At 68.7% G+C, this 56,155-nt stretch carries 51 protein-coding genes and 4 pseudogenes (1 of these 55 cut by a window edge); 28 read left to right on the plus strand and 27 right to left on the minus strand.

Annotation, left to right across the window (positions count from 1 at the left end; genetic code table 11):
- Positions 1 to 262: 262 nt before the first annotated feature.
- The 4 genes from ACWDXC_RS42515 to ACWDXC_RS42530 form a co-directional block, all read right to left on the minus strand.
- Positions 263 to 790, minus strand: coding sequence for a hypothetical protein (locus tag ACWDXC_RS42515; protein WP_449992331.1), 528 nt, complete (start codon positions 788 to 790; stop codon positions 263 to 265).
- A 109-nt stretch (positions 791 to 899) separates the two neighbouring features.
- Positions 900 to 1,877 carry an Acg family FMN-binding oxidoreductase gene (locus tag ACWDXC_RS42520; protein WP_449992334.1) on the minus strand — a complete coding sequence of 326 codons (978 nt, stop codon included), beginning with the start codon at positions 1,875 to 1,877 and terminating at the stop codon, positions 900 to 902.
- A gap of 106 nt (positions 1,878 to 1,983) precedes the next feature.
- On the minus strand, positions 1,984 to 2,640 hold the full coding sequence (locus tag ACWDXC_RS42525) for a CBS domain-containing protein (protein ID WP_219517780.1): 657 nt from the start codon (positions 2,638 to 2,640) through the stop codon (positions 1,984 to 1,986).
- A gap of 94 nt (positions 2,641 to 2,734) precedes the next feature.
- Entirely contained in the window at positions 2,735 to 3,577 is an 843-nt protein-coding gene (locus tag ACWDXC_RS42530) for a universal stress protein (protein ID WP_449992337.1), read from the minus strand.
- Positions 3,578 to 3,706: 129 nt separating this feature from the next.
- Here ACWDXC_RS42530 and ACWDXC_RS42535 point away from each other — a divergent pair, with 129 nt between their 5' ends.
- Positions 3,707 to 4,456, plus strand: coding sequence for an HAD family hydrolase (locus tag ACWDXC_RS42535; RefSeq protein ID WP_219517782.1), 750 nt, complete (start codon positions 3,707 to 3,709; stop codon positions 4,454 to 4,456).
- A complete protein-coding gene (locus ACWDXC_RS42540; protein WP_449992340.1) occupies positions 4,453 to 7,350 on the plus strand; it encodes a pyridoxamine 5'-phosphate oxidase family protein in 2,898 nt (965 codons plus the stop codon). The genes ACWDXC_RS42535 and ACWDXC_RS42540 overlap by 4 nt, the downstream gene beginning before the upstream one ends.
- A 70-nt stretch (positions 7,351 to 7,420) precedes the next feature.
- Here the strand turns inward: ACWDXC_RS42540 and ACWDXC_RS42545 are convergent, their stop codons facing one another.
- Together ACWDXC_RS42545 and ACWDXC_RS42550 are read right to left on the minus strand one after the other, a co-directional pair.
- On the minus strand, positions 7,421 to 8,014 hold the full coding sequence (locus ACWDXC_RS42545; protein WP_449992343.1) for a hypothetical protein: 594 nt from the start codon (positions 8,012 to 8,014) through the stop codon (positions 7,421 to 7,423).
- A pseudogene (locus ACWDXC_RS42550) lies at positions 8,011 to 8,856 on the minus strand (universal stress protein). The gene ACWDXC_RS42545 and the pseudogene ACWDXC_RS42550 overlap by 4 nt, the downstream one beginning before the upstream one ends.
- A 227-nt stretch (positions 8,857 to 9,083) precedes the next feature.
- Here ACWDXC_RS42550 and ACWDXC_RS42555 point away from each other — a divergent pair.
- Positions 9,084 to 9,263, plus strand: a complete 180-nt coding sequence (locus ACWDXC_RS42555; protein WP_219517785.1) for a hypothetical protein — start codon at positions 9,084 to 9,086, stop codon at positions 9,261 to 9,263.
- Here the strand turns inward: ACWDXC_RS42555 and ACWDXC_RS42560 are convergent.
- A complete protein-coding gene (locus tag ACWDXC_RS42560) occupies positions 9,227 to 9,709 on the minus strand; it encodes a universal stress protein (protein ID WP_449992347.1) in 483 nt (160 codons plus the stop codon). The two genes, ACWDXC_RS42555 and ACWDXC_RS42560, sit on opposite strands and share 37 nt — an antisense overlap.
- Before the next feature lie 166 nt (positions 9,710 to 9,875).
- On the opposite strand from ACWDXC_RS42560, the gene ACWDXC_RS42565 reads away from it, so the two are divergent.
- Positions 9,876 to 11,252, plus strand: coding sequence for an MBL fold metallo-hydrolase RNA specificity domain-containing protein (locus tag ACWDXC_RS42565; RefSeq protein ID WP_449992349.1), 1,377 nt, complete (start codon positions 9,876 to 9,878; stop codon positions 11,250 to 11,252).
- 1,030 nt (positions 11,253 to 12,282) lie between these two features.
- Here ACWDXC_RS42565 and ACWDXC_RS42570 read toward each other — a convergent pair.
- Positions 12,283 to 13,404 (minus strand): FAD/NAD(P)-binding protein, encoded by a 1,122-nt coding sequence (locus ACWDXC_RS42570; protein ID WP_449992352.1) that lies wholly within the window; start codon positions 13,402 to 13,404, stop codon positions 12,283 to 12,285.
- 456 nt (positions 13,405 to 13,860) lie between these two features.
- Between ACWDXC_RS42570 and ACWDXC_RS42575 the strand changes: the two genes are divergently transcribed.
- Positions 13,861 to 14,016, plus strand: coding sequence for a LuxR C-terminal-related transcriptional regulator (locus ACWDXC_RS42575; RefSeq protein ID WP_449992355.1), 156 nt, complete (start codon positions 13,861 to 13,863; stop codon positions 14,014 to 14,016).
- Positions 14,017 to 14,258: 242 nt separating this feature from the next.
- Here ACWDXC_RS42575 and ACWDXC_RS42580 read toward each other — a convergent pair whose 3' ends face one another.
- On the minus strand, positions 14,259 to 14,948 hold the full coding sequence (locus ACWDXC_RS42580; protein ID WP_449992358.1) for an ABC transporter ATP-binding protein: 690 nt from the start codon (positions 14,946 to 14,948) through the stop codon (positions 14,259 to 14,261).
- Positions 14,945 to 16,012, minus strand: coding sequence for an FtsX-like permease family protein (locus tag ACWDXC_RS42585; RefSeq protein WP_449992361.1), 1,068 nt, complete (start codon positions 16,010 to 16,012; stop codon positions 14,945 to 14,947). The genes ACWDXC_RS42580 and ACWDXC_RS42585 overlap by 4 nt, the downstream gene beginning before the upstream one ends.
- A gap of 146 nt (positions 16,013 to 16,158) precedes the next feature.
- On the opposite strand from ACWDXC_RS42585, the gene ACWDXC_RS42590 reads away from it, so the two are divergent.
- Complete coding sequence (locus tag ACWDXC_RS42590) at positions 16,159 to 17,361, plus strand: sensor histidine kinase (RefSeq protein WP_219517790.1); 1,203 nt, start codon at positions 16,159 to 16,161, stop codon at positions 17,359 to 17,361.
- Positions 17,358 to 17,981: a response regulator transcription factor gene (locus ACWDXC_RS42595; RefSeq protein WP_449992364.1), complete on the plus strand. Its 624-nt coding sequence runs from the start codon at positions 17,358 to 17,360 to the stop codon at positions 17,979 to 17,981. Before ACWDXC_RS42590 ends, ACWDXC_RS42595 begins: the two co-directional genes overlap by 4 nt.
- A 778-nt stretch (positions 17,982 to 18,759) precedes the next feature.
- Here the strand turns inward: ACWDXC_RS42595 and ACWDXC_RS42600 are convergent.
- Positions 18,760 to 18,933, minus strand: coding sequence for a leucine zipper domain-containing protein (locus tag ACWDXC_RS42600; protein WP_372455439.1), 174 nt, complete (start codon positions 18,931 to 18,933; stop codon positions 18,760 to 18,762).
- Positions 18,934 to 19,345: 412 nt separating this feature from the next.
- Here ACWDXC_RS42600 and ACWDXC_RS42605 point away from each other — a divergent pair, with 412 nt between their 5' ends.
- Entirely contained in the window at positions 19,346 to 19,684 is a 339-nt protein-coding gene (locus tag ACWDXC_RS42605) for a hypothetical protein (protein ID WP_219517795.1), read from the plus strand.
- 122 nt (positions 19,685 to 19,806) lie between these two features.
- Positions 19,807 to 21,118 (plus strand): annotated as a pseudogene (locus tag ACWDXC_RS42610) (IS256 family transposase).
- 272 nt (positions 21,119 to 21,390) lie between these two features.
- On the opposite strand, the gene ACWDXC_RS42615 reads toward ACWDXC_RS42610, so the two are convergent.
- Positions 21,391 to 21,846 carry an Lrp/AsnC family transcriptional regulator gene (locus tag ACWDXC_RS42615; RefSeq protein WP_375075208.1) on the minus strand — a complete coding sequence of 152 codons (456 nt, stop codon included), beginning with the start codon at positions 21,844 to 21,846 and terminating at the stop codon, positions 21,391 to 21,393.
- Positions 21,847 to 21,969: 123 nt separating this feature from the next.
- On the opposite strand from ACWDXC_RS42615, the gene ACWDXC_RS42620 reads away from it, so the two are divergent.
- Both ACWDXC_RS42620 and ACWDXC_RS42625 read left to right on the plus strand, forming a co-directional pair.
- Positions 21,970 to 22,518: an RBBP9/YdeN family alpha/beta hydrolase gene (locus ACWDXC_RS42620; protein ID WP_449992369.1), complete on the plus strand. Its 549-nt coding sequence runs from the start codon at positions 21,970 to 21,972 to the stop codon at positions 22,516 to 22,518.
- 1,213 nt (positions 22,519 to 23,731) lie between these two features.
- Entirely contained in the window at positions 23,732 to 24,586 is an 855-nt protein-coding gene (locus ACWDXC_RS42625; RefSeq protein ID WP_449992449.1) for a universal stress protein, read from the plus strand.
- 1,078 nt (positions 24,587 to 25,664) lie between these two features.
- Here ACWDXC_RS42625 and ACWDXC_RS42630 read toward each other — a convergent pair.
- Genes ACWDXC_RS42630 through ACWDXC_RS42640 form a run of 3 tightly spaced genes read right to left on the minus strand, consistent with a single transcriptional unit; the run spans position 25,665 to position 27,527 of the window.
- Entirely contained in the window at positions 25,665 to 26,183 is a 519-nt protein-coding gene (locus tag ACWDXC_RS42630; RefSeq protein ID WP_449992372.1) for a flavodoxin family protein, read from the minus strand.
- 1 nt (position 26,184) lies between these two features.
- On the minus strand, positions 26,185 to 26,688 hold the full coding sequence (locus ACWDXC_RS42635; protein WP_449992375.1) for a CBS domain-containing protein: 504 nt from the start codon (positions 26,686 to 26,688) through the stop codon (positions 26,185 to 26,187).
- Positions 26,685 to 27,527, minus strand: coding sequence for a universal stress protein (locus ACWDXC_RS42640; protein ID WP_375075212.1), 843 nt, complete (start codon positions 27,525 to 27,527; stop codon positions 26,685 to 26,687). The genes ACWDXC_RS42635 and ACWDXC_RS42640 overlap by 4 nt, the downstream gene beginning before the upstream one ends.
- Before the next feature lie 223 nt (positions 27,528 to 27,750).
- Here ACWDXC_RS42640 and ACWDXC_RS42645 point away from each other — a divergent pair, with 223 nt between their 5' ends.
- From ACWDXC_RS42645 to pflA, 4 genes are all read left to right on the plus strand, one after another.
- Positions 27,751 to 28,434, plus strand: a complete 684-nt coding sequence (locus ACWDXC_RS42645) for a CBS domain-containing protein (RefSeq protein ID WP_449992378.1) — start codon at positions 27,751 to 27,753, stop codon at positions 28,432 to 28,434.
- Positions 28,435 to 28,527: 93 nt separating this feature from the next.
- Entirely contained in the window at positions 28,528 to 29,568 is a 1,041-nt protein-coding gene (locus ACWDXC_RS42650) for a zinc-dependent alcohol dehydrogenase family protein (RefSeq protein WP_449992380.1), read from the plus strand.
- 100 nt (positions 29,569 to 29,668) lie between these two features.
- Positions 29,669 to 31,915: a formate C-acetyltransferase gene (gene pflB, locus ACWDXC_RS42655; protein WP_449992383.1), complete on the plus strand. Its 2,247-nt coding sequence runs from the start codon at positions 29,669 to 29,671 to the stop codon at positions 31,913 to 31,915.
- Positions 31,916 to 31,925: 10 nt separating this feature from the next.
- Positions 31,926 to 32,651 (plus strand): pyruvate formate-lyase-activating protein, encoded by a 726-nt coding sequence (pflA, locus tag ACWDXC_RS42660; RefSeq protein WP_449992386.1) that lies wholly within the window; start codon positions 31,926 to 31,928, stop codon positions 32,649 to 32,651.
- A gap of 228 nt (positions 32,652 to 32,879) precedes the next feature.
- Here the strand turns inward: pflA and ACWDXC_RS42665 are convergent, their stop codons facing one another.
- On the minus strand, positions 32,880 to 33,407 hold the full coding sequence (locus ACWDXC_RS42665) for a hypothetical protein (protein WP_375075255.1): 528 nt from the start codon (positions 33,405 to 33,407) through the stop codon (positions 32,880 to 32,882).
- Positions 33,408 to 33,623: 216 nt separating this feature from the next.
- On the opposite strand from ACWDXC_RS42665, the gene ACWDXC_RS42670 reads away from it, so the two are divergent.
- From ACWDXC_RS42670 to ACWDXC_RS42705, 8 genes and pseudogenes are all read left to right on the plus strand, one after another.
- On the plus strand, positions 33,624 to 34,577 hold the full coding sequence (locus tag ACWDXC_RS42670; RefSeq protein ID WP_449992389.1) for an Acg family FMN-binding oxidoreductase: 954 nt from the start codon (positions 33,624 to 33,626) through the stop codon (positions 34,575 to 34,577).
- Positions 34,578 to 34,665: 88 nt separating this feature from the next.
- Positions 34,666 to 34,857: pseudogene (locus ACWDXC_RS42675) on the plus strand (hypothetical protein); the annotation flags it as partial.
- A gap of 118 nt (positions 34,858 to 34,975) precedes the next feature.
- On the plus strand, positions 34,976 to 35,140 hold the full coding sequence (locus ACWDXC_RS42680) for a CoA-binding protein (RefSeq protein ID WP_449992391.1): 165 nt from the start codon (positions 34,976 to 34,978) through the stop codon (positions 35,138 to 35,140).
- 157 nt (positions 35,141 to 35,297) lie between these two features.
- Positions 35,298 to 35,753, plus strand: a complete 456-nt coding sequence (locus tag ACWDXC_RS42685; RefSeq protein ID WP_449992393.1) for an acetate--CoA ligase family protein — start codon at positions 35,298 to 35,300, stop codon at positions 35,751 to 35,753.
- 100 nt (positions 35,754 to 35,853) lie between these two features.
- On the plus strand, positions 35,854 to 36,531 hold the full coding sequence (locus ACWDXC_RS42690; protein WP_375075252.1) for a CBS domain-containing protein: 678 nt from the start codon (positions 35,854 to 35,856) through the stop codon (positions 36,529 to 36,531).
- A 2-nt stretch (positions 36,532 to 36,533) separates the two neighbouring features.
- A complete protein-coding gene (locus ACWDXC_RS42695) occupies positions 36,534 to 37,139 on the plus strand; it encodes a CBS domain-containing protein (protein WP_449992396.1) in 606 nt (201 codons plus the stop codon).
- The gene (locus tag ACWDXC_RS42700; protein ID WP_449992399.1) at positions 37,136 to 37,837 is read left to right on the plus strand and encodes a CBS domain-containing protein; all 702 of its coding nucleotides are present in this window, start codon (positions 37,136 to 37,138) and stop codon (positions 37,835 to 37,837) included. Before ACWDXC_RS42695 ends, ACWDXC_RS42700 begins: the two co-directional genes overlap by 4 nt.
- A gap of 68 nt (positions 37,838 to 37,905) precedes the next feature.
- A complete protein-coding gene (locus ACWDXC_RS42705) occupies positions 37,906 to 38,838 on the plus strand; it encodes a magnesium transporter (protein ID WP_449992401.1) in 933 nt (310 codons plus the stop codon).
- A gap of 2 nt (positions 38,839 to 38,840) precedes the next feature.
- On the opposite strand, the pseudogene ACWDXC_RS42710 reads toward ACWDXC_RS42705, so the two are convergent.
- The 3 genes and pseudogenes from ACWDXC_RS42710 to ACWDXC_RS42720 form a co-directional block, all read right to left on the minus strand.
- A pseudogene (locus tag ACWDXC_RS42710) lies at positions 38,841 to 39,436 on the minus strand (IS256 family transposase); the annotation flags it as partial.
- A 144-nt stretch (positions 39,437 to 39,580) separates the two neighbouring features.
- Complete coding sequence (locus ACWDXC_RS42715; RefSeq protein WP_449992404.1) at positions 39,581 to 40,633, minus strand: CU044_5270 family protein; 1,053 nt, start codon at positions 40,631 to 40,633, stop codon at positions 39,581 to 39,583.
- A complete protein-coding gene (locus tag ACWDXC_RS42720; RefSeq protein ID WP_449992407.1) occupies positions 40,630 to 41,142 on the minus strand; it encodes an RNA polymerase sigma factor in 513 nt (170 codons plus the stop codon). Before ACWDXC_RS42720 ends, ACWDXC_RS42715 begins: the two co-directional genes overlap by 4 nt.
- Before the next feature lie 466 nt (positions 41,143 to 41,608).
- On the opposite strand from ACWDXC_RS42720, the gene ACWDXC_RS42725 reads away from it, so the two are divergent.
- On the plus strand, positions 41,609 to 42,475 hold the full coding sequence (locus ACWDXC_RS42725) for a universal stress protein (RefSeq protein ID WP_449992410.1): 867 nt from the start codon (positions 41,609 to 41,611) through the stop codon (positions 42,473 to 42,475).
- A gap of 214 nt (positions 42,476 to 42,689) precedes the next feature.
- Positions 42,690 to 42,884, plus strand: coding sequence for a hypothetical protein (locus tag ACWDXC_RS42730; protein WP_449992413.1), 195 nt, complete (start codon positions 42,690 to 42,692; stop codon positions 42,882 to 42,884).
- A 4-nt stretch (positions 42,885 to 42,888) separates the two neighbouring features.
- Here ACWDXC_RS42730 and ACWDXC_RS42735 read toward each other — a convergent pair whose 3' ends face one another.
- The 4 genes from ACWDXC_RS42735 to ACWDXC_RS42750 form a co-directional block, all read right to left on the minus strand.
- A complete protein-coding gene (locus ACWDXC_RS42735) occupies positions 42,889 to 43,602 on the minus strand; it encodes a universal stress protein (RefSeq protein ID WP_449992415.1) in 714 nt (237 codons plus the stop codon).
- Between the two features lie 246 nt (positions 43,603 to 43,848).
- Complete coding sequence (locus ACWDXC_RS42740; RefSeq protein ID WP_449992418.1) at positions 43,849 to 45,414, minus strand: ABC transporter permease; 1,566 nt, start codon at positions 45,412 to 45,414, stop codon at positions 43,849 to 43,851.
- Complete coding sequence (locus ACWDXC_RS42745; RefSeq protein ID WP_449992420.1) at positions 45,411 to 46,268, minus strand: ABC transporter ATP-binding protein; 858 nt, start codon at positions 46,266 to 46,268, stop codon at positions 45,411 to 45,413. Before ACWDXC_RS42745 ends, ACWDXC_RS42740 begins: the two co-directional genes overlap by 4 nt.
- Positions 46,269 to 46,556: 288 nt before the next feature.
- The gene (locus ACWDXC_RS42750) at positions 46,557 to 47,168 is read right to left on the minus strand and encodes a hypothetical protein (protein ID WP_375075242.1); all 612 of its coding nucleotides are present in this window, start codon (positions 47,166 to 47,168) and stop codon (positions 46,557 to 46,559) included.
- Between the two features lie 923 nt (positions 47,169 to 48,091).
- On the opposite strand from ACWDXC_RS42750, the gene ACWDXC_RS42755 reads away from it, so the two are divergent.
- Positions 48,092 to 49,102: a zinc-dependent alcohol dehydrogenase gene (locus ACWDXC_RS42755; RefSeq protein ID WP_449992424.1), complete on the plus strand. Its 1,011-nt coding sequence runs from the start codon at positions 48,092 to 48,094 to the stop codon at positions 49,100 to 49,102.
- Between the two features lie 216 nt (positions 49,103 to 49,318).
- Here the strand turns inward: ACWDXC_RS42755 and ACWDXC_RS42760 are convergent, their stop codons facing one another.
- From ACWDXC_RS42760 to ACWDXC_RS42770, 3 genes are all read right to left on the minus strand, one after another.
- The gene (locus ACWDXC_RS42760; RefSeq protein ID WP_449992427.1) at positions 49,319 to 51,751 is read right to left on the minus strand and encodes a phosphoketolase family protein; all 2,433 of its coding nucleotides are present in this window, start codon (positions 51,749 to 51,751) and stop codon (positions 49,319 to 49,321) included.
- Positions 51,752 to 52,265: 514 nt separating this feature from the next.
- Positions 52,266 to 53,444, minus strand: coding sequence for a cation:proton antiporter (locus tag ACWDXC_RS42765; protein WP_449992430.1), 1,179 nt, complete (start codon positions 53,442 to 53,444; stop codon positions 52,266 to 52,268).
- Between the two features lie 4 nt (positions 53,445 to 53,448).
- Complete coding sequence (locus ACWDXC_RS42770) at positions 53,449 to 53,928, minus strand: cation:proton antiporter regulatory subunit (RefSeq protein ID WP_375075238.1); 480 nt, start codon at positions 53,926 to 53,928, stop codon at positions 53,449 to 53,451.
- A 236-nt stretch (positions 53,929 to 54,164) separates the two neighbouring features.
- Between ACWDXC_RS42770 and ACWDXC_RS42775 the strand changes: the two genes are divergently transcribed.
- The gene (locus tag ACWDXC_RS42775; protein ID WP_375075237.1) at positions 54,165 to 54,515 is read left to right on the plus strand and encodes a hypothetical protein; all 351 of its coding nucleotides are present in this window, start codon (positions 54,165 to 54,167) and stop codon (positions 54,513 to 54,515) included.
- Positions 54,516 to 55,080: 565 nt separating this feature from the next.
- Here ACWDXC_RS42775 and ACWDXC_RS42780 read toward each other — a convergent pair.
- Positions 55,081 to 55,530: a hypothetical protein gene (locus ACWDXC_RS42780; protein WP_449992433.1), complete on the minus strand. Its 450-nt coding sequence runs from the start codon at positions 55,528 to 55,530 to the stop codon at positions 55,081 to 55,083.
- 406 nt (positions 55,531 to 55,936) lie between these two features.
- Between ACWDXC_RS42780 and ACWDXC_RS42785 the strand changes: the two genes are divergently transcribed.
- On the plus strand, positions 55,937 to 56,155 hold the start of the coding sequence (locus tag ACWDXC_RS42785) for a cation-translocating P-type ATPase (RefSeq protein WP_449992436.1). 2,340 nt of this gene lie beyond the right edge of the window; only the first 219 of its 2,559 coding nucleotides appear in the window; the start codon lies at positions 55,937 to 55,939; the stop codon falls past the right edge of the window.

The raw sequence follows: 56,155 nt of genomic DNA on the forward strand, positions 1-56,155 counted from the left end.
CAGCAGCCTGGGCTACCGTAGCCCCGCCGACTACGAGGCAGTCGCAGCGGCCTGACCACCACAACGATGGTGTCCGTCGGAGCGGAGCAAGCTCAGATCGATAGGCGCGACTCTTACTGTGACGCCGACGGAGCATCAGCGGAGGGGACGAAGGTCCCGAACCACGATGACGTTCGCCTACAGTCCACAGGTGTCCGCAGCGTCGCCGGACGGCGCGACGCCCACCCCCGTGGCGTCGGGGGTGGGCGTCGGGTGGTGCACACTACCGGAGCCAGGCGTTGCGCCGCACGATCGGCAGCTTGCCCAGGCCGAGCGCGGTCCCGGCGTCGGCCAGCGCCAGACCGGCCAGCACGATCGCGTAGACGAGGTGGTCGTCCAGGAACGGGTTGGTGTCCAGTGGCAGCGCCGCCGCCCACATGAGCACCATCAGGAGACCACCGGCGATCGCGGCGACCCGCAGGCCGACCCCCAGGACGAGCGCGGCACCGATCCCGAGCAGACCGGCCATGAACAGCCAGTCCACCCACGCCTGACCCGCCAGCCCGGCGAAGAACCCGCCCAACGCGTTCTCGCCGGCGCCCTTCAAGAACCCCGTCGTCGGGCTCCCACCCGCGATCCATGCCTTACCGGCCGGTGTGGCGAACCCCCACCCGAACGTCTTGTCCAGGAACGCCCACAGGAAGATCCAGCCGAGCGCGATCCGGGCGCCCGCCCACACGACATCGACCGGACGCCGCGCCTCGGCAGCGATGTGGCGGCGCACGACGGGTTGCTGAGCAGTGGCGGCCATGACGGCCCCCTTCCTGAAGTGATGGAGTGTTCCCTTCGCATCTCCATCACATCGGCTCCAGCCCACGCCGGGCAGTGCCGCAAGGCCCGGCCGGAAAGGACCTTGGGCCTCACTCCACGACATCTGGCACGGGGCGCCGTACGGAATCCTTGGCCTCGAAGCTGACCCCGAGCCGCATGATCATCTGTGGGTGCTCGCCCGCGCAGAGCTCATGGCGGAGGAACTCACGCAGCAGGTCCATCTCCAGGGCCTGCGTGTGAAAGGCCGCGCTGACGCCGTGCGCGCTGGCCAGCAGCAACACGTGCTGCAGCGCCTGGCCTGCGGCGATCCACTCCTGGCGGCCGTCACCGGTGGTGGTGAGCAGGGTCACGACGCCGGTCGACGTCGCGGCGCCTTGATCGGTCTGCGCGCCCCAGTCGTGGCGCCAGGCGTAGTCGCGCTGCGCGAAGTGCGGCTCGGTACGTGCCGCTTGGCGCGGGTAGCCCTCGGCGGGCACGCCGTCGGTTCGGCTGCTGCCGGGCGGGCGGGCCCAGCGGATGACTTCCAGGCTGAAGCGCCGGTCCTGGGATTGCACGCCCTGGGCCGCCCGGGTGAGCGCCGCGAGAACGGCCACCGCGTCCGGCGAACGGACGGGCGTCAGCGTGGCGCCCTCGCTCATCGCGGCTCTGACGAGCGAGTCGAGGAGCGAGTCGGGCACCGGCACGTCCGCGAAGCCGGCTCGATGCGTGCGGCGCCGCTCGATCTCGCCGCCGAGCATCCGGGTGGTGTCGTCGGCCTGCGCCTCGCGGCCCGGCCGGACTGTCGCGAGCAGCGACGGCCTGTCGGGGTCGGGCAGAACGCGGACGAGAGGCTGGTAGCCCTCCAGGCGCAGCACGGTGCGCATGGTGAACAGCGCGGCGCCGCAGCTGATCAGCAGTTCGCGGCCGGCTGCGTCGCTGACACGAAGCTTCCTGTCGGTGTCGGCCTTCAGGCTCACTTCCTCTCCGGAGAGAGCGAAGGTCCAGGGCTGGGTGTTGTGCACCGACGGCGCCCAGCGGGCCGCCTCAACGGCCGCGTCCAGCGCGTTCTTGGCGGTATGGACGGTCATGTGTACACCTCCACGGGTGTTGATTTCAGCGCATCACGACCGAAGGCATCGCCGGTTCCTCTCCCCTCCAGCGCTGGACTCGCACCTCCGCGTCGCTTGCCGGCTCTCAGAACAGCGGCGGAACAGTGAGCAGGTCTTCCTTGTCCCATGCCACCTCGCTGACCACGTCGACGACCCCCTCGACAGCACGAACCGCTTCCACGAGGGCGATGGCCTGGGACTTCCACTCGACCCTGCCGCTGATCCTCACGACACCGGCGTCGAGTTCGATGGAGAACGCTTCCGGGCGCGGGAGCACGGCCCTGATCTCCGTCTCCAGTTCCGCGACCGGACGGGTGAAGACCCTCAGCACGTCGTGTTGGTGCAGAGTGCCGGTTACGCGGCCCGTCACCGGGTCGATCACCGGCAGTTGCTTGATGCGCTTGGCGTGCATGAGGCGTGCCGCGTCACGCACCGGCGTACCCGGCGTGACCGTGATCGCCGGTGAGGTCATCAGCTCGGCTGCTGTCACCGCCGCGGCCTTACGGTGCTCCTGCCGTTGCCGCCTCGACTCGTAGATCGACACGGGGTGACGTACCGGGTCGGTCTCCTTGAGCAGCAGGTCGTCCTCCGACACCACGCCCACCGGGCGCCGGTCGGCGTCGATGACGGTCACGGCGCCGACCGCGTACCGCCTCATCGCGGCGACGATCTCGGCGAACGACGCCCCCTCCGACACGGCGATGGCCACGCGTCCCATGACGTCCTTGACTTCGATCGACATGATGTTCCTCCTCGCTTTCCACCTTTCACGTTCCTGCGTCGCGAGCCCGATCGGCAGCGGCGAACGGCCCGCGTGAGCAGGGCCAAAGTCCCTCTCATCCCCGGACGACGGCCACCGGGCAGCGTGAGTGGTGCAGGACACCACGACTGACCGAGCCGAGCAGCATCGCTCCTACGGCTCCGCGGCCGTGCGAGCCCACCACGAGCAAGTCGGCCTGCTCGGATGCCGAGACGAGCGCGTCCACGGGATGCGCCGACGGGGCCTCGCACACGACCGCCACCTCGGGGTGCTCCCCGGTGATGGCCGCCACCCGGTTCTCGACGACGCGATGCTGTGCGGTGCGGATCGCGTCCAGGTCGTAGGACACCTCCGGTGCGAAGGCGTGCACCGGCAACTGCCAGGAGTGCACCACCCGAAGAGCGGCTCCGCGCAGCCTGGCCTGTTCGAAGGCGTAGGCCAACGCGGGCTCGCACTCGGGCGAGTCGTCCATACCGACGACGATCTCTCCTCTCGCAGGCCGTTGCCCGGCGCGGATCACCACAACAGGACAGTGAGCGTGTCCGGCCACGTGCGTGCTGACCGAACCCATCAGGGCGCCGGCGAACCCGCCGAGCCCTCGACTGCCCAGCACGATCTCGACGGCCTCCTTGTCCAGCTCGCGCAGGATCGCGGCGGGCGTGCCCTCGATGTTCTGCGTGGTCACCTCGACGGTCGGCTGACGTTCCCGCGCCAGCGCGGCCGCCTCGTGAAGGATCCGCCGGCCTTCGCGCAGCAGCGCGTCGGAGAGCCCGGCCTCAGGGAATCGGGCAATCTGATACGGCCCGCGGTCCACGGCGTGCACGATCCGCAGCGGCAATCGCATGCGAAACGCGTCATTGACGGCCCATTCGACGGCGGCGCGCGCGGTCACCGAGCCGTCGACACCAACAACGATCATGATGCTTCCTCCTCTGTCCTCCTCTCCATCGCAACCTGTCCACCTGTCGCCATTGCAGGGCCGGAGGTCGCCGGTGCAAGGGGCGAAGGGCCCTGTCTGACACCAGGACACGTGGGTAGCGTGACCGCCATGGCCTTCCTCGACCTGACGACGCTGCGTGGCGTCGTGTTCGACACCGACGGCGTGGTGACCGACACCGCTCGGGTGCATGCCGCTGCATGGAAGCAGGTGTTCGACCGGTTCCTGCGCGGCCGGTCCGCGCCGTTCGACATCCGCGCCGACTACCTGCGCCACGTCGATGGGCGCTCTCGCCTGGACGGGGTGCGCACGTTCCTGGCTTCTCGCGGCATCACGCTGCCGGAGGGCGGGCCGGGCGACGATCCCGGAGCGCCGACCGTGCATGGGCTCGGGCAGGCCAAGGACGCACTGTTCGTCCGGCGGGTGGCCGAGCACGGGGTCGCCGCGTTCGGCTCGACCGTCACCCTGCTGCACGAGTTGCGCCGGCGCGGCTGCCGCACCGCGGTGGTGTCGGCCAGCAGGCACTGCCGGGCGGTCGTCACCTCCGCGGGCCTCATCCACCTGTTCGACGTGCTGGTCGACGGCAACGACGCGGCCCGGCTCGGGCTGCCGGGCAAGCCCGACCCGGCGTTGTTCCTGGAAGCCGCAGGCCGCATGGAACTGACCGCCGCAGAAGCCGCGGTGGTGGAGGACGCCCTGCCCGGCGTCGAAGCCGGCCGCAGGGGCCGCTTCGCCATGGTCGTCGGAGTGGATCGCTCCGGGTCCCAGGAGGTCGCGATGCGCGCGGCCGGAGCGGACGCCGTCGTGGCCGACCTGGCCGAGCTGACAGTCACCGGCCGCGTTCCCCTGGAGCGTCGATGAACGCGTGGCTGCTCACCTACGATGGCTACGACCCGGCCTCCGAAGGACTGCGTGAAGCACTCTGCACGCTGGGCAACGGCCGCTTCGCCACCCGTGGCGCCACCCCCGACGGCGATGAGCGCACGCCCGGCACCTACGCTGCCGGCTGCTACGACCGCCTGGCCTCGACGGTCGCCGGGCGGACGGTCACCAACGAGGACATGGTCAACCTGCCGGACTGGCTGCCGCTGACGTTCGCCACCCCCGGCGCCGGCTGGTTCCGTCCCGAGCGGGCCGAGCTGCTCGACTACCGCCAAGAACTCGATCTACGGCGCGGAATCCTGCTGCGCCGGCTGCGCTGCCGTGACGAGCACGGCCGCATCACTCGCGTACGGCAGCGCCGCCTGGTCTCCATGGCCGACCCCTGGCTGGCCGCGCTGGAGACCACCTTCACCGCCGAGAACTGGTCCGGCCCGCTGCGCGTGCGCGCCACGCTCGACGGCCGCGTGACCAACTGCGGCGTCGCCCGATACCGCGACCTGCGGGGCGACCACCTGGCCGGGCACGTCGCCGGCGAGGACGACGGCCTGGCCTGGCTGTCCGCTGTTACCCGTTCCTCCCGTATCACCGTCGCCCTGGTGGCGCGGATGGACGCGCCCGCCCCGGGCGAGGTCATCGGCGAGTCCGATCACATCGCCAGCCATCATGTGATTGACCTGGCCGAAGGCGAGCCCCGCACGGTGACCAAGATCGTGTCACTGGTGACGTCTCGCGACGTGGCCGTCCACGACCCTCTGTCGGCAGCCCTGCGGCGGACACGGCAGGCCCCCGGCTTCGACGAGCTGCTGTCCCGGCACACGGCGGCCTGGGAACGGCTGTGGGAGCACGCGGAGCTGGACGTGGACGGGCCCGAGCTGTCGCAGATCGTTCACCTGCACGTCTTCCACCTTCTGCAGACCTTGTCGCCGCACACCGCCGACCTGGACGTCGGCGTCCCCGCCCGCGGCCTGCACGGAGAGGCATATCGGGGCCACGTGTTCTGGGACGAGCTGTTCGTGCTCCCCTGGCTGAACCTGCGCCTCCCCGACATCTCCCTGGCCCTGCTGCGCTACAGGTGGCGGCGGCTCCCGGAGGCAAGGGCCGCGGCTCGTGCCGCCGGCTTCGACGGCGCGATGTTCCCGTGGCAGAGCGGCAGCGACGGGCGTGAGGAGACCCAGACCTGGCACCTCAACCCCGCCTCCGGACGCTGGCTGCCCGACGTCTCCCACCTGCAACGGCACGTCGGCCTGGCGATCGCCTACAACGTCTGGCAGTACTACCTCGCCACCGGCTCGATGCCGTCGTGGTGCACCGAGCTGATCGTGGAGATCGCCCGGTTCTTCGCCTCCCTGGCCGTACGCGTCGGTGACCGCTACGAGATCCGTGGGGTGATGGGGCCGGACGAGTATCACACCGCCTATCCGGGCGTCGCCTCCGCCGGGCTGGACAACAACGCCTACACCAACATCATGACCGTGTGGCTGCTGCGACGGGCGCTCGAACTCGGCGAAGCCGGCCCCGAGGAAGCCGAACGCTGGGAGGACATCACCCGCCGCATGCGCGTCGACTTCCACGACGGCGTGATCAGCCAGTTCACCGGCTACGCCGACCTGGCCGAGCTCGACTGGGCCCGCTACCGCGGCGTGCGGCGGCTGGACCGGGCACTGGAGGCCGACGGTGACGACGTCAACCGCTACCGGGCTTCCAAGCAGGCCGACACGCTCATGCTGTTCTACCTGCTCACCGCGGACGAGCTGCTGGACATCCTGCACCAGCTCGGCTACCCGGCCGAACCCGGCCTCATCCCGCGCACGATCGCCTACTACCTCGGACGCACCAGCCACGGCTCCACCCTCAGCGCCGTCGTGCACGCCTGGGTGCTGGCCCGCTCCGACCGGGCACGCTCCTGGCAGTTCTTCACCGAAGCCCTGTTCAGTGACGTCCAAGACGTGCAGGGCGGCACCACCGCGGAAGGCATCCACCTCGGCGCAATGGCCGGCACGCTCGACCTGCTCCAGCGCTGCTATCTCGGCCTGGAGCCGCGCCGCGAGGGCCTGCGCCTCAACCCGTTGCTGCCCGAGCGGCTCGGCACACTGTCACTGACGATCGCATTCCGGGGCAGGAGGCTCGCCATCGACACCGACCACGACCGCACCCGCATCGACGGCGTCACCCTGCCCCGCGGCGCCGCCCGCACCATCATCATGGAGGAGATACGCATGCCTGGAGCCGGCGACTTCGGACACCGCCTCACCTATCACCGCGAGCGCCTGGGCCTCACCCTTGAGCAACTCGCTGACCGCGCGGACCTGTCCGCCGGCTACCTCCAGTACCTGGAGAGCCACCCGGACGTCCCGGAAAGGGGCACGATGACCCGCCTGGCCGGCGCCTTGGAGACCACGGTCGAGGACCTGCTGGGTGGCGGCCACGACCGGGCGCCAGGCGGCGGCCGTACCATGGCCAACCCGGAGCTGAAGGTGTTGGAGCCCGAGGAATGTCTGCGCCTGATCGCGTCCGGCGGCATCGGCCGGGTGGCGTTCAACGGCTCCCACGGGCCCACGGTCCTGCCCGTCAACTACAAGATGCACGACGGCGCCGTCATCTTCCGTACGGCCTACGGCGGTCCGATGGACCAGGATCTGCGCACAGGGCTGACGGGCGTGGAAATCAAGATCGCCTTCGAGATCGACAGGATCGACGAGGCCCGGCGGCAGGGCTGGAGTGTTCTCGTCCAAGGTCCGGCACACCACGTGCCCGAGGACGAGGCTGACAAGATCGCCGCAGCTGACGTCACCCCGTGGGCGGGCGGCGACCGCCAGCTCTACATCCGGATCATCCCGCATCGGGTCACCGGTCGCCGTATTCACGGCTTGTGACGCCGGGTAGGGAGGGCCCGCACTCCACCCCGAAGGGATGCAGGCCGTATCCGTCCTTGCCCGGATTGCCTCACCGCTCCACCGTGACCCTGGCGAGAACGCCGAGAGGATCGACGTTCAGCGTCACGTCATAGTCCTCGTCCCCGGCAGGCAGGCTGGCGATCACCCGCGGTCGTCGACAGCCGTCCACCGGACGCGCAGATCGAGCGCCGCGGCAGGCGCCAGAACGAACTCGTACGCCAACCGCCCAGCCGCGCTCCCGGTGATGTCCGGCCCCGAACCGGACATTACCGGGAAGGTTTCGAGCACCTGCCTCCGCATCTCCCCCGCTCCCCCGCAGTTGCGGCCGAAGCCCCGTACTGGCACCGGTCCCAGCCAAGTTCTGGCCGCCCAGACGAAATCCCCGCATCGGGGACAGCACCTGCACCGCGTCGAACCGCCGCCAGCGGCCGAGCCTGATCTGTGCACGCGTCACCAGGGCCACCGAGCGCAGCAACGGCGTACCCGGCTCGATGGCGTGCAGCACCCAGCGCCGCGCCGGCCAGGGCAGCCGGTCCGCCTGCCCTGGCTCGAACGCGGGAGCGTCTGCCGTCTCGGCCTGCAGCTCCTGCCAATCTTCGTTGGCTTGGCCAGTAACCTGAGGTGGCGCGACGATCACCGTCATGACCGCGTCCCCGATGGTGGAATCACAGCGACCGGGCAGTGGGCTCGAAGCAGAAGGCCGTGGCTCACTGAGCCGAGGACGACGGAAGCCAACGCGCCGAGTCCCCGAGACCCGACCACGACCAGATCTGCCTGGCGCGAGGCTCGAGCGAGAATCACCGGCGGAGCGCCCGCCACCACCGTCTCAGTCAGCTCGACGTCCGGGTATTTCTAACGCCACGGCGCCAGCCGCTCCGCGACCTCCTGCGCGGTGGGGCCCGCCGGTGTGGACCCGTGGCCCCCGGGGTGGGGCGCCTGCACGGCGTAGATCACCCGCAGGCGCGCGCCCCGGATCTGTGCCTGCGCCAGGGCGTACGCGAGGGCGGCTTCGGCACCGGCCGACCCGTCGAATCCGGCGACGACCTCGTCGAACGTTACTGGGGCCACCTCCCGCACGATGACGACCGGGCCCGAGACGCGACCGGCCAGTGCCAGCCTGACCGAGCCGAGCGCCCGCCCGGCGAGCCTGCCCAGGCCGCGGCTCCCCAGAACCACGGTGTCAGCCTCGCGTGAGGCGTCCCTCAGCCTCTCTGCCACCGCACCCGTGACCACCGACGTGGCCACCGCCAGACCTGGCTGCCGGACCTGAACCCGTTCCGCCGCCACCCGTACCAGAGCTTCGCACCACTCGGTCAGCGTCTGTTGATCGCTGGCCGCGTTCAGCGGGTGCTCAACCGCCCACGGCTCGCGTACGTGCACGATCCGCACGCCCAGCCCGCGCCGAGCGGCGTCATCTGCCGCCCAATCGAGGGCGGCGTACGACGACTTCCACCCGTCGACTCCTACGACGATCATATTGCTCATGGCCCTGTCCTCTCTGTGCGCGATCGGACGGCATGGTTTCGATGCCGCCTACAGCACACGTCCGGCCGACTTCCGGCCCCAGAGGAGAAGGTCCCTTCCCTCGAGGGAGAACGGACGGATCAAGGGCCGCGAGTGCCTTTGGTCCCCGCGTCCGAGGACGTTCGCCGCTTCTCGTCGCCTCGTGCAGCATCCACCCTGTGATTGGCCCAACGGAAAGGTGGAGTGTCATGATCGGCGGACGGATGCTCATGGAATCACCGCAAGTCGACGCCGAACTGCTGGCGCTGAAGAAGCGGCTCGACCACCTGGAGGAGCAGGTGCGTACGCTGACGGCCGCGAACCTCGCTCTCGCCAGCAGCCTGGAGAAGCTCTACCGCGCCTCGGCCAGCTCCCCCCTGACCGGCTGAGGAGATCCGAGCCGGGTCGCGGGCACCACGACCACCGGGCACGGCGGCCAACGCAGGCACGACAGCAGCACCGCGCCCAGCCTGCCGTCCCCGGCAAGCTGGGCGGCCGAGCCCAGCACCAGGAGGTCGGCTCCTCGCGCAAGCTCGGCGAGCACCGACTCCGGCCTGCCCTCAACGAGGCGCCCCTCGACGGGAACATCGGGAAAGCGGTCTCTGACCAGGGCAACCGCACGATCGAGTACTGCAGGTCCGCGTACCTGCTGGTTCGCCAGGTCGTCGGGCGCCGAAGAGCGGGCGTATGGCGCTTTGTGCGGGACACGCCTTTCCCGCGCATGCACGATGACCAGGCGTTCCCAGCGGCAGGCGGCTTCGCCCGCTGCCCACAGCAGCGCGGGCTCGCATTGCCTGGTGCCATCGGCGCCGACCACGATGCGAGGAGATCTCATAGTCTTGACGATCGGCCCGAAGGACCGAGGTGCGGCAGAGGCGTCCTGCCCGCATCTCCAGGGCCTTTGGTCATGAGCGCGCCCATCTCACCGTGGAGCCTGAAGACCCGACATGTCGGGCCCATCGGCCCTGCCCCCGGCCGTGACCGCAGCGGACAGTGGTGGCATGGCATCGTCACATCTGACATTCCTCGGCGGGACCGGTACCGTCACCGGCAGCAAATTCCTGCTCGACCTGCCCAGCGAGGCGCGCGTGCTGCTGGACTGCGGGGTGTTCCAGGGGCTCCGGGAGCTGCGGCGCAGGAACTGGGCGACCTTCCCGGTCCCTGCCTCGTCGGTGTCGGCCGTGGTGCTGAGTCACGCGCACCTCGACCACTGCGGTTACCTCCCGGCATTGGTCCGCCAGGGCTTCGAAGGGCCCGTTCACGCGACCCCGCGCACGGCAGAACTCGCGGCGATCGTCCTGCGCGACAGTGCCAAGCTGATGGCCGACGAGGCCGAGCACGCCAACACCCACGGTTGGTCGCGCCACCGTCCGGCGCTGCCCCTCTACGACGACAAGGACGTCACCCAGGCGCTGAAACTGATCGTCCCGGTCGAACACGGTCAGACCGTCCAGGCGGGAGAGGCGCGCGTACGCCTCCATCGGGCCGGGCACATCCTCGGCTCGTCCTGGACGGAAGTGGCCGTCGACGGTACGACCATGGTCCATTCCGGCGATCTCGGCCGGCCGGTCCATCCCCTCCTGCGGGCGCCTGAGCCGTTCCAGAGCGCCGACGTGCTGCTCGTGGAGTCCACATACGGCAATCGGCGCCACGACGACGCCACCACGCTGAACGACATGGCGGCGGCGATCACCCGTACCGTGGAACGCGGCGGCTCGGTGCTCATCCCCGCCTTCGCGGTAGACCGCACCGAGGTGATGCTGTACCGGCTCGGCGAGCTGCGGCAGTCCGGCCACATCCCGGACGTCCCGGTCTACGTCGACAGCCCCATGGGGCTGGCCGCCCGTGATGTCTACCTGAAGGCGATCAGCGCCGGCTCCGAGGAACTGCGTCCCGGCCTCACCCGCGACGCGCTGGATCCGAGCTGGGTGCATGAGCTGCGTACGGCCGAGGAATCGATGGGCCTCAACGATCTCTGCCGCCCCTGCATCGTCATCTCCTCCTCGGGGATGGCAACCGGCGGGCGCGTCCTGCACCACCTGCGCCACTTCCTCCCGGACCCCAGGATGACCGTGCTGATCGTCGGCTTCGCAGCCGCTGGCACACGCGCCCGGAACCTGGTCGACGGAGCGACCTCGATCAAGGTCCACGGCCGGTACGCGCCGGTTCATGCGGAGATCGTCGACCTGCCGGGCTTCTCTGTTCACGCCGACGCCGACGACGTCATCTCCTGGCTGTCCACCGCGTCCCAGGTACCCACCGTCACCTACGTGGTGCACGGCGAGCCGGACGCTTCTCGAAGCCTACGCGACCGTATCCACGCCGAGCTCGGCTGGCCGGCCGTCGTACCCAGACCAGGCGAACGCGTAATCGTCTAGAACTGCAGGAAAGGGCTGCCAGACGTCCGAGCGGACGGGGCAGTGGATGCCGGCCCACAGGGCAGAGGGGCGCGCATGGCCGGGAGCAACGATTGTGTGGTTGACGTGCACGACGACATCATCTACCTCCCAGCTAGGGCGGAGCTTGACCCTCCAATCCCCCGTTCAGAGGCCACCAGCAGCAGCGTGACGGCCCGTGACGCAGGCGGCGGACATCACGCCGCCGGCCGTCCGACCGACCGACCGACCGACCGACCGACAAGACTGGCCAGCCGGTCCGTTCCCTGCATCATGGCTGCATCGCCACAGTTCGAGCATGCCGTCACCGACGTCCTGCTGTTTGCTCCGAACCTATCGGCGAGCCACGCAAGCGAGCGCCCGCTGGGCGATTCGACAGCGCTTCGCCGAAGAGTCGGCTCGGCTCCCGTTGGCTGCGGATCGGCTGGCCGGCGCGATGGTTCCGATGGGCTTACCGTTCAACACGGAGTCACGTCCACGGTCGATGGCGATGACTCCATCGGCACACAGGCGGGCTTTCAACCACGGGCACGCGGGCGGGAAGATGGCGGGGAGCCGTTGGCGATGGGACGCTAGTTGAAATGTGCGGTTCGGCCTGGCCACTGCAGTACACCCCGTTCACGGGTGACGCAATAGCTGGCGAACCGTTCGCTCGTCCGATCGAGGGCAAGGGACAACGACCTCCCGGAGACCCATGTCCTTTTCGGCGTGGGCGAGAAGAATATGACAGGGCCCGCCGAGGCAGATAGCGTCGCGGTCGTCACCCCCTGTGGTGCCCAGGCACTGATCAAGTGGTTTGCGCGGCCAGCAGTCCGGCGGCGGTGCGGGCGGCCGCAGCCGCGACTCCGGAGATGCCCGAAGTGATGAACGAGCCGCCGCCAGGTTGCCGACCACGTACGGGCGGGGGCAGCGGGGATCAGCCCGCCCGACAGGTGAAGGGCGGCCAGCCCTTCGGCGAGCAGGGACGTGGCCAACGGCTCAGCCGTACGGTGCATCGCATGGGGCGGCGGGTTCACGGCGTTGACCACGGCGCCGGCGTCCAGGCAACCATCGTCGCCCCAGACCCGGTACCTTCCCTCCACCGCCTCGATCTTGCGTACGCCCGCCACCAGGGCGAGCTGCCGCGACTACAACAGCCGCAGCAGCGCCGAGGCGTACACCGACACCATGGGCGAGGCCAGGCGGAAGTGGCGTCGCAGCCGTTCGCGGTCGGGCTCGACAGCAGCCGCCAGGCGTACGGGCCGACGGTGTGGGCGCTCTCCTGCAACACCCGCCGCCCGGTCCGCGGATCGCCGACGGCCGCCAGCTGCCGCCGCCACCGTCGTACAGGCTTCTCCGCCCGCGCCGCCAGCATTCGGCCGTGAAGTCCGTCAAGTCCTCGCCCGTCTCGGCCAGTTCGGCTCGGAGCCGCCCGGTGAGGTCGTCGAGGGTGAGGCCGCCACGCTCGCGGCACAGCGCCTCCACCCGCTCGACGGTCACATGCCGGGGCCGGTGAGCGAGGAGACTCTGCCAGGCGTGGAGCAGCATGCCGCCGCGCGACACCAGCGTGATCCGGCCCGCGTGACCGCGCGCGACGAGCGACACCACTACGTCCACGGCGGTCAGCCGCTGCGATCACCGCGACGTCGGCGGCGGCCGGGGCGCGACCGACCGTGTGGCCCAGCGGATACGGATCCTCCCACGAACCCGGGCGAGCCACCCAGACCGTAGTGGTTCTGCGGCGTCCCCCCACGCACGCACAGCACCACCCGGTCGGCCCGATGGTCGCGCCCGTCCTCGGTACGCACCGTGAACTCGGGGTCGCCGCCGGAGCGGGCCACCGCGACGAACCGGGCAGCCACGTCCCGTGTCCCAGCCCGCGTTCACGCAGCGCGGCCAGCGCGGCTTCGGCCGTGTCGGCCAGGTACTCGCCGTACGGCGCGTGCGGCACCAGCGGCTGCCCCAGCAGGTCGTCCCGGTGGGTGGCGGCGCGCTCCGGCCCCAGCCGGGAGGCGTAGTGCCCACAGTCCGGATGGTGGAGCGACTTGATCGCCGGCGGGGCGTTGACCAGCACGCTGTCGAGATCCGGCCCGTACGGGCGCCCACGCCACAGGTGCGCGGAGAGCTCGACCACGGTCACCTGCCCCGGCCCCATCTATGAGCCAGCGCGTCCAGCGGCCGACCGCGGCGGCGCTTTTCCGAGGATGGCGATACGCATGACTTTCCTCCAAGTTCGTCCGAAAGGTCGTTTGAGCCCCGTGGATTGCCTGACGCCGCTCCATCCCCTCCTGGAGGAAGATCGGCGGGAGGCGACCCCTCAAATGGTGGGATTGGCAAAAGACGTCGGAAACGGGCAAGCTGACTCGGGTCCTCCCGCCCGTTGCAGCGCTCGAGCCGCGGGCGGCCTCCCGAGGCCACGATCGCGGCAGTGCCACGTCCGCATCCGAACCCTCGGCCGGCGCTGACTGACCTGCCGCGCCTCAGGCCTGGGCGGCCCCCGGCCGACGGCCAGTCCCGACAACGCTCGTCATCGAGCCCCCGCCGCCGACCTGGCGGTCATCGTCGCACAGGCGTACGGGCTGACACCCGGGAGTTCCAGGTCGCTCATCTGGTGACGCGGGGCCTGCCCACCGCCGAGATCGCTACGGACCTGTTCATCTCTCCCAACACCGTTCGCGGCCACCTCAAGGCCGCATTCGGCAAGGCGGAGACCTTCAGCCGTGATGAACTCGTCGCACGCCTGTTCGCCGAGCCCCACGAGCCGTGAACACCCCGCTCGGCGGGTTTGGACCCTTGCTGCCCCGCCGAATGCGGCGGGGCGCAGAAGGGGCGTGAGGCCGATCTTGTTGGTACGGGGAGGGCGCAAATGGTGGTTCCGCTGCGCACAGAGCCGCCCCAGGCGTCCACAATGATGCCGAGAGCCGAGCGTGGGGGCATTGCCCTTGGCAACGTCCGTGTTCCTCGAAGAAGCCCTGTTGCGTAAGCGGTCGAAGCTGTCCTGGAGTGCGGTCAAGCAACCGGTGCCGCAGCTCCCTCAGTGAGCCTGCCATCGGTCATGGTCAGAACGCTGTCCGCCATGGCCAGGGTAGCCAGGTCGTGCGTGACCATCACCGTGGCCAGGTTGTTGTTCCTGGTGAGGTCGGCCAGCAAGGACACGACTTGGTTGCCCCGGTGGTGATCGAGTGCGCTGGTGGGCTCGTCGACCAGCAGGATTTCGGGTGCATTCATCAGTGCGCGGGCAATGTTGACCCGCTGGCGTTCGCCTCCGGACAGTTGGTGCGGGCGCTTGTGCTCCTTGCCGGCGAGATCTACGGCGTGCAGCAATTCCCTTGCCCGCTTGGTCGCGCCACGGGGGGACTGCCCCGCCAGGTGAGCCATCGTCAAGAGCTGGTCGAGCGCGCTGAGCGATGGCAGCAGGTTCGGCTGCTGGAACACGATGCCGATATGGTCGCGACGGACCTTGGTGCGCTTGCCCTGGCCGGCCCGAGAGACGTCCTGTCCGACGATGCTGACGGTGCCCGAATCGGGCGTGATGAGGGTGGCAGCGACGGCGAGCAGGCTCGACTTGCCCGAGCCCGATGGGCCGACGACGATGGTGAACTCTGCCGGTTTAACGGACAAACTGACCCGGTCGAGCGCGGTCAGGACGCGCCCACCGTCGGGGTAGGTGAGGACGACGTCGGTGAGCTTGAGTGTCATCGGGAGGCTCCGAGCGCGATCAGAGGGTCGACAGAGGTGATCTTGCGGATGGCCAGCGCGGCACCGGCGGCGCCGAGCAGGATCATCACCGCAACCGGCACCACAGTCGTGGTCACCGAGAGCACGAACGGGACGGTGCCTTCGGCGAGCGCGCCGAGCGCCGCGCCGACCGCCCCACCGGCACCGGCGCCGAGCAGCAGCACGATGACGGCCTGGGCAAGCGCGTCACGCAGCAGGTAGCCCGCGCTCGCGCCCAGCGCCTTGAGCACAGCGACGTCGCCACGCCGCTGAATCGTCCAGACGGTGAAGAACGCGCCGATGACCAGGGCGGAGATCGCGAACAGGAAACCGCGCATGAGCTGCAGCGAACCGTTCTCGGATGAGAAGGAGCCAATTGCGGCAGGAGCGTCGGGCAACGGGACGGTCGTGGTACCGAGCTTGGTGTCGGCCACCGACAGTTCTGTGGCCTCGCTGGTGCGCAGAGTCAGGACGGTGGCCACCGTGTCAGCGCCGGCCTGCCGGCCCATCCACTCCCAATCGTCAATGCCGATCCAGGCAACCGGGGTGTGACTGTAGGAGGCATCGCCCCCGATTCCAGCGACGATGAAGTCCTTGCCGGAAATTCGTACAGTGTTTCCGGCTTTCAGCCCGCTGTCTGTTGCCAGCGCGGCGGATAGGACGACCTTCCCAGTGCTGACCGGTCGCCCCTGCGCGAGTTCGCCTCCCGGCTGGACGCCAAAGAGGGCCGCTCCCGTGCTCTGATCGTTACCAAAGGTAAGCCTCGACATGGAGACGCCCAGTCTTTCTGCGGTGACTCCGCTTACCTTCTGCCAGTTCTTCCAGGTTCGATCGGTGATGCGGCTGTCGGCGAAGGCAGGCTTGTCGCCGCTGGCGAAAACGATGTGGTCGGCGGGCAGGTTCTCCACCGCCGAGATATTCTCCTGCGCCAGGCCGGCGGTCAGACCGGACAACATCGTTACCAGCAGAGTGATGAGGAAGACGACGGCGCCCATCAGTGCGAACCGCCCCTTGGCGAAGCGTAGATCTCTCAGCGCCACAAACACGGCGCGTCCCCCGTTGCAAGCGAAGCCAACATGACTGCTTCAGCTTCCGCCCTCTCGACGTCTGCGTACATCGTGCACTCGGTCGGGCCGCAATCGTTCTTTTGCACGATGTGGCGGGGAGCGCTGTTGCATACGCTGAGCGAGACATGGCTGACTACCCGTTCCCACCCGCTCTCCGGCTGCTTCGGTGGGCCATCCACGGCACCTTCGCGACTCTCCTGATGATCGCGGTTGCTGGAGTCGCCCGGCAGGGACAGTCCTTGCCTGCGCTGGGTGGAGCATTGCTCGGAGCCCTGTACGCGACAGGCCTGGTGATCGAGGGGCGATTGCCGCACTTCGGCGGGCCGGTTCACCTGCGGTTAGGGCGACTGTGGCTGGTGCTGATCACGGCCGGGTGGGCGGCTCTCGCATTGACCGCCCAGCAGTTCGTCTGGCTGGCCTTCCCGCTCTTTTTCGCCTACCTCCACCTGCTGTCCCTGGCCGTCGCGTTGCCCGGAGTAGCGGTGCTGACCGTGGCGGCGATCCTGGCTGCGGCCTGGCACGAGGACCGGTTGACCGCCGCACAGGTCATCGGGCCCACGATCGGTGCCGTCGTGGCGACCCTCATGGCGATGGTCTACAAGGCGCTTCACGCCGAGAGCGAGGAGCGCCGCCTGCTGATCGACGACTTGATCCGTACCCGTGGCAAGCTCGTCGAAGCGGAAAGCGACGCCGCCAGGCTGGCAGAGCGCGAACGCCTCGCCCGGGAGATTCACGACACCCTGGCGCAGGGCATGTCCAGCATCATCCTGCTGTTGCGCGCCGCCCGCCGCGACCTCGCCGAACAACCAGCGGAGGCGGAGCGCCGCATTGTCGAGGCGACCGACGCGGCGAAGGAGAATCTGGAGGAGGCAAGGAACTTCGTGCGAGCTCTGGCCCCGCCGGCGCTGCAGCAATCATCGCTGATTGCGGCATTGCGCAGGATCGGCGACTCGGCCCTGGCCGGGACCTCCATCCAGGCGCGTTTCGCAATCTCTGGCATCCCGTTCCCGCTGCCCGCCGACTACGACGCGACGCTGCTTCGTGTCGCGCAGGGCGCCCTGGGCAACGTTGGCCGGCATTCCGGCGCCGCACATGCCGGCGTGACCCTCACCTATATGGGCGACGCCGTCATGCTGGACGTCTACGACGACGGCCGCGGATTCGACCCGCGTAGACCCCTCGGACAGGCGCCGGGAACTGGATACGGCCTGCGGGCTATGCGCGAACGAGTAGCTACTCTCGGGGGCGCGCTCGCAGTGGAATCGTCTCCTGGAGAAGGAACGGCCATCGTGGCCACGCTGCCACTACCGCGAGGGGAGGCGGTGTGATCCGGCTCATCCTGGTCGACGATCACCCTGTGGTCCGTTCCGGCCTTCGCGCCATGCTGGCCGGACAGCCCGACTTCGAACTGGTCGGCGAGGCCGCCACTGCCGAGGAGGGTGTGAACCTGGCAAAGACGCTCGGACCGGACGTCGTGCTGATGGATCTTCAGCTGGGTCCGGGTATGCACGGCAGCGAGGCGACCCGGCGGATTGTCGAGCTGAACGGTCCCCGGGTCCTGGTCCTGACCACCTTCGACACCGACGCGGACATCGTGGCTGCCGTGGAAGCGGGCGCGATCGGCTACTTGCTCAAGGACGCGCCCTCGGACGATTTGCACGCCGCCATCCGCTCGGCCGCCGCGGGAGCCAGCGCCCTGGCTCCCAGCGTGGCTTCACGTCTGCTGGGTCGCGTCCGCGCTCCCGATACCGTGCTCAGCCCCCGTGAGCTGGAGGTCCTGAGCCATGTGGCAGCCGGCTTGTCCAACCGGCAGATCAGCAAGGCGATGTTCCTCAGCGAGACCACGGTCAAGACCCACCTGGCGCACATCTACGCCAAGCTCGGCGTGGATTCCCGCACCTCAGCCGTGGCTGTGGCCTCGAAGAAGGGTCTCATCCGTCCGCCGTGACCCGCTGGCAACGCGACGTTTCTGGCTTGCGGGCCACCGGCAGAGCTGGGCCTGAAGGCCCCCCGGCCGGGTCGGTGTCTGCTTCACGTCCACCGCGACAGCCGCAACCCTCAACGCTTGGCCGTGCTGGGCTCGGCGTGTGCCTGGTGACGGGATCAGCACCGGCCGACAGGCGCGTCAGATACGGTGCCGCACCTGAACCGCGACTCGCCTCCGGACGCTAGCCCCGCGTTCGGCGCCTCACGACCTCGCTACGGCCTCCACTGACGAAGCTGACCTCTGCCCGCGGCAGGTTTCGATCTTGGGCGCAGTATTGGCTGGCGTGCTCAGAAACTACAAACTGATCTAAGAAGGGGTGTGCCCGCAATTCGATGGCTTACGGGCGAGTAGGCCGGATCGCCGCTACGGTGAGCGTGGTGCGGAGCTGAGACCCGCCTGCCCGCCCAGCGCGGTGCAGGCCGCCGCCCGCGCCGCAGTCAGCGGGCCAGAGGGATGATCCTGCGGAACCTGCCGTCGGCCGACTGCCCGGCGGCTTGTCTGCGCGTTCCAGTCCGACGCGCTCGGCCAGCAGGGCCGAGTTTGTGATGCCCAGGTCGATCATGTCGCCAGGTACGGCGCGCTCATAGCGACGGGCGCGGATCGCGGCGCCGGTGAGGGAGCCGCAGTCGGCCAGAATGGGCACGCCGTGGCGGCGTAGGACGCGGGTGATGGTCCTGGCCGACACTCCCATGGCCGGGGCGATGCAGGCGGGCCGAGTCCCGCAGGTGGGCGCGGGCGGTCAGCACCTTGGTGGCGTCGGGGGTGCGGTGCCGGCAGGAGCGGGGCCGCTGCGCCGTTCGCGCAGGCCGTTCCAGCCCTCTGCGCGGAACCGGCGCATCCACCGATGCCCGCACCGGCGGCAGGCCCCGAGCTCAGCCCACACGCGCGACCGGGCGACCGCCGTACACGACACGGCGAATCAGCAGGTATCCGCCATGAAACGTCAGCCAGGCGTCAGCGTGACCCATCAAGATCTCCGAGTGGTGGTGAAGTCGGCAACTCCACTACGCCCGGAGAGTTCCAGTTGATCAATGGCCCGAGACCGCTGTCACCAAGATCTTGGCCACGTACACCTAAGGGGGGCCAGTGTAGAAACCGCCTCCTTGGAGTACGTGGTGTCGCTGGTGAAGGTCGCAACAGACCTACCCTGCCCGGGTCGAGCCGCGCGAGTTCCGGTGCCTGCACCTGTCCAAGGGTGGACGCAAAGTGGATCGCTTCGGCCGACTCCGTCCGAGGCCCTGTTGGACACGACTCCCGCCCGGCTTGGCTGGTGCCACACAGCGGTGACGTAGACACCCACCGCAAGCGCGATAAGGAGAAGTCCCATGCACGCTCAGCTCAAGGCTGCCCTGCTGACCGCAGTCACCGTCCTGGCCCTTGGCCCGGCAGCCGTCACGCTTCCCGCCGCCGCCAGTGTCGGCACGCCGACCGCTGCACAGCCGACCAGCATGCGACCCACCGCACTCACGGACGACACGTGCGGCCATTACACCAAGGGCTCAACGGAGTACTACCGCAACTGCAAGGACATCAGCGAGAGGATCTGGGTCACCTACAGGAGGTCTTCCGACAACCAGCATTTCTGCGTCCCGGCGAACAAGCAGGTCGAACTCGGCTACTACCTGAATGTCTACGGCGTCTATCACGACAGCTGGGGCTGCTGAGGCTCAGGTCGCCCGGGCTGAGCCAGGTCTGACGCTCGGTTCAGCCCGGAGCGGCCATCGCATCGTCGCGTCGGGGTCTGTACGGTCAGTGGTGTAACTCCTGATCAAGGAGAACGCACCTGATGAGTACTGTGATCCAGGCATCGACGGAGATCGACCTGGAGGACGTCGGCGTGGTGCGTGAGCCGAAGGACAGCACTGCCAAGGAGTCGGACCGGGAGCTGGTGGCTCGGCTGGTCGATCAGGCCCGCACTGAGGGGGGTGGAGCTGGTCGGTGAGAACGGGCTGCTGGGCCGGCTGACCAAGCTGGTACTGGAGTCCGCGCTTGAAGGTGAGATCACCGACCATCTCGGCTACGACAAGCACCAGCGCTCCGGCGATACGGCCAACAGCCGCAACGGCGCCCGCTCCAAAACGGTGATCACCGACGTCGGGCCTGTCGAGATCACCGTCCCGCGCGATCGGGACAGCAGTTCTGAGCCGAAGATCGTGCGCAAGCGGCAGCGACGACTGTCCGGCGTCGATGAGATGGTCATCTCGCTGGCCGCCAAGGGCCTGACCACCGGCGAGATCTCCGCCCACGTGGCCGAGGTCTACGGCGCCGACGTCTCCAAGCAGACCATCTCCACCATCACCGACAAGGTGCTTGACGGCATGGCCGAGTGGCAGAACCGGCCGCTCGACCCGGTCTACCCGGTGATCTTCATCGACGCTGTCCACGTGAAGCTGCGCGACGGTCAGGTCGCCAACCGGCCCATCTACGTGGCGCTGGCCGTCACCGTCGATGGCGAGCGCGACATCCTCGGCCTGTGGGCCGGCGACGGCGGCGAAGGGGCCAAGTTCTGGCTACATGTGCTCACCGAGATCAAAAACCGCGGCGTTGCGGACGCGCTGATGGTGGTCTGCGACGGCCTCAAGGGACTGCCGCAGGCCATCGAGACCGTCTGGCCCCAGGCCATCGTGCAAACATGCGTCGTGCATCTGCTGCGCGCTTCGTTCCGGTATGCCGCCCGCCAGCACTGGGATGCCATCGCCAAGGCCCTCAAACCCGTCTACACCGCCCCGACCGAGGCCGCCGCACTCGAGCGCTTCTACGAGTTCGCTGAGGTCTGGGGCGGCAAGTACCCGGCGATCGTGAAGCTGTGGGAGGACGCCTGGGCCGAGTTCGTGCCCTTCCTCAACTTCGACACCGAGATCCGTCGGGTGATCTGCTCGACCAACGCGACCGAGTCGGTCAACGCCCGCATCCGGCGAGCGGTCAAGGCCCGCGGCCACTTTTCGAACGAGCAGGCCGCGCTCAAGTGCGTCTACATGGCGATCACGAGTCTGGACCCGACCGGCAAGGGCCGCAAACGCTGGATCACCCGCTGGAAGGCGGCCCTGAACGCCTTCGCCATCACCTTCGACGGCCGCCTGAACCCGACCACCCGCTAATCAAACAGAATCGAGATACACCACTGACTGGACACACCCGTCCGCGTCGTCACCCGCAACCCCGCGTCGGGCGATTCCGGACCAGGTCGAAATCACGACCGGCGACCTGACCCAGCCGGAGGACCCTTGGCCAGCACGTTGCGGGCGCCACGACGGAGACGCCTTGAGCTGAGCGAGAGCTAGAGACCTGCCCGGCGGCGTGAATCAGGCCAACGTGGTGTTCGTAGCGGTGGTGTAGGCGTCGACAGTCGGCCTCCTATCGGCCTCAAGGGTCATGACGTCGTTGATGTGGCTTCGGTCAGCGGCTTGTGGGGGTAGGCGCGCAGCACGAGGGACGTGGTGACAGGGCCGTATCGGGCAAGTGCATCGACGACTTTTTCGAGTCGTCCTGCCTGCGGACAGTAGACCTGGAAGATGAGGCAGTCCTCCCCCGTAACCCTGAGGCTGGAGACGATCTCGGGGGTCTGCGAGGCGAAGTCCAGGGCGCGTGCGAGCCGGGCGTGTGTGGTGCGGAGCCGGATGACCGCGTGGATGTTCAACCCGAGGGCTACCGGGTCGACCACGGCCCGGTAGCCGGTGATGACACCACTTTTCTCCAATCGTTGGATGCGCGCGCTGGCCGCGGGCTGCGAGAGCCCGACCCGGCGCCCCACCTCCGCGCCGCTCAGTCGGCCGTCAGCCTGGAGCAGGGCGAGGATGTCCTGGTCTATGCGGTCGAGTGATTCCATCGTTGTCAGCACCATTCTCCTTGAGATCGCTCGTGAGACCGTCGCTGTCCTGATGGATTCAACAGAATCTGCACCAGGCGCTCCCAGGATGGCAGGGAGCGACGAGTGGAATGGTGGTAGGCAGTGGTCGCATACGTCGTCATCCCGGGTATCGAGGGTTCGGACCGACAGCACTGGCAGACCTTGTGGGAGCGGCAGTGGGGCACCTCGGCGGTGCGGATCTCCCCGGCCTCGTGGTCGGCTCCCAATCTGGACGACTGGGTCAAGGCTGTCCAAGAGGCTTATGACTATGCTCGCCGGCAAGACAGCCGCGTGGTGCTGGTCGCCCATAGCCTGGGTTGCTGGGCGGCGTCCACCTGGCTGAACAGCAATCCCTCAAGTCCGATCGGCGGCGCATTCCTGGTCGCGCCCCCCGACCCGCACGGGCCGGCCTTTCCTCGCCGGGCAGCCGCCACGTTCATGGAGGTGTCGGCACGGCCGTTGCCGTGCCCGGCCCTGGTGGTGGGCAGCGCCGACGACCCGTACTGCACCCCCCAGGCGGGCGCCGGCTTCGCGAGGCGGTGGGATGCGCGGTGGCATCTGGCGGGCGCGCGCGGACACCTCAACTCCGCCAGCGGCCTGGGCTCGTGGCGGGATGGCCGTGAACTCCTGGACTCGCTGACCCTGCAATGAGTGACCACCACAAGGGATGCATCAGCATCTGGAGCGCCCTCGCGTTACGCCGCGCTCTCTCGCGGGAGAAAGGTGGCAGGCTCTGGCCGTGCCCCGCAGCCTCGATGCCAGGCATGGTGGTCCTGGACCAGAGCGATATAGGGCTCGATTGGCCTGGTGGTGAAGGCCGCAGCCTGCCCTCGGCCTCCATGCGAACACCCCGCAGCACGCCGCCAGACGGCGTGTACGGCTCTCGCTCGATGCCAGGCATCATCCGTACGCGCTGGGTGAAGATGCGTGGGGCGGGCGGGGAACCGGTGCCGGGGGCGCGGATCGGTCACGAGCGCTCCCGATGTTGTGGTTGAGGAGGGTAAGGAAGACCGTAGTCCATCACATCTCCTTCTCGCGGCCTGCCGCATAGGCCGTGAGCGGCCTTGACGGAACGCGCCGTCCACGGCACGGAACTGGCCCTATCGTGGACGGTGAGGCCGGATGGTGCAGGCGTCCCGCTCTGGGCCGGGTGCGCCCGCGCCAGAACGCGCGACCGGCCGTGAGCTCATCAGGCCCGGCCTCCCATCCACTTCTCGCCTCGTCACCCGTCCACGCTGCTCAGCACGGCGGGGAACTGGCTGCTTAAACTGGAGGCACCGTCGGACCTCGTTCGGGATCGCCCAGCGGTGGCTCTCCTCCTGAGTGTCACGGATGCTCGCCCACAACAGCTCAAGGTCGTAGCAGTTCTTCACGTGGTGGACGCCGCGCTCCGCGCCGCCATCGCGCGACCCCGCTGACGCTGACAGCCATTCGCTGCCGGGGAAATTGTGGGCCGCCGTTCTGATATGAACCGCTTCCGTTCGTAGATTCGCACGGAGGTGCCGAAGCGCGTTTCTGCGAAGTCGTGGCCCAGCGAAGCAGCAGGCTCCCGGACGTCCTGGATCTGCCCGGCGCCGGAAAGGTGACCGGCGATCTGAGCGCACTTCCTACCGCCGGACAGCGTGTGCCACCCGTGTCGCAAGCTTGAGGAGAGCGGAGTCACGCTGGCCGAAGGCACCGGCAAGCCCGGCGGCCTGATAGACGTCCGCGGATCACGGCATGGCCAAGGATTTTCAATGATGAGGATGATGTATGTAGGGCTTCACTTGTGTCCCTCGCTCTGCACCTAACCTGACAGGGGGCAGACGGGCCCCGTGCGGGAGGTTGCCGTGCGAATCCCAACTGTGAGGCGGATGCCATGACAATGCCCATCATCGTTGGTATGGACGGATCAGCACCCTCGTTGCGGGCCGCGATATGGGCTGCACGAGAGTCAGCGATCCGGGGCACCTCACTGCGGATGCTCCACGTGGTGTCCGAGTGGAGCTACGACGTGCCTCTGGTGCCTCAGCCGCGAACCTGGGGCGCGGAGGCCGAGGTGGCGGCCAGGGAGATGCTCAGCCACGCAACCGATCATGTCAGGGCGAACAAGCCGGATCTCCGAGTAACTGCCGATATCATCTTCGGCCGAACGGCCGATATGCTGGTCGGCGCGGCTGAGGAGGCGCAGCTTCTGGTTGTGGGAAGCCGTGGCCGTGGCGGGTTCGCCGAACTGCTGCTGGGCTCGGTGAGCCGTGAGGTGGCGGCCAGAGCGCCATGTCCTGTCGCTGTCGTTCGTGAGCAGCACACCGGCGATCGCGGTGAGATCGTCGTCGGGATCAGCGGAAAGCCTGGGCAGGAATCTCTTCTAGATTTCGCCTTTCGTGAGGCGGTGCTGCGCAATGCCACCTTGCGAATGGTTCACACCTGGGTTCACCCCGTTACGAGATGGCTGGGGGACCTGCAGCCCATTGTCTATGACGTGGACGAGATGAATCAGGAAGAGGCCCTCCGCCTCAATGAGGCCGTGGCAGGTTGGCGCGAGCAGTTTCCGGATGTCGTTGTCGTCCCACACGTCGTGCACGGACATGCAGCCCAGGTGCTGATCGAGACTTCGGCCGATGCCGACATCCTTCTCATCGGAGGGCGCAGTGGAGCTTCAGCCCTTTTCGGTCAGGGCGGTACGGCCCATGCGGTGCTCCATCATTCACGCGTGCCAGTCGTCGTTGTCCGACCTTGATCGCCACCGCCACCAGCGGCGGGCGCCTTAATGGAACCGGCCTTGCCTGGCCGGCTACGAACAGGCCGGGCAGTAGCCGCGGCCACGAGTCTTTGGGAACCGGGTCACACCACAGCGAGGACAGCACCGCACATGGCGTCCTTAACGGCAAGGACTGTCGCCCCCGCAACTGCCCAGCAAGCAACGTCGGCGAACTCAGCCCAGGCGACAGCATTCCTGCCGAGTGGTGCACGGTGACCAGTTCTACCGCCGATCGTGCACAGGACAGCGGGCACGTCCATCCGATGACGAACATGTCGGGCGAAGGTGCGCGGCACGAAGTGGGCAAGGTGATCGTTCCGCGCCCATAACGCCAGCCCATGAGCCGTCGGACGCCGCCAGCCGGCCCGTCAGCGTCCGCCTCTCGTCCTTGGATAACACCACGGCGTGCAACTCGCTGTCTGCCATGCGTCAGCACACCTCAAGCCGCCAGCTACCGTCACCACCGCACAGTCAATCTGACGCGAAAACGCGCCGCATATGGTGTCCCGAATCCTAGCGGCCAACTCACGGGGAGATCGGTCAGGCCAGCGATCGGCGGTTCCCCGGCCCGCGGGAGCAGGGCGGGGAGCGCTGCACTGAGCGTCGCCCACGCCTTGGGTGGGCCCCGGACAGCGCAAGTTCCTCCAGTGCAGGCGTCACCCAGTCGAGCGAGAGGTCGGCAGCATTTGTGACGGCGAAGCGTGCTTGTGGCGCGGTTCGTGGCGGACAGCGAGTGACACGAACATGGGCACGAAGCAGAAGCTCGACATCGTCCAGAACCTCTCTCGTGCCAGTGTCCTCGCGAGGCTGGCGAAGGGGCAAAACGACGGCCCCGCCCTGCGACGTGCCGAACATCGGCATGGCGAACGTGTTCGTCGTGCAGCGGGCGACCCTGTATCTGCTGCCGCTGTGCCACTTCCTTAGCCCCCAGCCACTCGACGCCGGTGACCTGCTGACGCCGCCGCCCGCCCCAACCGGATCCTGCACTCCTCACCCGATGCCCGCCACATATGACAAGGCGCCCGGCGGTGTGGACCGCCGGGCGCCTGAAAGCTGGTCAAGGAGCGGGCACGGGGAACGACGCGGCCAGGCGCTCCCCCCATCGCCTGGCTCGATCTAGCTCGCCCTCCACCAGAGGACCCTGCGTACCGGTGACGTAGAAGCTCTGCACCGGAGCGACGGACCTGATGCCGAGACGCCGCAGCCGCCGGGCCACCGCCTGCGCGGCCGAGCCCGGAAGGCGAGGCTTGGCGACGCGGGTGTCGAAAGCAGCCGAGCCGAGGGCGGCCGAGGACGTGCTCAGCGCGGCCAGCCATTCCCGCACGCCCCTCCCCGGGGAGACCAGTGGCCCGGCCGCCTGCTCGGCTGCCGACCGGCGGGTGGAGGCGCGGCTCATGGAAAAGGCGTGCGTCGGCCCGCCCACCACGAGCAGCGCGATTTCCGGTCCCACGTGGGAGGGCGCGGTGCCGACCTCCGTCACCTCGGCCCGCATCCGGGTGGCCAGTCCCTCCGCCACCGCCTCAGCGATCTTCCGGGTGTTGCCGAACATGGACTCGTAGACCACGAGTGCGTCCATGTCACGCCTCCCTCCAGCTCCGTGTCGGCGGAACCGGTACGTCTCGCGACGGCAGGACCGGTTCGAGATGGAACATGCCGGTCAGTACATCGCCCGGCTCGTCCGTGGTTTCGGTGCGGCCGGCGACCGCGGACACCACGTCGCGGGCGGTGATCAAACCGATCAGGCCGTCGCCGGTCAGGACGGGCACGGCATCGACGTCGGCGTCGAGCATGACGGCCGCGACCCGTACCAGCGGCGCGTCCGGGCCTACCCACGGCCTGCGCCCCTTGTCCAGCAATTCGCGCACCGAACGGGTGGACTGCTCCTGCGGTCCGCCGGACCAGGACGCGGCCAACTTCTCGCGGGTCAGGATGCCCAGGACCTGCCGCCCGTCGACGACCGGCAGGTGATGCACGCCGGCCCGGCGCATCAGTTCCCAGGCCATCAGCGGCGACTCCGCCGGTTTGACGGCCACCAGGATGCGGCTCATCACCTGCCCCGCCGTCATCGACTCGACGCTCATGACTCCTCCCCCGCGCGGTGCCGGACCACGGCGACCGGGCAGGTCACGTGGTGCAGCACGCCGTGGCTGACCGAGCCGAGCACCGCCGAGGCGAAGCCGCCCCGCCCGCGCGATCCCACCACCAGCAGGTCGGCCGACTCCGCCGCGTGGATCAGAGCGGCGACCGGGTGAGAGTGTGACTGTTCGTCGGTGATGACCACGTCGGGATTGCCGAGCCGCCACGGGGTGACACGTTCGCGCGCCGCCCGTCTCTCCTCCTTCATCGCCTGCTCGATCAGGCTGTTGTAGGAGACGGCGTACGGGGAGAAGAAGGTCGGCGCCTGCCAGGACGTGACCACGTGCAGCTGCGCCCGGCGGGCCCGCGCTTGCCCGAGGGCGTACTCCATGGCGGCGCGCGAGTGCTCCGAGCCGTCGTAGCCGACCACGACCCTGCCGTGCTCGACCACGCGCGGGGCGCGGACGACGACGACCGGACCGGCGGCGTGCCCCGCCACGGCGATACTCACCGAGCCGACCAGCAGCCGGGTGAACCCGCCAAGGCCGCGGCTGCCCAGCACCAGGCTGTCGGCCGACGCGGACTCGGCGATCAACTGATCGACCGCATGTCCGGGCAGCAGTTCGGTGGTCACCTTGACGCCGCTGCCCAGAGCGCGCGCCCGATCGGCGGCGGCCTCCAGCGTGCCTGTGCAGTACTCGGCGCCCTCGGCGTAGGGCCATTGCTCGCACACGTGCACGATCCGTAGGTCCAGCCGGCGCCGCTGAGCGTCGGCGGCGGCCCATTCCACCGCCGCGGTCGCCGGTGCGGACCCGTCCACACCGACCACGATCTGACCGGTCATCGCACAGCTCCTTCATGCTGGGGGATCTCTTGCCGCCAGCCTCGCCGCGGCGGCGACGCGGCACCGGAGGAGGAAGTCCCGGAAGCCGCCGCCATTGGTCCCGATCAGGAAGACGGCACACATCACCTGGCCGTCCGGCTCCCCGGGCAAGGACCAAAGGCTCTGCCTCCGCGGTGGCTCCTGGAGCTGTCATGAGAGTGGAACCCCAGCACAGGAGGTCGTCATGCGCATGACAGTCAGCGACGTCATGACCACGCCAACGCCGTCGGTCGGCGTCGACACGCCGTTCAAGGAGGTGGCTGAGATCCTCGTCGAACACGGGGTGGGTGCCGTCCCTGTGATCGACGGCGAGCACCGGGTGATCGGTGTCGTCTCCGAGACGGATCTGCTGCCGAAGGAGGAGTACAAGGAGCAGTTCCGGCGCGAGGGTTACCGGCCCTCGCTACGTGCACGCCTGCGCCGGTATCTGTCGCCCGGCCGTGGCCGGGGCAGGGCGAAGGCCTGCGCGGACACCGCGGCGGGGATCATGACGGCTCCTGCTGTCACCGTGCGCGGGCAGGTCGCGGCCGTCTACGCGATGAGGCTGCTGGACGAACACGGCGTGCGGAGCCTGCCGGTCGTCGACGAGCAAGGGCGCCTGGCCGGGGCGGTCAGCCGGCATGACCTGGTCAAGGTGCTCATCCGCCGGGATGAGGAGATCGCTCGCGAGATCCGGCGGGACATCCTCGATCACGCCGCCACGTTGGACACCTCCGGAGTGCGGATCAGTGTGACACGAGGTGTCGTGATCCTGAGCGGGCGGGCCAGGACGCGGACCGACACCGTGCTGCTCGCCACCTCGAGCAGGCGGGTCAACGGGGTCGTGGACGTCCTGAACGAGCTGCTGTGGGACGAGGACGACACCTGACCTCCCCGCGGCGGGACCTTTGACCCTGGCCGCCGACCATGTGCTGGACAAGCGTGGAGACGAGACCACGAGCGAGAACACCGAGGAGGCGCCATGAAAGCGCTGATCTACCAGGGGCCTGGACAACGTGTCTGGAAGGAGGCTCCCGACCCGCAACTCGTCGAGCCGACCGATGCGGTCGTGAGGGTGGACGCGGTCACCATCTGCGGCACCGACCTGCACATCCTCAAGGGCGATGTGCCCGCGGTGCGGCCGGGCACCGTCCTCGGGCACGAGGCGGTCGGCACGGTCGTGGCGACCGGCGCGGCCGTCGGCACGGTCAAGCAGGGTGACCGCGTGCTGGTGTCGTGCATCTCGGCGTGCGGGCGCTGCCGTTACTGCCGCACCGGCATGTACGGTCAGTGCCTGGGTGGCGGCGGCTGGATCCTGGGCCACCGCGTCGACGGGACCCAGGCCGAGTATGTCCGGGTGCCGTTCGCCGACACCTCCACCCATCTGCTGCCCGACGGCGTCACGGACGAGGCGGCGCTGATGCTCGCCGACATCCTGCCCACCGCCTACGAGGTGGGCGTGCTCAACGGCCACGTCCAACCGGGCAGCACGGTCGTCGTCGTCGGCGCCGGCCCGATCGGCCTGGCGGCGATCACCACCGCGCAGTTGTTCACGCCCGGTCACATCGTCGCCGTCGACCCCGCCCCCGCGCGGCTGGAGGCGGCCAAGCAACTGGGCGCCGACCTGCTCGTCGGGACCGGTGACGACGCGGCCGCCGCGGTCAGCGAGCTGACCCGCGGCCTGGGCGCGGACGTCGCCATCGAGGCCGTCGGCATCCCGGAGACGTTCGAGCTGTGCACCCGCCTGGTGCGCCCCGGCGGCCACGTCGCCAACGTCGGCGTCCACGGCGCGCCCGCGACGCTGCACCTCGAGGATCTGTGGATCCGCAACGTGACCATCACCACCGGCCTGGTAGACACCTACTCGACCCCGGCGCTGCTGGACATGATCGCCGCCGGACGGCTGGATCCCACTCGGTTCATCACCCACCGCTTCGCCCTGGACGAGATGCCCGCGGCCTACGAGACGTTCTCCGACCCGCGGTCGACCGGAGCGCTCAAGGTCGTCCTGTCGCGCAGATGACGGCAGGACCTTGGTCCCGCTCGCGGATGCCTTTGGGCCGCGGCGAGCGGGCCCTCGTCCGAGCAGAGTGAAGGCGGACATCCGATCCGAAGGGGGAACGATGGCGACCACGGCGATCGAGTTCGGGGCATGGCGCGGCTTTCACGGCACTGCCTGGCGGAACCAGGTGGACGTCCACGCCTTCATCCAGGCCAACGTCACGCCGTACACCGGCGACGAAAGCTTTCTGTCCGGCCCCACCCAACGGACGCGAGCCGTGTGGGCGAGGATGACGGCGCTTTTCCCCGAGGAGCGGCGGCGAGGCGTCCACGACGTCGACACGGCCACCCCGTCCTCCATCACAGCTCACCGCCCCGGGTACATCGACCCCGACCGTGAGCTGATCGTGGGGCTGCAGACCGACGCGCCGCTGAAGCGTGCCATCATGCCCGCCGGCGGGTTGCGCATGGTCGAGTCCGGGCTGGCCGCCTACGGGTACAAGCTCGATCCGGTGGTGAAGGAAATCTTCAGCAAGTACCGGAAGACTCACAACGACGGCGTGTTCGACGCCTACACTCCCGAGATCCTGCGCGCTCGCAAGGCGGGCCTGATCACCGGCCTGCCGGACGCATACGGCCGCGGCCGCATCATCGGCGACTACCGGCGCGTCGCGCTCTACGGTGTGGACCGCCTGATCGAGGCCAAGCGGGCGGAGCTGCATTCGCTGGACGACTCGGACGCCACCGACGCGGTGATCCGCGACCGGGAAGAGCTGGCCGAGCAGATCCGTGCCCTTGACGAACTGAAGCAGATGGCAGCCGCCTACGGCCACGACATCTCCCGCCCGGCTGCCACCGCGCACGAGGCGATCCAGTGGCTGTACTTCGCCTACCTGGCCGCTGTCAAGGAGCAGAACGGCGCCGCCATGTCGCTCGGCCGCACCTCCACGTTCGTAGACATCTACCTGGAACGAGACCTCGCCGAGGGCTGGATCAGCGAGGAGCGGGCGCAGGAACTCGTCGACGATTTCGTCATCAAGCTGCGCATCGTCCGCTTCCTGCGCACCCCGGAGTACGACCAGCTCTTCTCCGGTGACCCCACCTGGGTGACCGAGTCGATCGGCGGCCTCGGGCAGGACGGACGTCCCTTGGTCACCCGGACGAGCTTCCGCTATCTGCAGACGCTGCGGAACCTCGGCCCAGCGCCCGAACCCAACCTGACCGTGTTCTGGTCGAGGCGGCTGCCCGAGCCGTTCAAACGGTTCTGCGCCGCACTGTCGATCGAGACCAGCGCCCTGCAGTACGAGAGCGACGAGCTGATGCGGCCCCGCACCGGCGACGACACCGCCATCGCCTGCTGCGTGTCGGCCGCCCCGGTCGGCAAGCAGATGCAGTTCTTCGGTGCCCGCGTCAACCTGGCCAAGACGCTCCTGTACGCGATCAACGGCGGCCGCGACGAGATCACCGGCGCGCAGGTCGGCCCCGTCCATCCGCCGGTGACCGGCGAGGTCCTCGACTACGAGCAGGTCACCGCCGCCTTCGACCGGATGATGGACTGGCTGGCGCGCACCTACGTCAACGCCCTCAACATCATTCACTACATGCACGACAAGTACGCCTACGAGCGCCTTGAGATGGCGCTGCACGACTACCCGGTCAAGCGCACCCTGGCCTGCGGCATCGCCGGGCTGTCCGTCGCCGCCGACAGCCTGTCGGCCATCAAGCACGCCCGCGTCAGGGTGATCCGCGACGCCACCGGCCTCGCCGTCGACTACGAAGTCGAGGGCGCCTATCCGGCCTACGGCAACAACGACGACCGCGCCGACGCCATCGCCGTCGACCTGGTCCGCTCGTTCATGGCCAAGATTCGCAAGCACCCCGCGTACCGGGACGCCGAACACACTCAGTCCGTGCTCACCATCACCTCCAACGTCGTGTACGGCAGGCACACCGGCAACACCCCCGACGGCCGCCGCACCGGCGAGCCGTTCGCGCCCGGAGCCAATCCGATGAACGGCCGCGACCGCCACGGCATGATCGGCTCTGCCCTGTCGGTTGCCAAGGTCCCCTATGACCAGGCCCTCGACGGCATCTCGCTGACCAACACCGCCACCCCGGACAGCCTCGGCCGCACACCGGTCGAACGCGTGGACAACCTGGTCGGCGTGCTCGACGGGTACTTCGACGCAGGCGGCTTCCACATGAACGTCAATGTGCTCAGCCGCGCGGTCCTGCTGGACGCCATGGACCACCCCGACCGCTACCCGCAGCTGACCATCCGCGTCTCCGGCTACGCGGTCAACTTCGTCCGCCTCACCCCCGACCAGCAGCGCGACGTCATCAACCGCACCTTCCACGGCTCGCTGTGACCGGTCAGAGATGAACGGTTCCGTCAGCTCCTGGGACCTGTCAGTCGGCGTGGACGGCCCCGGCACCCGCTTCGTCGTGTTCACCGCGGGCTGTCCATTGCGCTGCCAGTACTGCCAGAACCCCGAGACCTGGCGGATGCGCGACGGCCGCCAGGTCACGGTCAACGAGCTCATGGATGAGATCGGCAAGTACGGGCGCTTCATCTCGGTAGCCGGCGGTGGGGTGACAGTCAGCGGCGGTGAACCGCTGCTCCAGCCCGGCTTCACCGCCGAGCTGCTGAGCCGCTGCCACGCCGGCGGCCTGCACACCGCGCTGGACACCTCCGGCCTCCTCGGCGTGCGCGCCACCGATTCCATGCTGGCCGACACCGATCTGGTCCTGCTCGACATCAAGTCCTACGACCCGGCCACCTACAGGCGGGTCACCGGCGGGCCGGTCGAACCAACGCTGCGCTTCGCTCACCGGCTGGCGGAGCTCGGCCGCCCGACGTGGATACGGTTCGTGCTTGTCCCCGGGCTCACCGACGCACCCGAGAACGTGGACGGCCTGGCGCGCTTCGTGGCCGGCCTGGGCAACGTCGAACGGGTCGATGTCCTGCCCTTCCACCGCATGGCCACAGCCAAGTACGAACGCCTCGGCTTGCGCTTCCCCCTGGCGCACGTCGCACCCCCCGATCAGGCTCTGCTCAGCCGGGTCCACGCCCAGTTCCGCGCCCACGGCGTGACCAGCGTCTGACCACTCGCGCGGTGGCCCCATCGAGTGCATCGGAGACGCACAGGGACGGCCGGCGCACCGCAGCAGGCCGGAGCCGCTCCCCGCCACGCGCGGGCATCGTGCGCGGTTTCCCTCCCGGCGCGGAGGACGGTACTGACGGGACCACCAAGGGCAGCTACCGCGAGGACTACCGGCGCAAACGACAACCCGCCCGCCCCCGGGTGCGGGGCGGGCGGGTGAGTCGATCCGCTACTTGAGCCAGGGGGTGCGCTGGACAATGGGCAGCTTGCCGAGCCCTAACGTTGTCCCGGCGCCGGTGAGGGCGAGGCCGATGAGGACGATCGAGTAGATGATGTGGTCGTCCATGAAGGGATTGTTGGCCAGGGGCAGCTCGGCCGCCCACATCAGGACCAGCATGGCGGTGCCGGCGCCTGCGGCGATCCGGGTGCCGACGCCCAGGATCAGCGCCAGGCCGATGCCGAGCAGACCGGTCATGAACAGCCAGTCCACCCACGCCTGACCGGCCAGGCCGGAGAAGAAGCCGCCGAGCGCGTTCTCGCCCGTGCCCTTCAGGAACCCGGTCGTCGGGCTGCCGCCCGCCAGCCAGGCCCGCTCGGCCGGAGTGGCGAATCCCCACCCGAAGGTCTTGTCCAGGAACGCCCACAGGAACACCCACCCGATCGCGATCCGGGCAGCCGCCCAGACATAGTCGACGGGGGTCCGCGCCGCCTTGCCGGCGCTGGTTTCCATCACGGGCTTGTGCATGGTGGTGGCCATGGCGGGCCTCCCTTTCCGTTGTGCTGTGCGGCCTTGTCTCGCTTACATCTCATCGTTCCGAGCCGCTCGCGTTGAGTGCCGTCCGCCTCTCGCGGAGAGGACCTTGGTCCTCTCCCCGCTGGTTGCCTAGCAGTGACCTTCGGCAGGCGGGTGTGGGCCGTCCGGCACTCACCCGGCGCCGATCCGATACGGAAGCGTCGGCGTAGGAGGTGCGTGATGTCCGTTTCACTCGCTCACGAGCTCGGCGTCCGGCGGCTGCTGGTGGCGGCGGGTCAAGCGCCGTCGGTACTCAACACCCAGCCCTGGCGCTTCCGCGTGGTCGGCCGGGAGTTCATCGAGGTGCTCGCCGATCCCCAACGGCGGTTGCGCATCAGCGATCCGCGTGGCCGCAACCAGTACGTGAGCTGCGGCGCGGCCCTGTTCAACCTCCGCCTGGCCATGCGAACGGCGGGGCAGCGGCCGATGGTGTGGCTGCTGCCGTCACCCGAAGAAGAGCCCGAGTTGCTGGCGGCCGTGCGCGTAGGCCCGGCGTCGCCCGTACCGGACAGGTGTCGCGAGCTGTTCGACCTCATCCCGGCACGCCGCACCAGCCGCCGGCCCTTCGCCGATCGTGCTCTGCCACGTGCGGTGCTGGCCGAGCTTCGCCAGGCCGCCTCACGGGAGGGCGCAGGTCTGGTGCTCCTCGACCGCCACGCCACGGCCGACATGCTGGACTATGCCGCCATCGCCGAGGACGAGCTGACCCGCGACCACGATTACCGCGCCGAACTGGCCGCGTGGACGATGCCGGGCGCACGTTACGACGGCGTTCCAGGCTACGCACACGGGCCACACGCGCTGCGGGACCCGGCGCCTGTGCGGGACTTCGGGCGGCAGTACGGCGAGGCACGGTTCGAGGCACGGCCACAACTCGCGGTGCTGACCACCATGGGCGATCGGCCCGTCGACTGGCTGCGGGCGGGTCAAGCTCTGCAGCGGGTGCTCCTGGTCGCCACCAAGCACAACGTGTCGGCGTCGTTCCTGAATCAGCCACTCGACCTGCGGGACATGCGTAACCGCCGCGACCCCCACCACCGGCGCGGCCATCCCCAGATGATCATCCGCCTCGGCTACGGACCGCCCGTGGCCCGCAGCCCACGCCGCCCCGCGACCGAGCTCGGCACCGCCTGAGACCGGGACAAGAGGAGATCTGCCATGTCCGAGGGATACGACGTACCTGCGATTCTTCACCGGTGGCCGCAACACGGCACACGCCTACATGGACCGTCTGACGAGCGCCAAATATCGTGGCCGCGCGCTGGTGGCCGGCTTCCGGGGGCGGCTGGTCGCACTCGCCGAGTACATTCCCGTCGACAGTCGCACCGCCGATCTGGCCATTCTCCTGGACGACGCCGTCCACGGACACGGCCTCGGTACGCTGCTGCTCGAGCACGCCGCCTTGGACGCTGCCGAGCACGGCGTGCGGGAACTGGTGGCCGACGTGCTGGCCGAGAACCACGCGATGCATCGCCGTCAAGACCACCTTGCGGCTCCGTGCGAGCATCGCCGCTCGCGATCACGAGGCCGAAATGGCGTCCCTGGCGCGGGTGCTCACCCCCCGTTCCGTCGCGGTGATCGGCGCGAGCCGAAACGAGGCCGCCGTCGGACACAAGGTGCTGCGCAATCTGCTCGACGGCGGTTTCCCCAGGCCGATTGACGCGGTGAACCCGAAGGCTTCCGAGGTGGCCGGGTAGCCGTGCCAGGCCAAGGTCCCCGATGGCGTGGATCTGGCAGTCGTGGCCGACCCCGCCCGGCACGTACTGGAGGTGGCACGCGACTGCGCGAGCGCCGGAGTGGCCGGACTGGTAGTGCTGACGTTGAGATTCGCCGAGACCGGTGCGATCCTCGGAGGTGGAAGACGCCGAGGCGGCCGCGGCGGCAGGCGCACGGATCGGCTTTCCCATCGTGCTCAAGGCCAAGGGCCCGGTGCACAAGAGCGACATCGGCGGCGTCAACTACCCCGCCTTCGGACCGCTCGTCATGGTCGGGATGGGCGGGGTGATGGCCGATCTCCTGGCTGACCGGGCCTTCCGCGTACCGCCCGTCGCGGACGCGGCAGCCATGATCGAAGAACTGCGCTGTGCCCCGTTGCTGCATGGCTACCGCGGCTCGCCACCCGTCGACATACCGGCCCTGGCCGGGCAACTCGAACGCATCGGCCGGCTGCTGGAGGACTTCCCCCAGGTAGCCGAGCTCGACCTCAACCCGGTCGTCGTCACACCGAAAGGCGCGACCACGGTGGACGCGCGCATCAGACTGGCCGCCTGTGATCCCCCGCCCTCACCACTGCTCCGGCGCCTGCGCTGACCAACGACTGCAGCCGTCCGGGACTTCCGGCCCTACATCGCACTCGCTCCCGGAGCTGTGATGAAAGCGATGGAAGACCAACAGAAGGAGCTGACCCACCATGCGCAAGACCGTCGCAGACGTGATGACGACCGGCGTCGTGTCCGTCACCGCTGACACGCCGTTCAAGGACATCGCCGAGACTCTGATCGAGCACGCCATCAGCGCCGTACCGGTAGTGGACGACAAGCAGGTAATCGGCATGGTGTCGGAGGCCGATCTACTGCGCAAGGAAGAGTTCCGCGAGCAGTTCTATCGCGAGGGCTACCGGCCGCCGCTGCGCGCACGGCTGCGCCACCCCAAGGGCCGCCAGAAGGCGGAAGGCGACACCGCCGCCGAACTGATGACCAGCCCGCCGATCAGCATCACCGCTGATGCGCCGGTCGCGGCCGCCGCGCGCCTCATGGACGCCCGCGATGTCAAGCGCCTCGTGGTTCTCGACGCCGAGGGTCGCCTGGCCGGGATCGTCAGCCGACGCGACCTGGTCAAGCTGTTCCTGCGCAGCGACGACGCCATCGCCGCCGAGATTCGCGACGACATCCTCGACCGAGCCCTGTGGGTAGATACCTCAGGCGTACGCGTCGAGGTGACCGACGGTGTGGTGACGCTGTCCGGATGGATGGAGCGCCGCACCGAGGCCGGCCTCGCCGCCCGCCTGGCCACCCGCGTCAACGGTGTCGTGGACGTGGTGGACAAGGTGATGTGGAAGACCGACGACAGCAAGTGGGAGGCCAAGTAGCGATGCTCGTACGCGAAGTCATGAGCAGCCCGGTCATCACGGTCCGCCGCACCGACCGCGTGCGGCAGGCCATCCGGGTGCTGCACGAACACGACATCACCGCCGCCCCCGTCGTCGATCACACCGGCCGCCTGGTCGGCGTGGTCAGCGAGCTGGACCTGCTGCGCGGCGAGTTCGAGCCCGATCCGCGGGCCACCATCCGGCCCGCCGGAGCCTCGTCCGAACCCCCGCCGCGCCTAGTGACGGAGGTCATGACGGAGCGCGTCACGACGGTCGCCGAGACCACCGATGTCACCGCCGCCATCGACCTCATGGTCAGCCGGCGGATCAAGAGCCTGCCTGTCGTCCGAGGTGACGCGATCGTCGGCATGTTCAGCCGCCGCGACCTGATCTCCATGCTTGCCCGTCCGGACTCCGAGCTGCGTGAAGCCGTCGTGACGGCGCTGCGCGAACACTACCCCTCGGGCCCGAGCTGGGACGTCACCGTGCACGACGGCGTTGCGGAGCTGAGCGGCCCGCCACATGAGTATGACGACCACATCGCCGACCTCCTCGCCCACACCGTGCCCGGAATCACCCGGGTGAGACATGTCAAGGAGCAGCCATGAGAACCACCGTCCAGGACGTGATGACGACCGACGTGACAGCAGTCGAGCAGAACGCCTCCTTCCACACCGTCGCCGAGCAGCTCGTCGAGCATGGCGTCAGCGGCCTGCCCGTCGTCGACGAGGCCAACCACGTCAAGGGTGTCGTCTCCGAAGCTGACCTCCTGGCCAAGCAGGAGTTCAAGACGCGGTACTACGGCGACGCCTACCGTCCACCACTGCGCGCCCGCATCCGCCACGCCGTCAGCAGCGAAGGCAGCGGCTTCTACAAGGCATTAGGCGAGACCGCCGGCGAACTGATGACGTCCCCCGCCCACGTCACCACCCCCGGCACTTCCGTAGTTGTGGCCGCCCGGATCATGGACCAGCACGGCGTCAAACGTCTGCCCGTCGTCGACACCGACGGCAAGCTTGTCGGGATCATCACCCGACGCGATCTGATCAAGGTCTTCCTCCGTCCCGACAAGGACATCGAGCGTCAGGTCAGGCAGGCGATCCACGCCGGACGAGGCGGCGTCACCGGGCTCGAGGTCACGGTGACCGGCGGTGTCGTCACGCTGTCGGGAACGTTCGACGAGCACAGCAAGGCCATCACCGCCGTCCGCATGGCCGAGAGCATCGACGGTGTGGTGGCCGTGCACGACGAGCTGCACTGGAGGCACGACGACATCATCAACTTCCCCATGTGGGGCGGAGCTTGACTCTGCGATCCTGCCGTTCAGTCATCGGTGTTGCTGACCGGCCAGTCCGTTCCCGGCATCATGGCGGCATGGCCACAGCCGTTGAGCATGTCGTCACCCATGTCCCTGTGTTCGCCCCGGATGTGCCCGCAGGCCAGGCACGCGAGCGACTGCTGGGCGAGAGGTTCGACAGTGCCTCTGACATCGTCGTCCTGGATGCGGCAGGACGTCTCACGGGGATGATCCCTATCGAGCATCTGCTTGCCGCACCGCACGACACTCCGCTGGCGGAACTGGCCGATTTTGATCCGCCTATCGTGCTGCCCGGCGTGGATCAGGAGGTGGCAGCCTGGCGAGCTGTGCAGCACGGAGAGAGCAGTCTGGCCGTCGTGGCTGAAGATGGCCGATTCCAAGGGCTCATCCCCCGGCGCCGGCTACTGCGTGTCCTGCTGGAGGAGCACGATGAGGACCTCGCCAGGCTGAGCGGGAGCCTCAAGGCCAGGAGCGCCGCTGAGGAGTCGGTGCGGCGCCGCTTCCTGCACCGTATTCCCTGGCTGATGATCGGGCTGGCCGGTGCGATGGTATCGGCGGGCATCGTCGGGTCCTTCGAAGAGCGCCTTTCGGCCAACGTGACGCTGGCATTCTTCCTGCCGGGCGTGGTCTACCTCGCTGATGCCGTGGGCACCCAGACGGAGGCGGTGGTCGTGCGGGGCCTGTCGGTGGGAGTCTCCATCCGCCGGCTGGCCCGAGGAGAAGCGATCACCGGGCTGATCATCGGCCTCGCGATGGCAGCAGCTTTCCTGCCCTTTGCCCTGATGTATGGCGATACGGGCGTGGCCATGACGGCGGCCATCGCGTTGTTTGCCGCCTGTTCCGTGGCCTCCATGCTGGCCATGGGCCTGCCTTGGCTGCTCAACCGGCTGGGCCATGACCCTGCTTTCGGCTCCGGGCCCCTGGCGACCGTCGCCCAGGACCTGATTTCCATCACGGTCTACCTGCTCATTGCTCTGGCCTTCACTTGATTCAGCTCCTTCAACGTGGTCGGCCAGTGCTTGGCGTTCTCGCCGCCGTCGCCGGCCCAGATGCCGAGGATGTCGCGGTGCCCTTCGACGGTGACAGCCATGACGAGGCAGATGGGCCGGTTGGCGACGTGACCGTCTTGGATCTTGACGTTAATCGCGTCCACGAACAGGACGGGGTACGCGCGATCGAGCGGCCGGTTCTGCCATTCGGCCATGCCGTCCATGACCTTGTCCGGTGATGGTGGAGATGGTCTGCTTGGACACGTTCGCCCCGTAGGCCTCGGCCAGATGGGCGGAGATCTCCCCATGGGTCAGCCCCTTGGCCGACAGGGACAAGACCATCTCGTCCACGCCGGACAGCCGGCGCTGCCGCTTGCGCACCAGCTGGGGCTCGAAGGTGCCCGCCACATGCCGCGGCATCCGAACCTTCACCGGGCTGACCGTCGGTCACCACGGTCTTGGTGCGGCTGCCGTTGCGGCTGTTGCCGCTGCGCACCCGCTTGGTCAGCTGCTTCAGCAGGCCACCCTCGCCGATCAGTTGCAGCCCCTCACTACGGGCCCGATTGACGAGCATCGAGATCAGCTGCTCGTCCGTCATCGAGCGGTCCGGGCTCGACAGGCAGTTCGTTCATGGACAGCGACTCCACGGCGGTCTTGGACATCAAGCTTCTCTTCCTTGATCATCAGATCCGCCGTTATTTTTTACAGTGCCCGCGCCCGCGGTCGGCCAGCCCCGCGGCCTTCACTCGGCGGAGGGCGGGGATGGCCGGGTGTCAGTCCAGCCTGACTCCAGCACCATGGTGACCCGGTCTTTTACCTGCGGCATGCCACCGGTGATTTGGAAAGTCAGCACTTTGGAGGTGTCGGGGTCAATGATCAGTCTGCCCTGGGTGGCTTGGCCCATCTGGATCGGGAAGGTCACGGAGACGCCCGGACGCCCCTGCGGATCGGTGGTCCGGCCTTCGACCCGCACTGCGGGCAGCGTCGCCAGCGCCTGGTAGGCGGCGCTGCGCACCTGTGGGGAGGCCGGCAGCTCGTACAGGAGTGATGCCAAGGTGGGCGGCAGGCCGTCCTCCACCGAACCGGCGAAATCCTGATCGCTACGGATGGCCTCAGCGGCCCGCTTCTTCAGCGCTTCGGGGTCGACGGGCAGCGCCTCGATCTCCTTCAGGGTCAGGGGCATGGCACTCCAGTAGAGCTTCTGCTCCCCCTTGAGCCGGGTGAGCGTGCCCTCGCCGGGCGAGGTGGAGTAGACGCCCCCATCCTTCCCCATCTCCCATTCGGTCGGCGAGCCGTCCCGGCGCCATGCCTCCACATCCAGGGGGCGTGCGGCCAGCTGCCTGCGTCCGATCCAGCCTCGGCCATCCTTGGCCACCCACGTCTCCGAGAGGTACGAGGTTTCCAGACGATAGGTGGTGCCGTTCTGGCCGTACGGTCCCGCCGAGCCCACGTACAGCTGCTTGAGATGCCAGTAGGCGCCTTCTGGGGCGGCTTGGGCCTTGGCAGCGGCGGCCAGCAGGATCGACGTGCCCGACAGGACGGTGCCGCCGGGTGTGACCGTGGGAGAAGGCGATGCGGTGAGGGTAACCTGGCCGAGGAAGACCGCCGTCGCGGCTGCGGCTGCGGCCGCTGCGAGCCCGATGGCACCGGCCCGCCACGGCAGACGCCGGACCGCTCGGTGCGGGCGCGTCTGAGTGGCCATGATCGCCGCACGCAGTTCGCGCGCGCCGGGCCCCTGATCCGGCGCGTGTGGTGCCGGGTCGATGGCCCTTACCAGGTTGTCGATGTCGCTCATGCTTCCCCCATCGCGATTGTCATGGACGCCTGCCGCTCCAGCGCCGCCGCCATCCGTTTGCGCGCCCGATGCAGCCGGGTCCGGGCGGCAATAGCCGTGCACCCCAAAACTTTGGCGATCCGCTGGCTGGTCAGGCCCTCCCAGCAGGCCAGTGCCAGGACCTCGCGGTCGCGTTCGGGTAACTTGTCGAAGGCGTCGCGAACATGGTCCAGATCGACTTGTCTGACCGGCCGGTCGGCTGCCAGTTCCGCACGTAGCCGCTCAGTGAGCACGGCCCTGCGGGCTTCGCCGCGCTGCTGGTTGGCCAGTACGCGGCGGGCCACCCCGTACAGCCACAGCAGCGCCTCCTCACCCTCAGGCACGTCGCCGATGCGCCGCCAGGCGGTGAGGAACGTCTCGGAGATGACGTCGGCCGTGTCGTCGGGCGAACCGGTACGGCGGGCGGCGTACTGGTGTATTGCCGGGTAGTACGCGTCATAGACCGCTTCGAAGCGATCTCGGTGTGTCACAGAGTCTCCTTGCCGAAGGGTGCCTGACACCTGGTAAATGTCCGGCACCTCGCGGAGTGTGGCAGCTGGCTATGAGCAGTTTGCCTACTCACCCCGTGGTCCGGACGCCATACCGTCGCCGGGGCTGGTGTAGCTGGGAGCGCATCGACCGGACACCGCTAGTCTGTGTCGTCCCCGTACTCAACCTCTATGGGCAGTACATCTAGCCGGGAGATCCGCTGTAACCGTTCTCACGGCAGGCGAACGAGCCTGGCAGATGCAGGTGACTGGCGATCGGTACCGGAACCGAGGCATAGGAAGGCTCGCTCACCGGAGATGGACATCCATGCCGGAGTTCGCCATACCGGGCTCTGACAGGGGAATGGCACGTAGGTACTCGGAGACATCGGAATGCTGGTTCTCACGCTGGGACTCGGGAATCGAGGGGTGAGGGCCCGTCTCGGGCAACGGATGCGAGGTGAGAACGATGTCTGATCTCCACCGGGTGGTCGTGGGCTACGACGGCTCGGACTTTTCGATGCAAGCGTTGGAGTGGGCACTCGGCGAGTGCGAGCTGAGGAGATTGCCGCTCACGGTCACCCACGCGTGGCGCTGGCCTTACCGCGAGGCGCAGCGGGAGGCCCAACTTGACCTGCGCAACGCGGCGGAGCACGTGCTATTCCATGGCGCCGATTGCGCACGATCCTCCAGCACGCTGACCGACGTCAAAGCAGATCTGTACGAGGGCTCGGCGGCCGAGCGCCTCGTCGACCTGTCAGCCGACGCGGAACTCGTGGTGGTCGGTTCCCGGGGGCTGGGGGCTCTGACGAGGTCGGTCGTGGGGTCGGTAGCCAGCTACGTGGCAGCCCATGCCCAGGCTCCCGTGGTGATCGTGCGCGGTTCCGGACCGTTGCCCGCCGGCCCCGCACCTTCCGGCCCCATGGTCCTGGCCCTGAGCCCGACCACGCCCGACGAGACAGTCCAGTTCGCCTTCGACGAGGCCGGGTTGAGGCAGCTTCCGCTCTTGGCCGTGCACGCCGTCCACCTGCAGCACATGGCCTGGGGCGTGGCGATGGCACCCGTGCCTGACATCGAAGCCCTCGCCCGAGCCGGCCAGGAACGGATGGAGGAGCGCTTGGCGCCCTGGCGTGCTTGTCATCCGGAGACTCATCTGGAGACCCGTGCCGTTGTAGCCCCAGCCAAAGAAGTGCTTCGTGCAGCATCTCCCCAGGCCAGTCTCCTGGTCGTCGGCGCTGACCGAACCCGGCACCACGGCCATCTGGGCTCCGTCGTCAGGGCAGCGGTCGAATACGCCCCTGGCCCCGTTGCTGTAGTCCCTGGCCTCGTCATCTGACCCCAGGAAGAATGAAGTCACGTCTACCGGGCCGAGGTGGCAGCCAGGACGACCCCGGGCGCAGACTACGACCGACCGATCGACCACGTGTGCGGACCGCACGTCTTGGGACCAGTCCCCGGTCAGGGACTTCGGCGACAGGAGTACGAGGCAGGCTTCGAGAAGCGGCCACGGCTGGCGGTGCTGACCACCATGGACGATCACCCCCGATTAATTGCGGGTCAGCCAGGCGTTGGAGCGGGTCCTGCTGCTGGCCGCTCGGTACGACATGTCGGTATTGTGCCTGAGCCAGCTGCCCGACCTGCGGGATATGCGTCGGCGCCACCGGCGGGAACGCCCTCAGATGATCATCAGACTCGGCTACGGCACGCGTCCGCGCTGGCCGGTGACCGAACTCATGGCGCAGTGACGGCTCATCCCACCGCAGCGACCGGGCAGGGAGCGTGCTGGAGGAGGGAGCCGGCATGTGCGGCATGCTTGCGGCTGACGACCAGGAGGGTCGCGGATTGGTGGTCGGTGGCGGGCTGGACCCGTACCTGCGGATGGCGCGCCACCCACTCGGCAAGGTCCGTCGTGTGGGCGAGCGGCAACTGGCGCAGAGTTGCCTCGTCGAAGGCGAATTCCAGCACGGAGGCGTCGGGTTCGCGCTCGGGTACGACGATGGGGCCCGGATGCGTGGCGGCGGGCAACGGACCTGGCCCTCGCACGACGATGACGGGGCAGCGTGCGTGGGTGGCGACATATCCGGCCACCGAGCCCACGACGGCTCTGGGCAGTGCGCTGAGTCCTCTTGAACCGACCACGACAAGCGTGGCGTCCTGGGAGAGCTCGACGAGGCGTTCGGCGGCGGGCCCCTCGTGGAGGTCCGTCTCGACGCGGACGCCGGAGCTGGTCTGGCGGGCGCATTCAGCACCGTGCCACAGCACGTGTTCGGCAGCCTTGCGCAGGTGGGCCTTGGCCTCCTCCTCCGCCTCGCCGTAGGGCCACTGCCAGGCGTGGGAGACGGTGAGGGGCAGTTCCCTGAGCTCGGCCTCGTCCATGGCCCAGTCCAGTGCCTGCATGGAGAAGTCAGAGCCGTCGTAGCCGAGCACGATCTGGTTCATAACCATGGCCTCCTGTCTCGACATGGATGCTATGCTCTCCCGCCCCTCAGGGGCCGCTGCGACACCAGGGTGGGCGTGCCACCAGCGTGCCCATCCACGGCCGCCTCCGGCAGGGACTTTTGACCTTGGTGCCGGGGTCGTCCGGCACTGCCCGCCGCACCTGGCACTCGGGGACGTCCAGGAAACTCTCACCTGGCGTGAGAACGGCCTTCTAAAGGTTCCAGCCGGCTGGAGCCGCCCGTCAACATCCATTCGGCGGGAAAGCGGGAATCAAGCGGCCCTTCGCCGGGCGTTCACCACGGCGAGGACCACCATCCCGCCCAGTGTCCACGCCGTCACCACGGCGAGGTCGGTCCACGGCCGCGGCCGTCCCGCCGGATCCAGTGCGGCGAGGACCGCGTAGGAGACGTGCCTGAGCGGGAAGACATCACCGATGATGCGGAGCGCGCCGGGCAGTTCGCCTCCGATGACGAAGACGTCGGAGACGAAGGCCAGGGGCAGGAAGGTGCCGAGGGTGATCGCGTTGACCGTCTGCTGCTTGCTCGCGAGCGCCACCACAAGCGCTGCGAGGACGGTGAAACACGACGCTCCGGCAACGATCGCGGCGAGCATCCAGGGGATCATGCCGGGCTCGATCCTGACGCCGTAGCCGAGCGCCGCCACCAGCGCCAGCACCATGGCGGTGGCGATGCTGACCAGCAGCGCGGTGGTGAGGTTGCCCGCATGGTAGGCCCAATGCGGCAGCGGAGTGCCGGCGAGCCGTTTCAGCACGCCGCGCTCACGGTCACCGGAAGTGGCTTCGGCGATGTTCACGTAGGACGCCACGCCCACCGTATATGTGATCATCGCGGCCAGCATGAACACCGCCAGCCGCACCCCTGAGACTCGGGCGTCGGTGAAGATCAGTGAGATCAGCGCCAGGAGCAGCACCGGCAGGATGATGGTGAAGAACGCGGTGGACAGATCCCGGCGCAGCCCGGAGAGCGCGTGCGCGACCTGACCGGCCAGCAGCGACACCGGCGAAGGACGGCCCTGCCGGCGAGGCCGCCACGTGATCGACGCGGAAGCTTTCGCCGTCCGCGCCGGAGCGCGTTCCCAGCGGAAGCGCCACACCGCCAGTGCCGCACCGCCGATCCCCCAGGCCGCCAGCACCGCCAGGTGGTCGGCATAGAAGCCGGCTCCGGCGAGGAACGGGTTCATCGCGTCGCGCACGGCATGGGCCAGATGCCGCAGCGGGAAGACCCAGCCCACGGCGTCCAACCAGGCGGGCAGCCGGGCGCCGATGAGGATGACGTCGGAGACGAACGCCAGCGCCAGCAGCAGGCCGGTGCCGAGCAGTTGCACCGCCGCGGCGTTGCGCACGAGCGCGACCGCCGCGAAGCCGAGCGCGGTGAAGCACGCCGCCCCGATAAGCAGGGTGAGCAGCAGCGCGGGCAGCGTACGCCATACGATCTGGGTGTCGTAGAAGACGACGCCCACGGCCAGCAGCGCGGCCACCGTCACCGTGGCGATGGCCAGCGACGCCCCGGCCAGCCCTGCGAGCACCGCCGAGGCAGGCACCGGCGTGCCACGCAACCGCTTGAGCCAGCCGCGGTCGCGCAGGTCGGCCAGGCGGATGGCCAGCGCGCCGAAGCAGCCCTGGGCGACGCCGAACACCGCCATGACCGGGATGACGAACTGCATCACCCGCACGTCCGAGCCGGGCTGGACGGCCTGGTTGCCCACCGCGGCACCGACGATCACCGTCATCAGCAGGGGCATCGCAACAGTGAAGACGGCCGCCATGGGATTGCGGGCGAAGGAGAGGGTCTCGTGCCAGGCCAGCCGTGCGATCATGATGTCTCCTCGCTCACCAGGTCGAGGTAGACGTCCTCGAGCGACGGCCGGGCCAAGGTGAGGGAGGTCAAGTCGGTGCCGCGTTCCAGGGCCCAGCCGGTCAGCTCGTGCATGTCGCGGGCGGGCTGCTTGGTCTCGACCGTTACCGCCGGGCCGCGCGCCTCGATGTGGCCGGTGAGGGGCGGCAGGTCGGCCGCCGTCGTGCCCTTGGGCAGGCGGAAGGTCAGCACGCTGGTGTGCTCGGCCGCGATGAGCGTGTCCGGCGTGCCGGAAGCGATCACGCGGCCCGCGCGCAGCACCGCGACCCGGTCGGCCAGGTGCTGGGCCTCGTCCATGTAGTGGGTGGTGAGCAGGATCGTGGTGCCGGACGAGCGCAGCCCGTCGATCAGCTCCCAGGCGTGATGCCGGGCCGAGGGATCGAAACCGGTGGTGGGCTCGTCCAGGAACAACACCTCAGGACGCCCGACGAGACCGAGCGCCAGGTCCAGGCGACGCCGCTGCCCACCGGAGAGCGTCCGCACGCGGGCGTCGCACTTGTCCTTGAGACCTGTCTGTTCGATGACCTCGCCCGGGTCGCGAGGGTGCGGGTAGAAGCCGGCGTACAGGCGGACCAGCTCGAAGACGGAGAACTCCTCCTCGAACCCGGCCTCCTGCAGCACGATCCCGATGTGCTCGCGGTAGGCCCGCTCGCCGGTGGCCGGGTCGAAGCCAAGCACCGACACATGGCCGGCATCGCGCCCCCGATGCCCTTCCAGGATCTCCACGGTGGTGGTCTTGCCCGCGCCGTTCGGCCCCAGCAGTGCGAACACCTCTCCGCGTTCGACGGTGAAGCTCACCTCGTCGACAGCTTTCACCGTCCCGTACTGTTTGCACAGTCCCTTTACGATCACCGCTGACATGTCGGTCCCTCCATCCGATTTCTAGATTGATTCGCCCAAGCTGGGCCGGGCAGGGCCGAAAGGCCTTCTCCTGGGCCGTGATGCGGAAGACTGGGACCTGGGCCGTGATCGGTTGGACGTCTTCCAGCCGGGCGTGCCGGTCCACCGAACTGTGCGGATGCGCCCGGCGCGAGGTCCATCGAGCCGACGTGGTATCAGGCGTGACGGCCACCACCTGCTTCCCGTCGTGAGCAGGTGCGGGATCTATGTGGCGGCCAGCAGCGCCACGTGCGCCACGATGTGGAAGCGGTCGCGGGTAACCTGCGTGTAGGCCTGCGCGGCCGCCTGGCGGATGTCTTCGGCGAGCGCTGTGCTGATCTCGCTTAGGAACGACAGGTACACGTGCACCGTGTCGTCCACCTCCACGAGTCGTATCTGCGGACGCATGCCCGCGCGGCTCAGCAGGGGCCGGACCGCGTCAGCGACGGCCCGCAGAGCTGCGGGGCCTGTCGGTGACACCGCTGTCGCGCAGGTCTCGACCAGCTCGACGGGCTCGCATCTGGATACGATCTCCTCCAGTCCGGTCCCCGACGGTGTAGGCCCCGCGACCAGCACCGGGACCCGGGCGCGCAGGGCGCACATGACCCCGGCCTCTCGCAGGGTGAAGGGGCCCGGCGCCAGCCTGACGTCGACGAGCAGGTCCACATCCCCGCCCGCCAGCGGGCAGCGATGGCCAGGAGCCATCCCGGCACACGGCGCCGGGGAGGGGGCCGCGCCTGGAGGGTGGCAGTAGGCCATCTCGTGTCCTTCGAGGGCGAGCAACGCCCCGGCCACCGCACCGCCGGAAGGGTCCGACTCCGTCATCAGGATCCGCATGGGACCACCCTGTCGCCGGACGTCACCTCCGGGCAGGGACCAAAGTCCGTCCAGCGGCGGGCGAGAGACCTTCGTGGGATCGCTCAGGCCTCAGCACGACCCCTTCCGCCGCAGGGGCCCGACGTCCTTGCCGGGCGGGGACGAAATACCTGGCAGCGGCATCCGATCAGCCAGAGGGTGGCGTCATCAGCAACGGACACGAAGTAGGTGCTCAGGCATGAGGCACAGGCCCATCGCTCTTGGTCCCGCCGACGTGCAGGTCAAGATCCGTGGCAGGTTCCGGTCCGCCGACGTCCGGCACGCCCAGGAGACCGTGGCCCATCTGGCGCGGCTTGCCCACGAGCCGGTGCTCGGCGCGAGGCGACGGACGGGCGGAGGCTGTACGGGATGCCCAAGGGAGACCCTTCAGGGCCCGGGCCAGCGCAGCCTCCGCTCGTGGAGCCGTCCAGCTGCTCGGTGACCGGCTGCGGACGCGGCTGCTGGAGAGCGCCAGAGACTGGGAGAACCGGCGGGGGCGCCACCACGGCCGGCGTCCAACCGGACTGACCGGCAGGGAGCGGCAGTTCGTACGACTACGACTCCCTACTGTTCACCGAGGACGCGACGGGCCAGGACAGCGTCGTCCACCGCACCGGTGACGGCTATCGGCCGGCCCAGCTCGTGCCACTCGATCGCCTGCCTTCAACCGTCTCATCGACGTCGCCTCATCCCGGGGATCTCACCAGCCAGGTACTGCCGCGAGTCGCGACGTAATCCCTTCCTGACGTATGCGCACGACCATCGATTTCGTTGCGGGTATGGATGGCACAAGGCCCTGCCAGGGGTGACTCGGGACTCCGCGAGTGCGGGACCTTCGGCCCTGATGTGGGCGCCGCTGTAACCGGAAGGCTGAAGTCGAGACCCGATACAGAAAGAGAACCGTCATGCGCGCTGCCGTCGTCACCGCCTTCGACAAGCCCGTCGAACTTCAGGAGGTGCCCGTACCCGAGCCGGGGCCGTCCCAGGTCCTCGTCCGCATCGAGGCCAGCGGCTTGTGCCACACCGACATCCACGCCGCCCACGGCGACTGGCCGGTCAAACCTGCGCTGCCGTTCACCCCCGGCCACGAAGGCGTCGGCGTCATCGTGGAGGCCGGCTCCGCCGTGACCGGCCGGGCGGTCGGCGAGCGGGTGGCCATCCCCTGGCTCGGCTACGCCTGCGGCACTTGCGAATACTGCGTCAGCGGCCGTGAGACCCTGTGCGAGTCCCAGCTGAACAGCGGGTACGCGATCAACGGCGGCCACGCCGAGTACGCGGTCGCGCACGCCGCCTACGTGGTCCCGGTGCCCGACGGCGTCGCCTCGGCTGAGGCCGCGCCCTTGACCTGCGCAGGCGTGACCACGTACAAGGCGGTCAAGGTCTCTGGTCTGCGGCCTTCCGAACGTGCCGCGATCTTCGGCATCGGCGGGCTCGGCCACCTGGCGCAGCAGTACGCGCAGATCTTCGGTGGCGAGATCATCGCGGTAGATGTCACCGACGAGAAGCTGCGCCTGGCCCGGGAGCTGGGCGCCTCCCACACGGTCAACGCTGCCGTCAGCGACCCGGTCGCCGAGATCAATGCCCTGGGCGGGGCGGACGTGGCTATCGTGCTGGCCGCCAGCCCGCGCGTGCTGGAGCAGGCGCACGCTTCGCTACGCCGTGGTGGCCGCCTGGTGCTGGTGTCGCTGCCCAAGGACAACACCATGAGCCTGCCCGTCTTCCAGACCGTCCTCGGTGGCATCAGCGTCATCGGCTCCATCGTCGGCACCCGCGCCGACCTGGCCGAGGTCTTCGAACTGCACGCCGCGGGACGCACCAAGGTCGTCTACGAGACGCGCAAGCTGGAGGAGATCAACCAGTCCTTCGACGACGTCCTGGCCGGCACCGTGCCCGCCCGCCTGGTCTTCGAGCTGTGACCACTTCACGACAAGACGCCGTACCCGACCAGAGGACCTTGGTCCTCCTCTCAAGCACATCCGGCTCCAACGGCAGCACGCCCAGGGAATCCCCCGGCCGTCAGGCCATCCGCCAGCGTGACGATGATCGCGGACAAGGTCATGAGGTGGGGCACTGGGCAACGCCGCCGAGCCACGCTGATGGTCACTGCCAGGGGTCGGCGGCGCTCGGTCCGCTCAGCCCTTCTGAGCCCAGTCGCCCAGCGACCAGTCACGCACCTCGGGCATGTCTTCGAGGTGTTCGACCACGTACGCCTGATGCTCGGTCAGTTTCCGCTCGCACCAGGCCATCAGGTCGCTGGCGCCGCGCGGCAGCCGCCTGGCGTTGTTGAGTGCGTCCATGACCAGGTGGTAGCGGGAGGCGCGGTTGAGCACGGTCATGTCGAAGGGTGTGGTGGTGGTGCCTTCCTCGATGAAGCCGCGCACCCGGAACCGGTCAGCGTCCGGGCGGCCGTGCACGAGCTGGTGGATGGCGCCCGGGTAGCCGTGAAAGGCGAACACGACATCGACGGTGTCGGTGAACAGCTCGGTGAACAAGGTGCCGCTCATGCCGTGCGGATGGTCCTTCGGGCGCGGCAGCGTCATCAGGTCCACGACGTTGACCACGCGCACCTTGAAGCCGGGCAGCCGCTCCTTGAGGATCTGCGCCGCCGCGACCGTCTCCATGGTCACCACGTCGCCGGCGCAGGCGAGCACGATGTCGGGGTCGCTGGTGCCGTCGTCGGTGCCGGCCCATTCCCAGATTCCGGCGCCGCGGGCGCAGTGCTCGATGGCCTGGTCGATGTTCAGCCACTGCAGCTGCGGCTGCTTGTCGATGACGATGAGGTTGATGTACGACCGCGACCTCAGGCAGTGGTCGGCCACCGACAGCAGGCAGTTGGCGTCCGGCGGCAGGTAGACGCGGGCGACGTCGCCGCGCTGGGTCAGCACGACCTGGATCAGGCCGGGCCCTTGGTGGGAGAAGCCGTTGTGGTCGTTGCGCCAGGCGGTCGAGGTCAGCAGCACGTTGAGGCTGGGCACCTTGGCCCGCCACGGCAGCCGGCTGGCCTCCTGCAGCCACTTGCCGTGCTGCACCGTCTGGGAGGCGCTGACCATGGCGAACGCCTCGTAGGTGGCGAACATGCCGTGCCGCCCGGTCAGCGTGTAGCCCTCCAGCCAGCCGTGGCAGTTGTGCTCCGACAGCACCTCCATGACCCGCCCGTTCCGGCTGATCGCCACGTCGTCGGCCGTCACGCGTTCGGCGAAGGCGCGGTCGGAGACCTCGAACACGGCGCCGAGCCGGTTGCTGTTGGTCTCGTCCGGGCAGAACAGACGGAAGGTGTCGGGGTTGTCGCGGTAGACGTCGCGCAGCAGCTCGCCGAGCCGGCGGGTCGACTCGGCACGCAGTCGCGCCGGATGCGGCACCTCGACGGCGTAGTCGCGGAAGTCGGGCAGGGCGAGGTCGCGCGTCAGCAGGCCACCGTTGGCGTGCGGGCTGGCGCTCATCCGCAGGGCGCCCTCCGGCGCCAGGCCGCGCACCAGCTCACTGGGCGCGCCGGTGGCGTCGAACAGTTCCTCCGGCCGGTACGAGCGCAGCCAGCTCTCCAGGATCGCCAGGTGCTCCGGGTTGTCGCGTACCCCGGACAGCGGCACCTGGTGCGAGCGCCACGTACCCTCCATCTGCACGCCGTCCACCTTGTCCGGGCCCGTCCACCCCTTGGGCGAGCGCAGCACGATCAGCGGCCACCGCGGCCGGGTCCCGTCCCACGCGCCGGTACGGGCCAGATGCTGAACGGCGCGGATCTTGCTCCAGGCCTCGGCCAGCGTCGCCGCGAAGCGGTGGTGCATGCCCGGCAGGTCCGAGCCCTCCACCTCCAGCACCTCGTAGCCGTGGCCCTCCAGCAGCCGGCGCACCTCGGCGGGGTCCTTGCGGGACAGCACCGTGGGGCCGGCGATCTTCGCACCATTGAGGTGCAGGATCGGCAGCACGGCGCCGTCCCGCTCCGGGTTGAGGAACGACACGCCCTTCCACGACCCCTCCAGCGGGCCGGTCTCGGCCTCGCCGTCACCCACTACCGCCACGGCCAGCAGGTCGGGGTTGTCCATGACGGCGCCGAAGGCGTGCACCAGCACGTATCCCAGCTCGCCGCCCTCGTGGATCGAGCCCGGGGTGGTCACCGAGACGTGGCTGGGGATGCCGCCGGGGCTGGAGAACTGCCGGAACAGCCGCAACATCCCGGCCTCGTCCTGGCTGACCGCCGGGTAGATCTCGCTGTAGGTACCCTCCAGGTATCCCGCAGCCACCAGCGCCGGTCCGCCGTGCCCGGGACCGGCCAGATAGATCGCCTGCTGCCCGGTGTGCCGAACGAGCCGTGAGACATGCGCGTAGATCAACGACAGCCCGGGGCTGGTACCCCAGTGCCCCAGCAATCGCGGCTTGATGTGCCGCGGCGTCAGCGGCTCACGCAGGAGCGGATTGCCCTGCAGGTAGATCTGCCCGATCGTGAGGTAATTGTTGGCCCGCCACCAGGCGTCCAATTGATCAATCTCTTCGGCAACCGGTGAGGCTAGTCTCCGCAGCGTCTCACCACCGACGGCCTGGCGGACCTGCTCATCCGAAACTGCGGTCATGGGCCCGTTCCCCTCTCAGCCTGGCTTGGCGGCGCCAGATCAGCAGCATCAGTCCTTTCCCCTATCCCGCCAGCGGCGGGAGAAAACAGTACATAGCCCCATAACCCCCACCAGGCTGCAGGAGCTGCCAGGCCGCGTGTAGAACGGCCGCAGTTCGCGCGGAGCAGGACGCTTCGCTGACCGAACTGAGCAGCACCGAGCCCGCCGTGCCGACCGAAGTGTCAATCCTTGTGTGCTCGGCAATCGTCACCCGCGGATGCTCCTTCTCGTGCATCTCCAGCGATTCGATGACGAGAGATTGCCGAACCACAGCACATTGAACAGACGGATGCGATCAACACACGCTCTGCCCGACGAGATCGCCAGTTCGGCCTGACCGCAACACCATCGCGCGCCTATTCGCGTCCGGCCACCTCGTCGCCGTCGACCTCGCCGCACCCCGGCTGAGGCCGCCAGACCACCCGGCCGCAGATTGGGCGCCCGCCGGCGAAGCTGCCCAGCGGGAATGAGAGGATCACCCTGGAGGCCGAGGTCCGGCACGGCTCGTGGAGGATCCCGCCGCAGGCGGGGCTCCGACGAAGCGGGTGATGAGCGGCCCTGCGATGGCCAGCACGAGCACATAGGCGGCTACCAGCGGCGCCAGAGTGGGCAACTGGGGCCCCGCCAGGCCGACGATCACGATGGAGAACTCCCCTCGCGCGATGAGCGCGGCGCCCGCGCGCCGCCTGCCTCGCCGGCCCACCGCGTCGCGGGCAGCAGCGTAGCCCCCGGTGAGCACCTTGGTCAGCCCGGTGACCATGGCCAGCGCCAGCGCGGGCGGCAGGACGGGCAGCAGGTCGGCGGGAGCCACCGACAAGCCGATGGCCACGAAGAACATCGCGGCGAACAGGTCACGCAAGGGCATGATGACGGCTCGCGCACGCTCGGCAGTCTGCCCGGTCAGCGTCAGTCCGACCAGGAAGGCACCCACCGCCGCCGACGCGTGCACGAACTCGGCCAGCGCAGCCACCACCATGGTGAGCCCCAGCATGCGCAGCATCAGCTGCTCGTTGTCCGGATGCGCCACGAGCCGGCCAATGTGATGTCCCCAGCGGGAAGAGGCGGCGAAGGCGCACATCACGGCGCCGACCGCGACCAGCGCGCCCAGCGCTGCCTGCCACCAGGCGCCTCCGGAAGCCAGTACTGCCAGTACAGGCAGGTAGGCTGCCATCGCAAAATCTTCCAGCACCAGAACCGCCAGCACCGACGGTGTCTCCCGGTTGCCCAGGCGCCGCAAATCCCCGAGCAGCCGGGCGATGATGCCCGAAGAGGAGCTGTAGGTGGCGCCGGCCAGCGCCAGCATGCCCACGCCGTCCAGTCCCAGCATCCAGCCAGCCAGCGCGCCCGGGACGGCGTTGGCCACCAAGTCCACCCCTGCCGACGGCAGATGATGGCGCATGCTCGTGGAGAACTCCGCGATGGAGAACTCCAGTCCGAGCGCCAGCAGCAACAACACGATCCCAATCGAGGCTGCGGCCTGTACGAACTCGCTTGCGGCCGGGGCGGGCAGCATGCCGCGCTCGCCGAGCACCAGTCCGGCCAGCAGGTAGAGCGGGATGGGCGACAGCGTCATCCGGCGGGCCAGGGTGCCCAGGAGCCCGAGGGCCGCCAGGATGAGGCCGAGCTCCAGCAGCAGCGCGATCGAGATGTGCACGCGTTCAGCCCTGGATGATGCCCTTCACGCCGTCGATGCCTTCCTGGGTGCCTATCACCACAAGCACGTCATCGGCTCGCAACACCTCGTCCGGGCCGGGCGAGGCGATCACATCCGCACCGCGGATGATCGCCACCACCGACACCCCCGTACGGGTGCGTGCGCGCGTGTGCCCCAGCGGGCGATCCACGTAAGGCGAGATCGGGGCCACTGTCACCGGTTCAGCACTCAGCCCTGGAATCTCCCGGGTCAGGTCGGCGAAACGCTCGGCGATCCGCGGCGCACCGAGGATCTGCGCCAGCGCCTCGGCCTCCTCCTCGGTCAGCCGAAACAGCGGCCAGCCCTCATCGCGGTCATCGCCTGCGTAGCCGACCACCTCGAAATCACCCGTGCGCCGCGCCACCACAGCGATCCGCTCCCCCGCCTGGGTGGTGAACTCATACCGCAGACCGACACCTGGCAACAGCACTTCGTTCACGTCCATGAAGCCATCATCCCGGCAGGCCGGCACCTCCTGCCGGATGGCGCACCGTGAACCTCCCGGTCGATGCGGGCCGGCGCGTCTCCAGCCGCCGATGCGGTCGCCGGTCGCGATGGACGGCAGGCGAGACAGGCCCACAACCTTCATCGACGATGTCGGCCACCGTGCAGCTGAGGGCGAGGTGATGAACGTGGGGCAGACGTGTCTGACGGTCCCAGGAGGGTACATGATGGCGATCAATGTGCGTGATCGTCGGTTTTGACAGGTCTCCAGCGGCCGCTGCCGAGAGCAACGCCTTCATCGCGGCAATCGAGCGCGGGAGAAAGCCGAGCCCGCTCACTTCCGATCGGGGAGCCCGATTCGCGCACCCCGGCTGGAACTCCAAGCCTCTGGTGCGCCGCACCAACGGCAGCGAAGGTCTGGCATCTCACCCAGTTGGTGCAGGAACTGGACGCCGCCCTGGTTTCTCGTCGGATCGCGGCCTCGGCGCCGCCCAAGCGGTCCTGGGCAGGGTTTCGGACATGGTGGTGCACTGCATGCAGCAAGCCCACCCCGTCCTCGTCGTGCCGCATCCTTTGCTGCCCGCTTAGCAGGCGACCTGGAGAACGGGCCGGCGCTCATCTGCTGGGATGGATCACCCGGCGCAGAAGCCGCCCTCACGGTGACGCAGGGGCCGCGTCAGAAGGGACCTTGCGATCGTTTGCTGGACGGCGCTGACATCCGCTCGTCCTCGGGCGGCCTGCCGCAGATCGGCGGCATCACTCTGGATCGGCTGGACGTCGCCAGCGGCTCCTGCACGCCTGGGCGCGCTGTGGCCGGGGCGCTCAGCGCGGTCGCGGCCGGGGCGCGCCCGTCGTGGCCGCCGGGTCACGGGGCGTTCAGCGGCACGCGGGATCCGCATGAGCGGCGTTGCAATGGCCGCCTTGCATCCACGCCCACCGACCAGTCATGGTTGTGCCCCGGGCCGGCCCAAGAACTCAAGTGAGTCTCGGGCTCCGCAGGGGGCCAGGCTGCGGCAGGTTCAGCGTCGGCGAAGACCCGCTCTCTCCGCAGGCCGGTCGGGCCTGTTCTCGCCCTCGGAGGGCGTGACGGTGGGCAGGGGAGCGGTGGCCGTGTCCATAAAGCTGTCAGCGCCACCACCATCCGCTCTGTCCCCTATGGCCGCTGGGCCGCGTGCCTCAACAGGTTCACGAGATGCACGACCGCCGCGATGGCTGTAAGTGCGATGGCGACGATCACCACCGTTCGGACGAGGAGCGCCCAGTCGACGGTGGGGTCGTCGAATGCGAACGGGAAGACCCGCAGGATCTGAACCAGCGCCGGGAGGCTGATCAGCGTGGTCGCCAGGTCTCCTGTCGCCCTCATCCAGTGCGGGTCGCGGCCGAGGAAGACCACGTTGGCGATGAGAGCCGCGATCAGTGAGAGGTTGACCAACGGCAGCACCCGCAAGGTGTCGGAGGTGAGGAATGGCGCGGATCGCCAGCCGGGGTGAGCGTTGATGGCGTACAGCAGGGCCCCGTCGACGACAGCGGCGATCGAGTAGCCGGTGCGACGAGCGACGGCCGGACGGCGTGTCGCGCGTGGCCTTCCATCCTGAATCTCCAATGGCCCTCAGGAGAGTTACTGACCCACCGTCACACTATGCACTCAGCCCGACAGGAGGGCAGAGGCGAAGGTTGGGTACGAGGGGAGCCGAAAGCCCTCCAAGTCTCTCCAGACAGCACACTGCCCGACTTCCAGTGCAAGGCTCAGCCGGTTCGGCAGAGCATGATGTTCGATGCTCCGGCCCTGCCGAGTCGCAGACGTCGGCCGGTGAAGTCTTGGCCTTCGAACCGGCCCGCGCCGAACCCCGCGGTGTCTTCCGCAATGTGTGCTTCCGGCCATCCGGGAAAGGACCAACGTCCCTGTTCGCGGCACGCAGGTTCGCGAACAGTAGTACACGGACACATTCGAACGATCGTTCATCGGCCGGGAGATCACGGCGAGCACGGAGGACATGACAGTGATGCCTTTGTCTGGGCTGACGTCGGCGGAGGCGGCCTCGCGGCTGGCACGCGACGGCGCCAACCTGCTTCCGCAGAAGGCGCCCGTGCCCTTGTGGCGACGCATCGCATCCCAACTGCGCGACCCGCTCATCATCGTCCTGCTCATCGCGGCAGTGCTGACCATCACGACAGGTGACTGGGCCGACGCGGCCGTGATCATACTGGTGATCGTGGTCAATACCACT

Source organism: Nonomuraea sp. NPDC003214 (assembly GCF_053590035.1).

What these genes read in the sequence shown, in the direction of transcription:
- ACWDXC_RS42515 (WP_449992331.1), bottom strand. Translation starts at nt 790, where the DNA reads ATGGCCGCCACTGCTCAGCAACCCGTCGTGCGCCGCCACATCGCTGCC.
- ACWDXC_RS42520 (WP_449992334.1), bottom strand. Translation starts at nt 1,877, where the DNA reads ATGACCGTCCATACCGCCAAGAACGCGCTGGACGCGGCCGTTGAGGCG.
- ACWDXC_RS42525 (WP_219517780.1), bottom strand. Translation starts at nt 2,640, where the DNA reads ATGTCGATCGAAGTCAAGGACGTCATGGGACGCGTGGCCATCGCCGTG.
- ACWDXC_RS42530 (WP_449992337.1), bottom strand. Translation starts at nt 3,577, where the DNA reads ATGATCGTTGTTGGTGTCGACGGCTCGGTGACCGCGCGCGCCGCCGTC.
- ACWDXC_RS42535 (WP_219517782.1), top strand. Translation starts at nt 3,707, where the DNA reads ATGGCCTTCCTCGACCTGACGACGCTGCGTGGCGTCGTGTTCGACACC.
- ACWDXC_RS42540 (WP_449992340.1), top strand. Translation starts at nt 4,453, where the DNA reads ATGAACGCGTGGCTGCTCACCTACGATGGCTACGACCCGGCCTCCGAA.
- ACWDXC_RS42545 (WP_449992343.1), bottom strand. Translation starts at nt 8,014, where the DNA reads ATGACGGTGATCGTCGCGCCACCTCAGGTTACTGGCCAAGCCAACGAA.
- ACWDXC_RS42555 (WP_219517785.1), top strand. Translation starts at nt 9,084, where the DNA reads ATGATCGGCGGACGGATGCTCATGGAATCACCGCAAGTCGACGCCGAA.
- ACWDXC_RS42560 (WP_449992347.1), bottom strand. Translation starts at nt 9,709, where the DNA reads ATGAGATCTCCTCGCATCGTGGTCGGCGCCGATGGCACCAGGCAATGC.
- ACWDXC_RS42565 (WP_449992349.1), top strand. Translation starts at nt 9,876, where the DNA reads ATGGCATCGTCACATCTGACATTCCTCGGCGGGACCGGTACCGTCACC.
- ACWDXC_RS42570 (WP_449992352.1), bottom strand. Translation starts at nt 13,404, where the DNA reads ATGGGGCCGGGGCAGGTGACCGTGGTCGAGCTCTCCGCGCACCTGTGG.
- ACWDXC_RS42580 (WP_449992358.1), bottom strand. Translation starts at nt 14,948, where the DNA reads ATGACACTCAAGCTCACCGACGTCGTCCTCACCTACCCCGACGGTGGG.
- ACWDXC_RS42590 (WP_219517790.1), top strand. Translation starts at nt 16,159, where the DNA reads ATGGCTGACTACCCGTTCCCACCCGCTCTCCGGCTGCTTCGGTGGGCC.
- ACWDXC_RS42605 (WP_219517795.1), top strand. Translation starts at nt 19,346, where the DNA reads ATGCACGCTCAGCTCAAGGCTGCCCTGCTGACCGCAGTCACCGTCCTG.
- ACWDXC_RS42615 (WP_375075208.1), bottom strand. Translation starts at nt 21,846, where the DNA reads ATGGAATCACTCGACCGCATAGACCAGGACATCCTCGCCCTGCTCCAG.
- ACWDXC_RS42625 (WP_449992449.1), top strand. Translation starts at nt 23,732, where the DNA reads ATGCCCATCATCGTTGGTATGGACGGATCAGCACCCTCGTTGCGGGCC.
- ACWDXC_RS42630 (WP_449992372.1), bottom strand. Translation starts at nt 26,183, where the DNA reads ATGGACGCACTCGTGGTCTACGAGTCCATGTTCGGCAACACCCGGAAG.
- ACWDXC_RS42635 (WP_449992375.1), bottom strand. Translation starts at nt 26,688, where the DNA reads ATGAGCGTCGAGTCGATGACGGCGGGGCAGGTGATGAGCCGCATCCTG.
- ACWDXC_RS42640 (WP_375075212.1), bottom strand. Translation starts at nt 27,527, where the DNA reads ATGACCGGTCAGATCGTGGTCGGTGTGGACGGGTCCGCACCGGCGACC.
- ACWDXC_RS42645 (WP_449992378.1), top strand. Translation starts at nt 27,751, where the DNA reads ATGCGCATGACAGTCAGCGACGTCATGACCACGCCAACGCCGTCGGTC.
- ACWDXC_RS42650 (WP_449992380.1), top strand. Translation starts at nt 28,528, where the DNA reads ATGAAAGCGCTGATCTACCAGGGGCCTGGACAACGTGTCTGGAAGGAG.
- pflB (WP_449992383.1), top strand. Translation starts at nt 29,669, where the DNA reads ATGGCGACCACGGCGATCGAGTTCGGGGCATGGCGCGGCTTTCACGGC.
- pflA (WP_449992386.1), top strand. Translation starts at nt 31,926, where the DNA reads ATGAACGGTTCCGTCAGCTCCTGGGACCTGTCAGTCGGCGTGGACGGC.
- ACWDXC_RS42665 (WP_375075255.1), bottom strand. Translation starts at nt 33,407, where the DNA reads ATGGCCACCACCATGCACAAGCCCGTGATGGAAACCAGCGCCGGCAAG.
- ACWDXC_RS42670 (WP_449992389.1), top strand. Translation starts at nt 33,624, where the DNA reads ATGTCCGTTTCACTCGCTCACGAGCTCGGCGTCCGGCGGCTGCTGGTG.
- ACWDXC_RS42680 (WP_449992391.1), top strand. Translation starts at nt 34,976, where the DNA reads ATGGCGTCCCTGGCGCGGGTGCTCACCCCCCGTTCCGTCGCGGTGATC.
- ACWDXC_RS42690 (WP_375075252.1), top strand. Translation starts at nt 35,854, where the DNA reads ATGCGCAAGACCGTCGCAGACGTGATGACGACCGGCGTCGTGTCCGTC.
- ACWDXC_RS42695 (WP_449992396.1), top strand. Translation starts at nt 36,534, where the DNA reads ATGCTCGTACGCGAAGTCATGAGCAGCCCGGTCATCACGGTCCGCCGC.
- ACWDXC_RS42700 (WP_449992399.1), top strand. Translation starts at nt 37,136, where the DNA reads ATGAGAACCACCGTCCAGGACGTGATGACGACCGACGTGACAGCAGTC.
- ACWDXC_RS42705 (WP_449992401.1), top strand. Translation starts at nt 37,906, where the DNA reads ATGGCCACAGCCGTTGAGCATGTCGTCACCCATGTCCCTGTGTTCGCC.
- ACWDXC_RS42715 (WP_449992404.1), bottom strand. Translation starts at nt 40,633, where the DNA reads ATGAGCGACATCGACAACCTGGTAAGGGCCATCGACCCGGCACCACAC.
- ACWDXC_RS42725 (WP_449992410.1), top strand. Translation starts at nt 41,609, where the DNA reads ATGTCTGATCTCCACCGGGTGGTCGTGGGCTACGACGGCTCGGACTTT.
- ACWDXC_RS42735 (WP_449992415.1), bottom strand. Translation starts at nt 43,602, where the DNA reads ATGTCGAGACAGGAGGCCATGGTTATGAACCAGATCGTGCTCGGCTAC.
- ACWDXC_RS42740 (WP_449992418.1), bottom strand. Translation starts at nt 45,414, where the DNA reads ATGATCGCACGGCTGGCCTGGCACGAGACCCTCTCCTTCGCCCGCAAT.
- ACWDXC_RS42750 (WP_375075242.1), bottom strand. Translation starts at nt 47,168, where the DNA reads ATGCGGATCCTGATGACGGAGTCGGACCCTTCCGGCGGTGCGGTGGCC.
- ACWDXC_RS42755 (WP_449992424.1), top strand. Translation starts at nt 48,092, where the DNA reads ATGCGCGCTGCCGTCGTCACCGCCTTCGACAAGCCCGTCGAACTTCAG.
- ACWDXC_RS42760 (WP_449992427.1), bottom strand. Translation starts at nt 51,751, where the DNA reads ATGACCGCAGTTTCGGATGAGCAGGTCCGCCAGGCCGTCGGTGGTGAG.
- ACWDXC_RS42770 (WP_375075238.1), bottom strand. Translation starts at nt 53,928, where the DNA reads ATGGACGTGAACGAAGTGCTGTTGCCAGGTGTCGGTCTGCGGTATGAG.
- ACWDXC_RS42775 (WP_375075237.1), top strand. Translation starts at nt 54,165, where the DNA reads ATGTGCGTGATCGTCGGTTTTGACAGGTCTCCAGCGGCCGCTGCCGAG.